Annotated in this window: 40 protein-coding genes; 26 read left to right on the top strand and 14 right to left on the bottom strand. The window is 74.9% G+C overall.

What is annotated here, in order from left to right:
- The first annotated feature begins 55 nt into the window (after positions 1-55).
- Entirely contained in the window at positions 56-979 is a 924-nt protein-coding gene (locus ABKW28_RS14185) for a haloalkane dehalogenase (protein ID WP_348610701.1), read from the top strand.
- A 34-nt stretch (positions 980-1013) separates the two neighbouring features.
- Here ABKW28_RS14185 and trpS read toward each other — a convergent pair whose 3' ends face one another.
- Positions 1014-2000 (bottom strand): tryptophan--tRNA ligase, encoded by a 987-nt coding sequence (gene trpS, locus ABKW28_RS14190; protein WP_348610704.1) that lies wholly within the window; start codon positions 1998-2000, stop codon positions 1014-1016.
- A gap of 244 nt (positions 2001-2244) precedes the next feature.
- On the opposite strand from trpS, the gene ABKW28_RS14195 reads away from it, so the two are divergent.
- The 5 genes from ABKW28_RS14195 (at position 2245) to ABKW28_RS14215 (ending at position 6398) form a co-directional block, all read left to right on the top strand.
- Positions 2245-3438, top strand: a complete 1194-nt coding sequence (locus ABKW28_RS14195) for an acetoin utilization protein AcuC (protein WP_348610707.1) — start codon at positions 2245-2247, stop codon at positions 3436-3438.
- Positions 3439-3610: 172 nt separating this feature from the next.
- Positions 3611-3817: a helix-turn-helix domain-containing protein gene (locus tag ABKW28_RS14200; protein ID WP_193668073.1), complete on the top strand. Its 207-nt coding sequence runs from the start codon at positions 3611-3613 to the stop codon at positions 3815-3817.
- Between the two features lie 90 nt (positions 3818-3907).
- A complete protein-coding gene (locus tag ABKW28_RS14205) occupies positions 3908-4009 on the top strand; it encodes an AURKAIP1/COX24 domain-containing protein (protein WP_008356322.1) in 102 nt (33 codons plus the stop codon).
- An 87-nt stretch (positions 4010-4096) separates the two neighbouring features.
- Positions 4097-5182 carry an NAD-dependent epimerase/dehydratase family protein gene (locus ABKW28_RS14210; protein ID WP_348610710.1) on the top strand — a complete coding sequence of 362 codons (1086 nt, stop codon included), beginning with the start codon at positions 4097-4099 and terminating at the stop codon, positions 5180-5182.
- Positions 5175-6398, top strand: coding sequence for a lysophospholipid acyltransferase family protein (locus ABKW28_RS14215; protein ID WP_193668071.1), 1224 nt, complete (start codon positions 5175-5177; stop codon positions 6396-6398). The genes ABKW28_RS14210 and ABKW28_RS14215 overlap by 8 nt, the downstream gene beginning before the upstream one ends.
- Positions 6399-6455: 57 nt before the next feature.
- Here ABKW28_RS14215 and ABKW28_RS14220 read toward each other — a convergent pair whose 3' ends face one another.
- The 3 genes from ABKW28_RS14220 to ABKW28_RS14230 all read right to left on the bottom strand — a co-directional run bounded on the left by ABKW28_RS14220 (position 6456) and on the right by ABKW28_RS14230 (position 9691).
- Positions 6456-7679 carry a DUF5667 domain-containing protein gene (locus tag ABKW28_RS14220; RefSeq protein WP_348610713.1) on the bottom strand — a complete coding sequence of 408 codons (1224 nt, stop codon included), beginning with the start codon at positions 7677-7679 and terminating at the stop codon, positions 6456-6458.
- Positions 7680-7800: 121 nt separating this feature from the next.
- Positions 7801-8640 carry a sigma-70 family RNA polymerase sigma factor gene (locus ABKW28_RS14225; protein ID WP_193668069.1) on the bottom strand — a complete coding sequence of 280 codons (840 nt, stop codon included), beginning with the start codon at positions 8638-8640 and terminating at the stop codon, positions 7801-7803.
- A 166-nt stretch (positions 8641-8806) separates the two neighbouring features.
- Entirely contained in the window at positions 8807-9691 is an 885-nt protein-coding gene (locus ABKW28_RS14230) for an HAD-IB family hydrolase (RefSeq protein ID WP_193668068.1), read from the bottom strand.
- 141 nt (positions 9692-9832) lie between these two features.
- Here ABKW28_RS14230 and ABKW28_RS14235 point away from each other — a divergent pair, with 141 nt between their 5' ends.
- The 7 genes from ABKW28_RS14235 to hemB all read left to right on the top strand — a co-directional run bounded on the left by ABKW28_RS14235 (position 9833) and on the right by hemB (position 17695).
- Positions 9833-11530 carry a class I adenylate-forming enzyme family protein gene (locus ABKW28_RS14235; protein ID WP_348610716.1) on the top strand — a complete coding sequence of 566 codons (1698 nt, stop codon included), beginning with the start codon at positions 9833-9835 and terminating at the stop codon, positions 11528-11530.
- Positions 11527-11775, top strand: coding sequence for a glutaredoxin family protein (locus ABKW28_RS14240; RefSeq protein ID WP_193668066.1), 249 nt, complete (start codon positions 11527-11529; stop codon positions 11773-11775). The genes ABKW28_RS14235 and ABKW28_RS14240 overlap by 4 nt, the downstream gene beginning before the upstream one ends.
- 222 nt (positions 11776-11997) lie before the next feature.
- Entirely contained in the window at positions 11998-12720 is a 723-nt protein-coding gene (locus ABKW28_RS14245) for a redox-sensing transcriptional repressor Rex (RefSeq protein WP_193668065.1), read from the top strand.
- Positions 12717-14012, top strand: a complete 1296-nt coding sequence (locus ABKW28_RS14250) for a glutamyl-tRNA reductase (RefSeq protein WP_193668064.1) — start codon at positions 12717-12719, stop codon at positions 14010-14012. Before ABKW28_RS14245 ends, ABKW28_RS14250 begins: the two co-directional genes overlap by 4 nt.
- Entirely contained in the window at positions 14009-15025 is a 1017-nt protein-coding gene (gene hemC, locus ABKW28_RS14255) for a hydroxymethylbilane synthase (RefSeq protein WP_193668063.1), read from the top strand. Before ABKW28_RS14250 ends, hemC begins: the two co-directional genes overlap by 4 nt.
- Positions 15022-16671, top strand: coding sequence for a uroporphyrinogen-III synthase (locus ABKW28_RS14260; RefSeq protein ID WP_193668062.1), 1650 nt, complete (start codon positions 15022-15024; stop codon positions 16669-16671). Before hemC ends, ABKW28_RS14260 begins: the two co-directional genes overlap by 4 nt.
- A 19-nt stretch (positions 16672-16690) precedes the next feature.
- Complete coding sequence (gene hemB / locus ABKW28_RS14265; RefSeq protein WP_204797236.1) at positions 16691-17695, top strand: porphobilinogen synthase; 1005 nt, start codon at positions 16691-16693, stop codon at positions 17693-17695.
- A gap of 30 nt (positions 17696-17725) precedes the next feature.
- On the opposite strand, the gene ABKW28_RS14270 is transcribed toward hemB, so the two are convergent.
- Positions 17726-18913 (bottom strand): lytic murein transglycosylase, encoded by a 1188-nt coding sequence (locus ABKW28_RS14270; RefSeq protein WP_348610719.1) that lies wholly within the window; start codon positions 18911-18913, stop codon positions 17726-17728.
- A gap of 342 nt (positions 18914-19255) precedes the next feature.
- Here ABKW28_RS14270 and hemL point away from each other — a divergent pair, with 342 nt between their 5' ends.
- From hemL to ABKW28_RS14305, 7 genes are all read left to right on the top strand, one after another.
- Positions 19256-20569, top strand: coding sequence for a glutamate-1-semialdehyde 2,1-aminomutase (gene hemL, locus ABKW28_RS14275; protein WP_348610766.1), 1314 nt, complete (start codon positions 19256-19258; stop codon positions 20567-20569).
- Positions 20566-21246: a histidine phosphatase family protein gene (locus ABKW28_RS14280; RefSeq protein ID WP_348610722.1), complete on the top strand. Its 681-nt coding sequence runs from the start codon at positions 20566-20568 to the stop codon at positions 21244-21246. Before hemL ends, ABKW28_RS14280 begins: the two co-directional genes overlap by 4 nt.
- Entirely contained in the window at positions 21246-21815 is a 570-nt protein-coding gene (locus ABKW28_RS14285; RefSeq protein WP_193668058.1) for a TlpA disulfide reductase family protein, read from the top strand. Before ABKW28_RS14280 ends, ABKW28_RS14285 begins: the two co-directional genes overlap by 1 nt.
- On the top strand, positions 21812-22567 hold the full coding sequence (locus tag ABKW28_RS14290; RefSeq protein WP_341230444.1) for a cytochrome c biogenesis protein CcdA: 756 nt from the start codon (positions 21812-21814) through the stop codon (positions 22565-22567). Before ABKW28_RS14285 ends, ABKW28_RS14290 begins: the two co-directional genes overlap by 4 nt.
- Positions 22564-24180, top strand: coding sequence for a cytochrome c biogenesis protein ResB (locus ABKW28_RS14295; protein ID WP_348610725.1), 1617 nt, complete (start codon positions 22564-22566; stop codon positions 24178-24180). The genes ABKW28_RS14290 and ABKW28_RS14295 overlap by 4 nt, the downstream gene beginning before the upstream one ends.
- Complete coding sequence (gene ccsB / locus ABKW28_RS14300) at positions 24177-25187, top strand: c-type cytochrome biogenesis protein CcsB (RefSeq protein ID WP_193668055.1); 1011 nt, start codon at positions 24177-24179, stop codon at positions 25185-25187. Before ABKW28_RS14295 ends, ccsB begins: the two co-directional genes overlap by 4 nt.
- Before the next feature lie 115 nt (positions 25188-25302).
- Positions 25303-26106, top strand: a complete 804-nt coding sequence (locus tag ABKW28_RS14305; RefSeq protein ID WP_348610728.1) for a nucleotidyltransferase domain-containing protein — start codon at positions 25303-25305, stop codon at positions 26104-26106.
- Positions 26107-26189: 83 nt separating this feature from the next.
- Here the strand turns inward: ABKW28_RS14305 and ABKW28_RS14310 are convergent, their stop codons facing one another.
- Entirely contained in the window at positions 26190-26414 is a 225-nt protein-coding gene (locus ABKW28_RS14310) for a hypothetical protein (RefSeq protein ID WP_348610731.1), read from the bottom strand.
- A gap of 44 nt (positions 26415-26458) precedes the next feature.
- Here ABKW28_RS14310 and ABKW28_RS14315 point away from each other — a divergent pair, with 44 nt between their 5' ends.
- Positions 26459-26719, top strand: coding sequence for a DUF4229 domain-containing protein (locus ABKW28_RS14315; protein ID WP_193668051.1), 261 nt, complete (start codon positions 26459-26461; stop codon positions 26717-26719).
- A 2-nt stretch (positions 26720-26721) separates the two neighbouring features.
- Here the strand turns inward: ABKW28_RS14315 and ABKW28_RS14320 are convergent, their stop codons facing one another.
- From ABKW28_RS14320 to ABKW28_RS14330, 3 genes are read right to left on the bottom strand one after another with little or no spacing between them, the layout of a single operon-like run.
- Positions 26722-26856 (bottom strand): hypothetical protein, encoded by a 135-nt coding sequence (locus ABKW28_RS14320; RefSeq protein WP_264675475.1) that lies wholly within the window; start codon positions 26854-26856, stop codon positions 26722-26724.
- A gap of 36 nt (positions 26857-26892) precedes the next feature.
- Positions 26893-27765: a 1,4-dihydroxy-2-naphthoate polyprenyltransferase gene (locus tag ABKW28_RS14325; RefSeq protein ID WP_193668050.1), complete on the bottom strand. Its 873-nt coding sequence runs from the start codon at positions 27763-27765 to the stop codon at positions 26893-26895.
- Between the two features lie 29 nt (positions 27766-27794).
- Positions 27795-29081 carry an MFS transporter gene (locus ABKW28_RS14330; protein ID WP_348610734.1) on the bottom strand — a complete coding sequence of 429 codons (1287 nt, stop codon included), beginning with the start codon at positions 29079-29081 and terminating at the stop codon, positions 27795-27797.
- Between the two features lie 36 nt (positions 29082-29117).
- Here ABKW28_RS14330 and ABKW28_RS14335 point away from each other — a divergent pair, with 36 nt between their 5' ends.
- Genes ABKW28_RS14335 through ABKW28_RS14350 form a run of 4 tightly spaced genes read left to right on the top strand, consistent with a single transcriptional unit; the run spans position 29118 to position 34687 of the window.
- Positions 29118-30167: an AMP-binding protein gene (locus ABKW28_RS14335; protein ID WP_348610737.1), complete on the top strand. Its 1050-nt coding sequence runs from the start codon at positions 29118-29120 to the stop codon at positions 30165-30167.
- A 1-nt stretch (position 30168) separates the two neighbouring features.
- Complete coding sequence (locus ABKW28_RS14340) at positions 30169-31158, top strand: o-succinylbenzoate synthase (protein WP_348610740.1); 990 nt, start codon at positions 30169-30171, stop codon at positions 31156-31158.
- Positions 31151-32776: a 2-succinyl-5-enolpyruvyl-6-hydroxy-3-cyclohexene-1-carboxylic-acid synthase gene (menD, locus tag ABKW28_RS14345; protein ID WP_348610743.1), complete on the top strand. Its 1626-nt coding sequence runs from the start codon at positions 31151-31153 to the stop codon at positions 32774-32776. The genes ABKW28_RS14340 and menD overlap by 8 nt, the downstream gene beginning before the upstream one ends.
- 39 nt (positions 32777-32815) lie before the next feature.
- Complete coding sequence (locus ABKW28_RS14350) at positions 32816-34687, top strand: Na+/H+ antiporter (protein WP_193668046.1); 1872 nt, start codon at positions 32816-32818, stop codon at positions 34685-34687.
- A 9-nt stretch (positions 34688-34696) separates the two neighbouring features.
- Here the strand turns inward: ABKW28_RS14350 and ABKW28_RS14355 are convergent, their stop codons facing one another.
- The 4 genes from ABKW28_RS14355 to ABKW28_RS14370 all read right to left on the bottom strand — a co-directional run bounded on the left by ABKW28_RS14355 (position 34697) and on the right by ABKW28_RS14370 (position 38026).
- Entirely contained in the window at positions 34697-35557 is an 861-nt protein-coding gene (locus ABKW28_RS14355; protein ID WP_348610746.1) for an NAD(P)H-binding protein, read from the bottom strand.
- A 65-nt stretch (positions 35558-35622) separates the two neighbouring features.
- Positions 35623-36855 (bottom strand): cytochrome P450, encoded by a 1233-nt coding sequence (locus tag ABKW28_RS14360; protein WP_348610749.1) that lies wholly within the window; start codon positions 36853-36855, stop codon positions 35623-35625.
- Positions 36852-37406, bottom strand: a complete 555-nt coding sequence (locus ABKW28_RS14365) for a GNAT family N-acetyltransferase (protein WP_348610757.1) — start codon at positions 37404-37406, stop codon at positions 36852-36854. The genes ABKW28_RS14360 and ABKW28_RS14365 overlap by 4 nt, the downstream gene beginning before the upstream one ends.
- Complete coding sequence (locus ABKW28_RS14370; RefSeq protein WP_193668042.1) at positions 37403-38026, bottom strand: LysE family transporter; 624 nt, start codon at positions 38024-38026, stop codon at positions 37403-37405. The genes ABKW28_RS14365 and ABKW28_RS14370 overlap by 4 nt, the downstream gene beginning before the upstream one ends.
- A gap of 54 nt (positions 38027-38080) precedes the next feature.
- Between ABKW28_RS14370 and ABKW28_RS14375 the strand changes: the two genes are divergently transcribed.
- On the top strand, positions 38081-38725 hold the full coding sequence (locus ABKW28_RS14375) for an MBL fold metallo-hydrolase (protein WP_348610760.1): 645 nt from the start codon (positions 38081-38083) through the stop codon (positions 38723-38725).
- 88 nt (positions 38726-38813) lie between these two features.
- Here the strand turns inward: ABKW28_RS14375 and ABKW28_RS14380 are convergent, their stop codons facing one another.
- Positions 38814-40979 (bottom strand): aryl-sulfate sulfotransferase, encoded by a 2166-nt coding sequence (locus tag ABKW28_RS14380; protein WP_348610763.1) that lies wholly within the window; start codon positions 40977-40979, stop codon positions 38814-38816.
- Positions 40980-41071: the final 92 nt, after the last annotated feature.

Consider the following 41071-nt stretch of genomic DNA (forward strand, 5'->3'; position numbering starts at 1 on the left):
TGCCCCGACCCCGCCCCGAAGCCGTCCGACCCTCCGACCAGATGGAGCGCCACCCGTGAAGACCCTGCGCACCCCCGACGACCGCTTCGCCGACCTGCCCGACTTCCCGTGGCAGCCGTCGTACGCCGAGCTCACCGATCCCGACGGCGGCGAGCCGCTGCGGATGGCCTACCTCGACGTGGGGCCCGCCGAGGGCTTCGACGACGCCCCGGTCGCGCTGCTGCTGCACGGCGAGCCGTCGTGGTCCTTCCTCTACCGCCACGTGATCGGGGTGCTGGCCGCCGCCGGCGTGCGCTGCATCGCCCCCGACCTGATCGGCTTCGGGCGCTCCGACAAGCCGACCCGGCCCGAGGACCACAGCTACGCCCGCCACGTCGAGTGGGTGCGCGAGCTGGTCGTCGACGACCTCGACCTGCGCGACGTCACCCTGGTCGGGCAGGACTGGGGCGGGCTGATCGGGCTGCGCCTGGTCGCCGAGAACCCCGACCGCTTCGCCCGCGTCGTGGCCGCCAACACCGGCATGCCCACCGGCGACTTCGACATGCCCGAGATCTGGTGGCAGTTCCGCAAGGCGGTCGAGGGCGCCGACCACCTCAACGTGGGCCGCTTCGTGGAGTCCGGCTGCGTGCGCGGGCTCAGCGACGAGGTGCGCGCGGCGTACGACGCCCCGTTCCCCACCCAGGAGATGGTCGCCGGGCCGCGGGCGATGCCCGGCCTGGTGCCGACCAGCACCGACGACCCGGCCACCGAGGCCAACCGGGCCGCCTGGGAGGCGCTGGGGCGCTGGGAGAAGCCGTTCCTGGTGGCGTTCTCCGACTCCGACCCGATCACGGGGGCGATGGCGCCGCTGATGAAGAAGCTGGTGCCCGGCACCCGCGAGGTCGAGCACCCGGTGATCGAGCGCGCCGGGCACTTCCTGCAGGAGGACGCCGGCGCCGAGCTCGGCCACGCGGTGGCCGACTTCATCGCCGCGACCTGACCGCCGCGTCCTGGGCCGGGGTCGCCGCGGCGGGTCACAGCCCCATCGCCGCCTCGGCGGCCGCCAGCACCGGCGCGGTGACCTCGCGGCAGCGCGCCTCCCCGGCGTCGTACGCCGCGCGGAGACGCTCCGGGTCGGCCAGCAGGTCGGCGTGGCGGCGCTGCACCGGCTCGAGCACCCCCACGACGGCGTCGGCGACCGCCCGCTTCAGCGCGCCGTAGGTGCTGATGCCCTCGGCGGAGCCCCCGCAGGCGACGAGCACGTCGAGCAGGTTGGTGACGCCGGGCTTGGCCGCCCGGTCCGCGCGCACCGCGCCCGGCCCGGTGTCGCTGTCGGTGACCGCGCGGGCGACCTTGCGCCGCACCACGTCGGGCGGGTCGAGCAGGCCGACCACCCCGGAGAGGTCGGTGCTCGACTTGCTCATCTTCTCGGTGGGCCGCTGCAGGTCCATCACCCGCGCGCCGGCGGGTGCCACCACGATCTCGGGCACGGTGAAGACCTCGCCGTAGGTGCGGTTGAAGCGCACCGCGAGGTCGCGGGCCAGCTCGACGTGCTGGCGCTGGTCGTCGCCCACCGGCACCTGGGTGGGCCGGTAGAGCAGGATGTCGGCGGCCATCAGCACCGGGTAGGTCAGCAGCGCCGCCCGGCTCGAGCCGTCGGTGCGCCGGCGCTGCTTGAACTGGATCATCCGCCCCAGCTCGCCGCTGGAGGCCACGCACTCGAGGAGGTAGGCGAGCTGGCGGTGGGCGGGCACCCGGCTCTGCACGAAGAGGGTGCTGGGTCCGAGCCCCGCCGCGAGGAGCAGCGCGGCCAGGTCACGGGTGCGCTCGCGCAGCAGGCGGGGGTCGTGGCCGTCGGTGAGGGCGTGCAGGTCGCTGACCCCCACGAAGCAGTCGTGGGCGTCCTGGCCCGCGACGAGTGGGCGCAGCGCGCCGAGCAGGTTGCCGAGGGTGGGGCGCCCGCTCGGGGTGACGAGCGAGAGCCGGCGGGGGCCGGTGGCGGTGGTGGGCTGGGTGGACATGTCGTCTCCTGGTGGGTGCGTGCCCACGCGTGGCTGGTCCGCAGAAGACGAACGGCCGCCCGTGGGCGGCCGTGGGATGAGGAAGGTGCGCTCGATCGGTGGTCCGCCGTCAGGCGGCCCACCACTGCGAGCACGACGCCGGGCCCGCGGACGGGCTCGGGGCGGGGCTCGGGGTGGTGACCAGCACGTGAGCAGGCTAGCGTCGGGAGTGGCCGGCGTCACCTGCGGCGGTAGCGTCGGGCCCGTGCTCGCCTGCTCCGGACCCTCGACCGTCGTCTTCGACCCCCGCCTCACGGAGTACGACTTCGGCGTGGGCCACCCGATGTCGCCGGTGCGGGTGGACCTGACGATGCGCCTGGCCCAGGAGCTCGGCGTCGTGGCCGGCCCCGGTGGCCTGCGGCAGGTGCCGGCGCCGATCGCCTCCGACGACCTGCTGGCCACGGTCCACGAGCCGGCCCTCCTCGAGGCGGTCCAGGACGCCGGACGGCGGGTCCGGCCCCGGCTCGACGTGGGCCTGGGTACCGACGACAACCCCGTCTTCGCCGGCATGCACGAGGCCGGCGCCCACGTCGTGGGTGCCACGGTGGAGGCCTGCCGGCAGGTCTGGAGCGGCGAGTCGCTGCACTCGGCCAACATCACCGGGGGGCTGCACCACGCCATGCCCGACCGGGTCAGCGGGTTCTGCGTCTACAACGACATCGCGGTGGGCATCCGGACCCTGCTCGACCAGGGCGCCGAGCGGGTGGCCTACGTCGACATCGACGTCCACCACGGTGACGGGGTCGAGAAGATCTTCTGGGACGACCCGCGGGTGCTGACGATCTCGCTGCACGAGACCGGGCAGGTCCTCTTCCCCGGCACCGGGTTCCCCCAGGACCTGGGCGGCGCGGGGGCCGAGGGCAGCGCCGTCAACGTGGCGCTGCCGCCCGGCACGTCCGACGGGGGGTGGCTGCGTGCCTTCCACGCCGTGGTCGGGCCGCTGCTGCGGGAGTTCGCCCCCCAGGTGCTGGTCAGCCAGCACGGCTGCGACTCCCACGCCGACGACCCGCTGGCCCACCTGATGCTGTCGGTCGACGGGCAGCGCGCCGCCCACGAGGCCCTGCACGACCTGGCCCACGAGGTCGCCGACGGTCGCTGGGTGGCGCTCGGCGGCGGCGGCTACGAGCTGGCCTCGGTGGTGCCGCGCTCGTGGACCCACCTGCTGGCCTGCGTCGCGGGCACCCCGCTCGACGTGCAGACCGCGACGCCCGGCGCGTGGCAGGAGCACGTGCAGCGGCTGCTGGGCCAGGTGGCCCCCCGCAGGATGACCGACGGCGTGACGCCGGCGTACCGGGACTGGGCGCTGGGCTACGACCCCGACACCTGGCTGGACCGGGCCGTCCAGGCCACCCGCGTGGCCGCCTTCCCGCTGCACGGGCTCGACCCCCAGCCCTGGTGACCAGATGGCCCAGAAGGGTCATTTGCAAGCCGACACGCCGAGTTCTGGCGAGTCACTTGCGATTGCCTCTTCCCCACGAGTCACTCCAGGCCCTATTCTCACCACTGCGTGGCCGTGGAGTCGCCGGCGGGGAAGCCGGCGGACGTGCCACCCAGGAAGTCGGTGCAAGCTCATGGTGACCAGCTCCTCCGGAGACATCTCCGAGGCCAAGTTCCTGACCGTTGCCGAGGTCGCCGCGATGATGCGGGTCTCGAAGATGACGGTCTACCGCCTCGTGCACAACGGCGACCTGCCCGCGGTCCGGGTCGGGCGCTCGTTCCGGGTGCGCGAGGAGGACGCCAACGAGTACATCCGCAAGTCCTTCTACGACGCCGGCTGAGCCGATTCTCCCAGCCCGGCACCGGCCCAGTAGGCTGTCCCGGTCTCTCGCGTCTCTGCGCGGGACCACCAGCTGGGAAAGGAACAACCTGTGGGTTCGGTCATCAAGAAGCGGCGCAAGCGCATGGCCAAGAAGAAGCACCGCAAGCTGCTGAAGAAGACGCGCGTCCAGCGTCGCAAGCTCGGCAAGTAGTCGCGGGCCACCGCGCGGGCCAGGGGCCCGCGCCGGTGGCGCACCACCCAACACGTCGTCGACACTTCTCGAGGATCGGGCGCGCACATGGGCAAGGTCGTCCTGGTGACCGGGGTCTCACGCGACCTCGGGCGTCGGTTCGCGCGCGCCCTGGCCGCCGATCCCGGCGTCACCCGGGTGATCGGCGTCGACGCGGTCCCGCCGCGCGGCGACATCGGTGAGGTGTCGTTCGTGCGTGCCGACATCCGCACCCCGGTCATCGCGAAGGTGATCGCGAAGGAGGACGTCGACACCGTCGTCCACATGAGCGTCATCGCCACCCCCGGCAGTGCCGGCGGGCGGGGCACGATGAAGGAGCTCAACGTCATCGGGACGATGCAGCTGCTCGCCGCCTGCCAGCGCGCGCCCGGCGTGCGCGACGTGGTGGTCAAGTCGACCACCACCGTCTACGGCGCCAGCAGCCGCGACCCGGCGATGTTCACCGAGGACATGGAGCCGCGCCGCGCGCCGCGCGTCGGCTACGCCAAGGACGTCGCCGAGGTCGAGGGCTACGTGCGCGGGTTCGCGCGCCGACGCGGCGACGTGCGGGTCACCCTGCTGCGCTGCGCCAACGTCGTGGGCCCCCACGTGCAGAGCCCGCTGACCTCCTACCTGCGCCTGCCCGTGGTCCCCACGGTGGCCGGCTACGACCCGCGCCTGCAGCTGCTGCACGAGGACGACCTCTTCGCGGTCCTGCACCACGCGGTCACCCACGAGGTGGCCGGCACCTTCAACGTCGCCGGCGACGGCGTCCTGATGCTCTCGCAGGCGCTGCGCCGGCTGCGCCGCCCGACCCTGGCCCTGCCCGGCTTCGCGGTCGGCTCGCTGGGCTCGGCGCTGCGCTCGGCCCGCGTCGCCGACTTCTCGCCCGAGCAGGTCGCGTTCCTGACCTACGGCCGCGGGGTCGACACCACGCGGATGCGCGAGGAGCTCGGGTTCCACCCGGCACGCACGACCGCCGAGGCGCTCAGCGACTTCAGCGCGACCCTGCCGCGCACGGGCGGGCGGGCCGAGCGGCTGCTCGACGGCCTCGCCGCGGCCTTCCCCGAGCCGGTGGGCGACACCGACCGGCCCGAGGCGCTGCACCCGGTCGACGACGACGTGCGACGAGTCCCGGGAGGTCACCATGGGTGACGCCGAGATCATCCCCATCGGCACCCGCGGCCGCCCCGGTCGCGGCGCGGGCACGCAGCCGTCCTCGGCGGCCCGCGGCCTGGCGGGGCCGGGGCGTCGCGCCGGCGCCAAGCCCGGTGCCGACGACCAGCGCCTCACGCCCGACCGCACGGACCCGGCCGGCGAGCAGCCGCCGCAGGACGAGACCACCACCGCGTCCGAGACGCCGGGCGACGAGCCGGCTGCCGAGCGCACCGAGGGCTCGGGCCACGAGCAGCAGGGCGAGGACCGGCCGGCACCGCCGCGGGCCCCGGTCGCCACCGAGGAGCGCCACCCCTCGGCCGGCATCCCGGTCGGGGACTGGCTCTCGGCCTTCCAGCACGCCGCGCGCGAGCTGTTCGGCGAGGAGTGGGAGGGCCAGCTGGCGCGGTTCCTGGCCTTCCTGCGCCGCCGCGTCACCGGCGACTACGTCGTCGACGAGTACGGCTTCGACGCCGAGGTCACCCAGCGCTTCTTCATGGCCGCCCTGCGTCCCATCGCGCAGAAGTGGTTCCGCATCGAGGTCCGCGGGATCGAGAACATCCCCGCCGAGGGCGGCGCGCTCGTCGTCTCCAACCACTCCGGCACCGTGCCCGTCGACGGGCTGATGACCATGGTCTCGATCCACGACCACGCCGAGCGCTTCCTGCGCCCGCTCGGTGCCGACCTGGTCTTCCGCGTGCCCGTGGTCAACGCCCTGGCCCGCAAGGGCGGCGCCACCCTGGCCTGCCAGGAGGACGCCGAGCGGATGCTGCGCGGCGGTGAGCTCGTCGGGGTGTGGCCCGAGGGCTTCAAGGGCATCGGCAAGCCGTACGCCGAGCGCTACAAGCTGCAGCGCTTCGGTCGCGGCGGCTTCGTCTCGGCCGCGCTGCGCACCGGGGTGCCCATCGTGCCGCTGTCGGTGGTCGGCGCCGAGGAGATCTACCCCCTGGTCGGCAACGTGCCCTCGCTGGCGCGGCTGCTCGGGGTGCCCTACATCCCGATCACCCCGCTCTTCCCGCTGCTGGGCCCGCTGGGGCTGGTGCCCCTGCCGTCGAAGTGGCTGCTGGAGTTCGGGGAGCCGATCCGCACCGACGAGTTCGAGGACGGCGCGGCCGACGACCCGATGCTCGTCTTCAACGTCACCGACCAGGTGCGCGAGACGATCCAGCAGACGCTCTACACGCTGCTGCGGCAGCGCGAGTCCGTCTTCCGCTGAGCGGGGACCACCGCGCCGGCTCGCGCGAGCGGGTGCTCCGGCGCGGCGCCGCCGGGGTCAGGGAAGCAGCGGGTCGGTGAGGCCCTCGACGAGTCCGGTGACGCCCTCGACGACGTCCTCGACCGTGCCGGAGACCGCGCCACCGCCGCCCTTGCCGCCGCCGCTGCCGGTGGGCGTGCCGGTGCCGGGCAGGTTCTCGGTGAGGCCCGACAGCGGGCCCTGGCCGCTGCCCGAGCCATCGGAGCCGGACGGCCCGCTCGCGCCGGCGCCCTGCGTGGGCGTCGCGCCGGGGGTCGGCAGGGTCACGGTGCCCGGAGGCGTGCTGGTCGAGGGCGCGCCGCCCGCACCGGAACCGTCGCCCTTCTTGCCCGAGCCGGCCTTGCCGGAGCCGTCCTGCGACCCGGTGGCGGCCCGGTCGTCGCCGGCGGGCGGCGTGACGAGGTCGCCCAGCAGGGCCTCGGCGGCGTTGACCAGGAAGGTGGGCACCTGGCCGATCGTGGAGCCGGAGCACGTGGGGCAGAGCTGCTGGGTCGTCTGGTCGATCTCGGCGAGCAGCGTGCCGGCGGTGACCAGGACGTCCTGGGCCGGAGCCGGCAGCACCGCGGAGAGGTCCTCGAGCACGCCCATGCTGTCGACCGTGAACTCCTGCAGCTCCACGATCGTGGTCTCGTCGCCGGTCTCGGCGTAGTCGCCGAGCAGGACCTGGCTGGCCTCGGAGGCCTGCTCGGTGAAGCTGACCAGCGTGCTCTCGATGGCCTCGAGGTCCTGGCCCTCCTCGTCGCGCGAGAGGGCGTCGACCTCGGCGAGGCGCCCGGCGGCGTGGGAGAGCAGGCTCCCGCCGCGGCGCTCGTCGCTGGTGCTGACGCCGGTGGCGACGTTCTCGATGGCGCGCTTGAGCGGGTAGAGCACGTCGCCGGGCAGTGCCGACTGCGAGGCGACCGCCATGGTGCTCGAGGCGCCGACGATGGCCAGGCCACCGACGGCGGCAGCGATCCGACGGTCACGGCGGGTGCGCTGGGGCGCCACGCTCAGGCGGGCCGCGGTCGCGGGCGAGGCCGTCGCGGCGGGGCGCAGCTCGGCGGCCGCGGCGGTCATCAGCTGCTGGCGCAGGTCGGACACGAACTCGGGGCGGGCCTGCGGCTGCGGGCTGGAGCGCAGGGCGCCCACCACGTCGAGGAGGTCGTCGAACCGTGCGTCCTCGACCGGCCGGCCCGCGGCGCGGGCCTCGACCAGTGCGTCGAACTCCTCGGCACGTCGTCGTGCCGCGAACACGGGGCTCATCGGCGGGATCCTTCTCGGTGGTCGGTAGGGAGCGGCGAGACGTCGGGGCGACGTCTCGACACCCGGCTCAACGACCGGTCGCGACGGTTGGTTACGGGCTGTGACGCAGGCGTCATGACGCTCATCGCAGGCCCTCCGGCATCAGCTTGGCGAGGTTGCGGACCCCCCGCAGCTGCAGCTGCTTGATGGCCCCGTCGCTGCGCCCCAGCACGGCGGCCGTCTCGGCGATGCTCATTCCCTGCAGGAAGCGCATCACCAGGCAGTCGCGCTGCTCGTCGGGGAGCTCGGTCAGCGCCTTGAGCAGGATCTCGTTCGTCAGCCCCGCCAGCACCACCGCCTCGGGCCCCTCGGTGGCGTCGTCGTGCTGGCCCATGTCCTCGGTGGTCATCTCGAGGCGGGTCCGCCCGGCCTTGAAGTGGTCGGTGGCCAGGTTGCGGGCGATCGTCATCAGCCAGGCGCCGAAGTCCTTGCCCTGCCAGCGGAAGCCCTGCATCGAGCGCAGCGCCCGGAAGAAGGTCTCGGACGTGAGGTCCTCGGCCAGCGTCGCCGAGCGGGTGCGGTGGAACAGGAACCGGTAGACCGAGCCCTGGTAGTGGTCGTAGAGCAGCCCGAAGGCGTCCACGTCGCCCTTGCGGGCCAGCTCGACCAGGGCGATCAGGCGCTGGCGGTCGGTCGCGGACTCCTCCGACGACGTCGCGAGGGCGCTGTCGTCGTAGCCGCCGGGCGTGGCCGGCCCGGCGGGCCCGTCGACCTCCGCGTGCAGGCTGTCGTCGGAGACCGTCTGCAGCAGCAGGTCGAGCAGCCGCGAGGGGGGCGCGCCCGGCGTGGCGGCCGAGGCCAGGGCCGGCGTGAGGGACGGGCCGAGCGAGGAGGTGGCGGCGGTGGCGTCGTCGAGGGCGCGGAGGACGAGTCGGCGCAGGGCGGCGAAGCCGTGCGTCACCTCGTCGGCGTGCCACGCCATCTGCGGAACCCTCCCATGCACGCTCTCTCCCAGAGCGGATTCGAGGGTACGACGGATCGGTGCCGCTGGGAACAGGAACAGTCGTATACCGAAAGAAGTTCCTGGAGCGGCCCGAGGCGCGGGCCGCAGCGGTCCAGACCACCCGCGTCGACGGGACGCCGCCCGGTCAGCGTCGGCGCGAGCGCAGCGCGACACCGGCCGCCACGGTGCCGCTGAGCGCCCCGGCCGCCGCCCCGACCACCAGCCCGGCGCGGGCGGCCTTGCGCCCGGTGCGGTAGTCGCGGATCCGCCAGCCCGCCTCGCGTGCGTGGGCGCGCAGCCGGGAGTCGGGGTTGATGGCGCAGGGGTCGCCGACCATGCTCAGCATCGGCAGGTCGTTGTAGGAGTCGGAGTAGGCCGAGCAGGCCTGCAGGTCGAGCCCCTCGCGGTCGGCCAGGGCGCGCACCGCCTCGGCCTTCGCGGGGCCGTGCAGCATGTCGCCCACCAGGCGGCCGGTGTAGACGCCGGCGTCGTGCTCGGCCACGGTGCCCATCGCGCCGGTGAGCCCGAGCCGCCGGGCGATGACCTGGGCGATCTCGATGGGCGCGGCGGTGACCAGCCAGACCCGCTGGCCCTGGTCGAGGTGCAGCTGGGCCTGTGCCCGGGTGCCGGGCCAGATCCGGTGGGCCATCGCCTCGTCGAAGATCTCCTCGGTGAGCTCCTGCAGCTCGGCGACGGTGTGCCCGGCGATGAAGCCCAGCGCCGAGGAGCGGGCGTCGGCGACGTGCTCGGGGTCCTCGACCCCCACGACCCGGAAGTAGGCCTGCTTCCAGGCGGCGCCGGCGATCTCGCGGGTGGTGAAGAACTTGCGCCGGTGCAGGCCGCGGGCCAGGTGGAAGATGCTCGCGCCCTGCATGATCGTGTTGTCGACGTCGAAGAAGGCCGCCGAGGTGGGGTCGCTGGGGGTGACCAGCGCCGTCTCGACCTCGGCTGCGGCCGCGGCCGCCTCGCCCGCCAGCGTGGAGCGTTGCTGGAGGTTCGGCAGGGTCCGGCGCTCGGCGGGCGGGGTCACGCCGCCACCCTAGGAGATCGTGGCCCCGGGTCCCAGGGGACCGGCCGCGGCCCGTGGGCCGGGCCCGGCCCCGGGTTCCGCGGGTTCCGCGGGTTCCCCGGGCCGCCTGTCGTGGCGGCGACGATGTGGGAGCATCGCCTGATGGACCACGGCAGCACGCGGGGGCGTCCCGACGACGACGTCGACCAGGTCGCACCGCAGCCCGAGGACCTCAGCGACCTCGTCGTCGCCGCGGCGGCCGAGTCGCCCGACAAGCTCGCCCTGGTCGAGGCCGACGGCCGCAGCGTGACCTGGGCCGAGCTCGAGGACGAGGTGGCGCGGCTGGCCCACGGCCTCTCCGAGGCAGGGGTGGTCGCCGGCTACCGCGTCGTGCTGGCGCTCGAGAACACGATCGAGTTCGTCACCACCTACCTCGCCGTGCTGCGGGTCCACGCCGTGGCCGTGCCGGTGAACCCGCGCTCCACGCCCGGTGAGCTCACGCGGATGCTGGCCGACTCCGGCAGCCGCCTCGTGGTGGCCGGGCCCGCCGCCCTCGACGTCGTACGCCGCGCGGTCACCGACCTCGCGGCCGCTCGCGCCGCGGGTGACGCGGGCGACGCGGGCGAGGACCTGCCGCCCGAGCTGCTGGCGCGGGCGGCCGAGCCGCGCGTCGTGGTGGTCGGCTCCGAGCCGGGGCCGGGGGAGTGGGCCTTCTCGGCGCTGCGCGCCGACGCGACCCCGGTCGAGGTGCCCCGGGTGCGCGACCGCGAGCGGCTGGCCGTGCTGCTCTACACCTCGGGCACCTCCGGGCACCCGCGCGCGGCGATGCTCAGCCACCGGGCCCTGCTGGCCAACATCGACCAGGTGGGCGCGGTCCGGCCGCCGATGATGCACGGCGACGACGTGGTGCTCGGGGTGCTGCCGCTCTTCCACGTCTACGGGCTCAACGCCGTGCTCGGCAGCGCCCTGCGCCACCGCGCCAAGCTGGTGCTGGTGCGCGAGTACGACCCCGAGACCATCCTCGACGTCGTCGACGACGAGGCGTGCAGCGTGCTGCCGGTGGCGCCCCCGGTCTTCCGGCACTGGCGCGACGAGGAGGCCCTGGCCGAGCGGCTCGGCCCGGTGCGGCTGATCCTGTCGGGCTCCGCCCCGCTCGACCCGGTCTCGGTCGCCCGCTTCAGCGCCGCCACCGGCCTGGTCGTGCACCAGGGCTACGGGCTGACCGAGGCGGCGCCGGTCGTGACCAGCACCCTGTGCGTGGCGGGCCCCGGCGACCCCGGCGAGCCGGCCGCGCCGACCCCGGGCTCGGTCGGCAGCGTGCTGCCCGGCATCGAGGTGCGCCTGGTCGACGAGTCGGGCCGGGCGCCCGAGCCGGGGGACCCGGGCGAGATCCAGGTGCGCGGCGCCAACGTCTTCAGCGGCTACTGGCCCGACGGGTCCGACGGCCCCGACGCCGAGGGCTGGTTCTCGACCGGCGACGTCGGCCTCCTCGACCCGCGCGGCGAGCTCTTCCTGGTCGACCGGGTCAAGGAGCTGGTCATCGTCTCGGGCTTCAACGTCTACCCCAGCGAGGTGGAGGACGTCGTGCGCGAGGTCGCCGCGGTGCGCGAGGCGGCCGTGATCGGGGTCGGCGACGACGAGACCGGCGAGGCGGTGCTGGCCTTCGTGGTCGCCCCGGGCGCCGAGCGCGACGAGGTCGTCGCCGAGGTGCGGGAGCACTGCGCCGAGCGCCTGGCCCGGTTCAAGGTGCCCAGCCGCGTCGAGGTCGTCGACTCGCTGCCGGTGACGGTGACCGGCAAGGTCCGCAAGGGCACGCTGCGCGCCCAGGAGCGCCGGCGCACGGTGGAGCTGCTCTCGTGAGCGCCACCGACCCGCGGGTGCGGCTGCTCACCCGGCCCGGCTGCCACCTGTGCGACGACGCACGCGCGGTCGTGGAGGCGGTCTGCGCCGAGCTGGGCGAGCGCTACGACGAGCTCTCGATCGACGACGACCCCGAGCTGGCCCGTCGCTACGGCGAGGAGATCCCGGTGACCCTCGTCGACGGCCGCCAGCACGACTACTGGCGCGTCGACCCGGTGCGGCTGCGCCGGGCACTGGGCGCCTGACCAGTCCGGACCAGTCCGGAGCAGCCCGGAGCGGCGCTCGCGGCCCCTCGGTGACCGGGCCGCGGAGGTCCGGCGGGGCCGGTGGGGGTGGGGGTTCTCACATGTGCTAGCCCACCTGCCGGACCGGTCCCCGCTCGGTTTGTTCTCGCGTTCACAAACTCCTACAGTGGCGAGGTCGCTCGGACGATCCGGGGCCCCTCGGTCCCCGTCCCGCGGCTGGGCATGGAGAGCACTGAAGTGACCGAACGGACCCCCTCCGAGGCGTCGCGGGACATCCCCGAGGCGACCGTCGCGCGGCTGCCGGTCTACCTGCGAGCCCTCACCGCGCTCTCCGAGGCCGGCACCGCCACCTGCTCCAGCGAGCACCTGGCCACCGCGGCCGGGGTCAACAGCGCCATGCTGCGCAAGGACCTCTCCCACCTCGGCAGCTACGGCACCCGCGGGGTCGGCTACGACGTGGAGTACCTGCGCTACCAGATCGCGCGCGAGATCGGCGTGACCCAGGACTGGCCCGTGGTCATCGTCGGCATCGGCAACCTCGGGCACGCGCTGGCCAACTTCTCCGGCTTCCGCAGCCGCGGCTTCCGGGTGGTGGCCCTGCTCGACGCCGACCCCCGCCGTCACCAGGAGGTCGTGGCCGGCGTCGACGTGCGCCCCTTCTCCGACCTCGAGGCGATCGTGCACGAGCACGGCGTCGCGATCGGCGTGATCTCCACCCCCGCCCCCGCGGCCCAGGACGTCGCCGACCACATGGTGGCCGCCGGCATCCGCAGCATCCTCAACTTCGCCCCGACCGTGCTCGCCGTGCCCCCCGGGGTCGACGTGCGCAAGGTCGACCTGTCCATCGAGCTGCAGATCCTCGCCTACCACGAGCAGCGCAAGGCGCTGGGTGCTGCGGCCGTCGAGCGTCCCGTCGACGGGGCGCTGGAAGGAAGGCCCGCATGAGCGTCCTGGTCGTGGGGCTCTCCCACAACTCCGCCCCCGTCTCCCTGCTCGAGCGCGTCGCCGGCACCGACGACGACAGCGTCGCCAAGCTGGTGGGCGCGGCGTCCGGCGCCGCCCACGTCACCGAGGCCACGGTGATCTCGACGTGCAACCGGCTGGAGATCTACGCCGACGTCGACCGCTTCCACGGCTCGGTGGAGGAGCTCTCGACCCTGCTCGTCGAGCGGGCCGGCGAGAGCACCGAGGCGATGCTGCCGCACCTCTACGTGCACTACGACGACGGCGCGGTCTCACACCTCTTCCAGGTCGCGGCGGGCCTGGACTCGATGGCCGTCGGGGAGGGCCAGATCCTGGGCCAGACCCGTGAGGCGCTGCGACTGGGCCAGGAGCTCGGCACGGTCGGGCCGGCCCTCAACAGCCTCTTCCAGCAGGCGCTGCGCGTCGGGAAGCGCTCCCGCGCCGAGACCGACATCGACCGGGCCGCCCCGTCGCTGATCGCCTCCGCGCTGCGCCGCGCCAGCAGCACCCTGGGCGACGTCGCCGGTCGCCGCGTCGCCGTGCTCGGCGCCGGGTCGATGGCCGGGCTCGCCACCGCGACCCTGGCCCGCCACGGCGCCGCCGACATCGTCGTGCTCAACCGCACCGCCGAGCGCGCCGAGCGGCTGGCCCGCGAGTACGGCGCCCGCACGGCCCCCGTGGCCCGCCTCGCCGACGAGGTCGGCGAGGTCGACCTGCTGGTCACCTGCACCGGCGCCACCGGCGTCCAGGTCGGGGCGGCGATGCTCGAGGAGACGATGGGCGGTCGCCCGCTCACCATCATCGACCTGGCCCTGCCCCACGACGTCGACCCGGCCGCCGCCGAGGTCGAGGGCATCACCCTGATCAACCTCGCGGCGCTGGCCAGCGAGGTCGACGACACCGAGGCCGGCACCGAGGTGCGCGCGGTACGCGACATCGTCACCGAGGAGGTCGCCGCCTTCCTGACCGCGCGGCGCCAGGCCAGCGTGACCCCGACCGTGGTCGCGCTGCGCTCGATGGCCACCGGCGTCGTCGACGCCGAGATGTCGCGCCTCGAGAGCCGGCTGCCCGAGCTCGACCAGGCCGCGCGGGCCGAGGTGCTGCACACCGTGCGGCGCGTCGCCGACAAGCTGCTGCACGAGCCGACGGTGCGGGTGCGCGAGCTGGCCAACGAGACCGGCGCCGTGTCGTACGCCGCCGCGCTGGCCGAGCTCTTCGCGCTCGATCCCGAGGCGGTCTCCGCCGTGACCAGGCCGGAGGGACTCTCCTCATGACCGGTCCCACGCACCCCACCGCCGACAGCACCGTCGATCCCGCCGCCCTGCCGCCCGTGCGGGTGGGCACCCGCCGCTCGAGGCTGGCCACCACCCAGTCCGGCCACGTCGCCGAGATGATCCGCCAGCGGCTGGGCCGCGAGGCGGTGCTGGTCGAGGTGACCACCGACGGCGACCGCAGCCAGGCCGCCGGCACCTCGCTGGTCGGCTCCTCCTCCACGGGCGTCTTCGTCAGCGCGCTGCGCGACGCGCTGCTGAGCGGCGAGGTCGACGTGGCGGTGCACTCGCTCAAGGACGTGCCGACCTACCCGGCCGAGGGGATCGTGGTGGCGGCCGTGCCGCTGCGCGAGGACCCGCGCGACGTCGTCGTCGCCCGCGACGGGCTGACCCTGGGCGAGCTGCCGGCCGGCTCGGTGGTCGGCACCGGCTCGCCGCGCCGCGCCGCCCAGCTGCACGCCCTCGGTCTCGGTTTGGAGGTGGTGGGCGTTCGTGGCAACGTCGACACCCGGATCGGCAAGGTCCGCAGCGGCGCCTACGACGCCGTCGTGCTGGCTCGGGCCGGCCTGTCCCGCATCGACCGGCTCGCGGAGGTCACCGAGGTGCTCGACCCGCTGCAGGTGCTGCCCGCTCCCGGGCAGGGTGCGCTCGCCGTCGAGTGCCGGGCCGGCGACGAGCTCGCCGCCCAGCTCGCGGTGCTCGAGGACGCCCCGACCCGCGCGGCCGTCGACGCCGAGCGGGCGGTGCTGGCGACGCTCGAGGGCGGCTGCTCGGCCCCCATCGGGGCGCTGGCGGAGGTCGTCGAGGGCGAGGACGACGAAGAGCTCTGGGTGAGGGCCGTGGCGCTCTCGCCCGACGGGACGCTCACGGTGCGGATGTCCGCCACCGGGAGCCCCGCCGACGCCGTGGGCGTCGGGACCCGGTTGGGAGCAGAGATGCTCGCCGACGGGGCAGGACAGCTGGGCCAGCCAGGTCCAGCAGCCACCACCGAAGCAGACAAGGTGCGAGAAGCATGACGCGAGGCAAGACCACGACCGAGTCGAACGAGCGAGCACGCGGCTGGGTGTCGTTCGTCGGCAGCGGCCCCGGCGACCCCGACCTGATGACCCTGCGCGCGGTCGAGCTGCTGCGCCAGGCCGAGGTGGTCGTCACCGAGTCGCCCGAGCACGTGGAGCTGGTCTCCCGGCTTCTCGGGACCGGCGTCGCGGAGGCCGCACCCGGCACCCCCGAGGTCGTCGACGGCGGCTTCGGCGAGGACGGGCAGCCGCTGACGCACGCCGCGCGCGCCAAGGTGGTGCTCAAGCACGCCAAGAAGGGCCGCCGCGTGGTCCGCCTGATGACCGGCGACCCCTTCCTCTACGCCTCCGGGCCCGAGGAGGCCCAGGCGTGCGCCAAGGCCGGCCTCGGCTTCGAGATCGTGCCCGGCGTCTCCTCGGTCGGCGCCGTCCCGGCGTACGCCGGCATCCCGCTGACCACCAAGGACCACCGCGAGGTCGCGGTCGTGACCTGCGACGGCACCGTCGACTGGAGCCGGTACGCCGACGACCGCACCCTGGTGCTGCTCTCCGGGGTGGGCCAGGTCGCCGAGATCGCCAAGGCGCTCGTCTCGGCCGGCCGCTCGCCGGCCACCCCGGTCGCGATGACCCGGGTCGGCACCACCACCGAGCAGGCCACCGTCACCTCCACGCTCGCCGACATCGGCGCCGACGCCCGCGCCGCCCGGATGGCGCCCCCGGCGGTCGTCGTGGTCGGCAAGGTCGTCGACCTGCGCGAGACCCTGTCGTGGTTCGAGACCAAGCCGCTCTTCGGCTGGCGGGTGCTGGTGCCGCGCACCAAGGACCAGGCCGGCCCGCTGACCACCCGCCTGCGCGGCTACGGCGCGGTGCCCGAGGAGGTCCCCACGATCTCCGTCGAGCCGCCCCGCAACCCCCAGCAGATGGACAAGGCCGTGCGCGGCCTCGTCGAGGGCCGCTACGAGTGGATCGCCTTCACCTCCGTCAACGCGGTCAAGGCCGTGCGCGAGAAGTTCGAGGAGTACGGGCTCGACGCCCGCGCCTTCTCGGGGCTCAAGATCGCCGCGGTCGGCGACAAGACCGCCGGCGCCATCGCCGACTGGGGCCTGCGCGCCGACCTGGTGCCCTCGGGCGAGCAGTCCGCCGCCGGCCTGCTGGCCGACTGGCCCGAGTACGACGACGTGCTCGACCCGATCAACCGGGTCTTCCTGCCGCGCGCCGACATCGCGACCGAGAACCTGGTCGCCGGCCTGGTCGACCTGGGCTGGGAGTGCGACGACGTCACCGCCTACCGCACCGTGCGCGCCACCCCGCCGCCGGCGCCCACGCGCGACGCCATCAAGTCGGGCAAGTTCGACGCGGTCGTCTTCACCTCCTCCTCCACCGTGCGCAACCTGGTCGGGATCGCGGGCAAGCCGCACCCCTCCACCGTGATCGCGGTGATCGGTCCGGCCACGGCCAAGACCGCCGAGGAGCACGGCCTGCGCGTCGACGTGCTCTCGCCCAAGCCCGACGTCGAGGTGCTCGTCGACGCCCTCGCCGACTTCGGTGCCGCCCGCCGGCTCGCGCTGCTCGAGGAGGGCCAGCCGGTCACCAGGCCCTCCGAGCGCAAGCCCGCGGCCCGGCGCCGCGCGACCTCGCGGTCCTGAGCGGGTCGGGGGAGCCACGATGAGCACCGAGGGAGTCGAGGGCGCGGTGGCCGGGCCGGTCGTGCGGCCCCGCCGGCTGCGCACCACCCCGGCCATGCGCCGGATGGTCGCCGAGACCCAGGTGGCCCCGCGCCAGCTGGTGCTGCCGCTCTTCGTGCGCGAGGGGCTCAGCGAGCCGCAGCCGATCTCCTCCATGCCCGGGGTCGTGCAGCACACCCGCTCGAGCCTGCTCGCCGCGGTCGCCGAGGCGGCCGAGCTCGGGCTGGGCGGGGTGATGCTCTTCGGCATCCCCGAGACCCGCGACGCGACCGGCTCGGCCGGCATCGACCCCGCCGGCATCCTCAACCTCGCCATCACCGACGTCGTGGGCGAGGTCGGCGACGCGCTGACGGTGATGAGCGACCTGTGCCTCGACGAGTTCACCGACCACGGACACTGCGGCCTGCTGACCCCCGACGGCCGGGTCGACAACGACCGCACGCTCGCGGCGTACGCCGAGATGGCGCGCGCGCAGGCCCACGCCGGCGTCGACATGGTCGGGCCCAGCGGGATGATGGACGGCCAGGTCGCGGTGGTGCGCGAGGCGCTCGACGCCGCCGAGCACAGCGACGTCTCGATCCTGGCCTACTCCGCGAAGTACGCCTCGGCGTTCTACGGCCCGTTCCGCGAGGCGGTCGACTCGTGCCTCGAGGGCGACCGGCGCACCTACCAGCAGGACCCCGCCAACGCGGTGGAGGGCGTGCGCGAGGCGCTGCTCGACGTCGCCGAGGGCGCCGACGTGGTGATGGTCAAGCCGGCCCTGGCCTACCTCGACGTGGTGCGCCGGGTGCGCGACGCCGTCGACGTGCCAGTGGCCGCCTACAACATCTCCGGCGAGTACGCCATGGTCGAGGCCGCGGCCGCGAACGGCTGGATCGACCGCGAGGCCGCGATCCTCGAGACGCTCGGCTCGATCCACCGCGCCGGCGCCGACGTCATCCTGACCTACTGGGCGGCCGAGGCCGCCCGGCTGCTGCGCGCCTGAGCGCTCGGGCGCGAGCGCGGTCGGGGCGGGCTACTTGCCCATGTAGCCGTTCACGCACTTGTCGAACGGGTCGGTGCTGCTCAGGATGTTGTCGACGTAGCCGTCGAGCGTGCACTGCAGCACCGCCTGGGCGTAGCTGAGCACCTCGTCGACGACCGACACGCTGGTCGAGGGCAGCGCCGGCAGCGTGGGCGTCGGCGCGCCGGGGATGCCCAGGCCGCCGCCGGAGCCGCCGTTGCCTCCGCCGACCGGGCCCGCCGGTGCGGTGGGCTGCGGCTCGGGGGCCGGCTCGGGAGCCGGGGCCGGGGCCGGAGCCGCGGAGCCGGTGCCCTGCTGCGAGCCGCTCGGCTGGGGTGCCTTGGTCGGCTTGGGGGGCTTCGGCGGCGTGTACGTCGGGTCGGGGGCGAAGGTGGCCGCGGCCAGGGTGTTGGTGGGCACCGAGGTGTAGTCGCCGGACATGTAGGCGTCCATGATCGAGAGCACCAGGTCGACGTACTCGTCGGAGTTGTTGTAGCGGAAGACCGCCGTCTCCTGCCCCGCGGTCGTGGACAGGTCGTCGTCGCCCGAGCACAGGTAGACGGCCGTGCCGAGCGCGGCGTCGTCGACGTCCTGCGGGTCGCGCTGGCCGTCGCCGTCGGCGTCGACGCCCACGACCGACCAGGTCGAGGGGATGAACTGCATGGGGCCGATCGCCCGGTCGTAGGTGGTGTCCTTGTCGAACTGGCCGGCGTCGGTGTCGCGGATCAGCGCGGTGCCGCGCTTGCCGTTGAGGGCGATGCCGTAGATGCCGGGACGGGCCACGCCGTCGTCGTCGAGCACGTTGCCGCCGTAGCGGCCGTGGTCGGACTCGACCCGGCCGATCGCCGCGATCAGCTGCCAGGTCACGTTGCAGGACTTGTCGGCCTCGTTGATGACCGTCTCGGCGCGCTGGTAGGCGGCCAGCGCCGCGGAGGGGATGTCGGAGTTGGAGGCGGTGGCCACGACGCGCTGGGCGTTCTTGCCGCGCAGGCCGGCGGCGACGACGTCGCCGGTGGACACGCTCGCGGGGGCCTCGATCGCCCCGGTCGGCACGCTGGTGCCGTCGGGCAGCGCGGAGACCTCGGTGGGGACCACGACCTCCTCGGAGGCGTTGATCGTCGCGGGGGAGGCCCCGACCAGGCTGGCGGTGACCGCGGCCGAGAGCAGGCCCAGCGGCACCAGGGCCGTCGTCCTCTGCAACCGGCCTGTTCGCTGTGCGGGCATCGCGTCGTCTCCCCTTGTGGTCCTGCCGGCTGGTCTGCGCCGGCGCTGCTGGTAGGTCGTGCTCCCTCAAGCACCTGTGACCGACCTAACGATCCTCCCATACCGACGTTACGGTCTCAGCCGTTCACCGGAGCCCGGGCCGCGGACGGCGGGCCGCCCACACCCCTGACGGTGCCCCCCGGCCGGCGGCACCAAACCCGGCCACGTCCGGGGCCCGCGCCGTGGGCTGGACCACCCGGCCGCGCGGCGGGCCGACACCGGCGTGACGCGCTTGTCGGCGGTGGGGACAATGGCCGGGTGAGCGCAGCCCAGCAGCACGTGACGACCGACGCCTCGGCGGAGATGTTCCGCCGGGCCCACCGCGTGACCCCGGGCGGGGTGAACTCGCCGGTGCGCGCGTTCAACGCCGTGGGCGGCACGCCACGCTTCATCCGCTCCGCGCAGGGCGCGTGGCTGCACGACGTCGACGGCAACTCCTACGTCGACCTGATCTGCTCGTGGGGCCCGATGCTGCTGGGCCACGCCCACCCCGAGGTGCTCGAGGCGGTGCAGGCGGCGGTCGCGCGCGGCACGTCGTACGGCACCCCGACCGAGCCGGAGGTGGAGCTGGCCGAGGAGATCGTCGAGCGCACCTCGGTCGAGAAGGTCCGCTTCGTCTCCTCCGGCACCGAGGCGACGATGTCGGCGATCCGGCTGGCGCGCGGCTTCACCGGCCGCGACGTCGTGGTGAAGTTCGCCGGCTGCTACCACGGCCACGTCGACGCGCTGCTGGCCTCGGCCGGCTCGGGCCTGGCCACCTTCGCGGTGCCCGGCACCCCGGGCGTGCCGGCGTCGTCGACCGAGCTGACCCTGGTGCTGCCCTACAACGACCGGGCCGCGGTCGAGGCGGTCTTCGCCGAGCACGGCGACCGGATCGCCTGCCTGGTCACCGAGGCGGCCGCCGGCAACATGGGCGTGGTGCCGCCCGAGCCCGGCTTCAACGAGTTCCTGGCCGCGACCTGCGCCCGCCACGGCGCGCTGTTCGTCAGCGACGAGGTGATGACCGGCTTCCGTGTCTCGCGGCAGGGCCAGTGGGGCCTCGACGGCGCCGTCGAGGGCTGGCGCCCCGACCTGGTCACCTTCGGCAAGGTGATGGGCGGCGGCTTCCCCGCCGCGGCCTTCGGCGGCCGGGCCGACGTGATGGGCCACCTCTCGCCGGAGGGGCCCGTCTACCAGGCCGGCACGCTCTCGGGGAACCCCGTCGCCACCACCGCCGGCCTGGCCACCCTGCGCCTGGCCACCCCCGACGTCTACGACCACCTGACCCGGGCCGGCGAGACCATCAAGGCCGCGACCGCCGACGCGCTCGGCGCCGCCGGGGTCGCGCACACGATCCAGTCGACCGGCACGATGTTCTCGGTCTTCTTCAGCGAGGGGCCCGTGCGCGACTTCGACGACGCCTCGCGCACCGACACCGCGGCGTACGGCGCCTTCTTCCACGCGATGCTCGAGCGCGGCGTCTACCTGCCGCCGTCGGCGTACGAGGCGTGGTTCCTCTCCGCCGCCCACGACGACCGCGCGGTGCAGACCGTGCTCGACGCCCTGCCCGAGGCCGCCCGTGCGGCCGCCGCGACCGAGAGGCCCGTGCGATGACCGGCACCCCCGACACGATCGTCCACCTGCTGCGCCACGGCGAGGTGCACAACCCCGACGGCGTCCTCTACGGCCGCCGCGACGGCTTCCACCTCTCCGACCTCGGCCACCGGATGGCCGAGCGGATCGCCGAGCAGATCGGGCACCGCGACATCGTGCACCTGCGCTCCTCGCCGCTCGAGCGGGCCCAGGAGACCGGCCGGCCGCTGGCGAGGGCCCTGGGCCTCGACATCGTCACCGACGAGCGCGTCATCGAGTCGACCAACGTCTTCGAGGGCGAGCAGTTCGGGCCGGGCCGCAACGCCCTGAAGAAGCCCGCGACGTGGCGGCACCTGTGGAACCCCTTCAAGCCGTCGTGGGGCGAGCCCTACAAGGAGGTCGTCGCGCGGATGATGAGCGCGGTGCACGACGCGCGCCGCGAGGCGCAGGGCCACGAGGCCGTCGTGGTCTCCCACCAGCTGCCGATCTGGACGACCCGGCTCGCGGCCGAGGGACGCTCCTTCCTGCACGACCCACGCAAGCGCCAGTGCACGTTGTGCTCGCTGACCTCCCTGCACTTCGTCGGCGAGCGCCTCGCGCAGGTCTCCTACTCCGAGCCCGCGGGCGACCTGATCCCGACCGGCGACCGCTCGGCGCCGTTCTCGGCGGGCGGCGCGGCGGAGGAGGACCGGCCTTGATGCTGCGCCCGGCACTCGCGGCCGCGCTGCTGCTGCTCACCGGCTGCTCGTCGCTGGCCGGCACCAACGACGCGGGCTACGTGCCCGGCGACGGTCAGGTCGCGGAGTACGAGGTCGGCGACCGCGAGGGCCCGATCGAGCTCTCCGGCGAGACCGTCGACGGCGGCACCTACGACCTGGCCGACCAGCGCGGCAAGGTCGTGGTGGTCAACGTGTGGTGGAGCGGTTGCGGGCCGTGCATCAAGGAGATGCCGATGCTCACCGAGGCCGACGCCGAGACCGGCGACGACGTCGCCTTCGTGGGCATCAACATCCGCGACAACTCCGCCGCCGACGCCCAGGTCTTCGAGGACCGGCTCGGCGTCGACTACCCCTCGCTCTACGCCCCCGACGGCCAGGCGCTGCTGGCCTTCCCCGGCCGCACCTCCCCGAAGGCCACGCCCTCGACCCTGGTGCTCGACGCCGAGGGCAGGGTCGCCTCGGTGATCAGCGGCGAGATCCCCTCCAAGACCACGCTGCTCACGCTCGTCGAGTCGGCCCAGGAGTCGGTCCGGGGGTCCGCCTCGTGACCGACTGGCTGCAGCAGACCGCCTCCTCGGGCTCGCTGGCCCTGGCGGTGCCGGTGGCCGTGCTGGCCGGGCTGGTCTCGTTCTTCAGCCCGTGCGTGCTGCCGCTGCTGCCCGGCTACTTCTCCTACGCCACCGGGCTCTCGGGGGCCGACATCGCCGAGGGGCGCGGCAGCCGCGGCCGGATGGTGGCCGGCTCGGTCCTCTTCGTCGCCGGCTTCGGAGCCGTCTTCGTGACCCTGGGCGCCCTGGCCGGGTCGGTCAGCACCTGGATCCGCTTCAACCAGTCGACGCTCAGCTTCTGGCTCGGCCTGTTCACCATCGTGCTGGGCCTGGCGTTCATCGGGCTGGTGCCGTGGCTGCAGCGCGACCTGCGGGTGCACCGGGTCCCGGCCGTCGGGCTGGGCGCCGCGCCCGTGCTCGGGTTCCTCTTCGGCCTGGGCTGGACGCCCTGCATCGGGCCGACGCTGGGGGTGATCCTCGGACTGGGCTACAGCGAGGGCACCGCCGGTCGCTCCGCGCTGCTGCTGGCCTTCTACACCCTGGGCCTCGGGGTGCCGTTCGTGCTGGCCGGGCTGCTGTGGCGCCGCGCGCTGGGCGCCTTCGCCTGGGTGCGCCGCCACCAGGTCTGGGTGACCCGCGCCGGCGGACTGATGATGGTCGCCGTCGGCGTGCTGCTGGTCACCGGCTGGTGGGACTACGCGGTCACCTGGCTGCAGGGCGAGCTGGTCTCCGACTTCGAGGTGGCGATATGACCGGCACCGACCTCGACGCGGCCACCGGGGCGGGCTCCGGTGGCGACCCCCGCCCCGACGGCCGGCGCGCCGGCGAGCTGACCCCGCGCGAGCTGGGCCGCTGGGCCTGGCGCCAGCTGACCTCGATGCGCACCGCGCTCATCCTGCTGCTGCTGCTCGCCCTGGCCGCGGTGCCCGGCTCGGTGGTGCCGCAGCAGGGCGTCGACGCGCTCGCCGCGTCGCGCTGGCGCGAGGACCACCCCAGGCTCACCCCGGTCTACGAGTGGCTGGACCTCTTCGACGTCTACGGCTCGGTCTGGTTCGCGGCCATCTACGTGCTGCTGATGATCAGCCTCATCGGGTGCATCATCCCGCGCACCCTCGTCTACGCCCGCAACATCCGCGCGGTCCCGCCCACCGCGCCGCGCAACCTGGCCCGCCTGCCCGACCACGCGTCGTACGAGAGCGAGGAGGGGGTCGAGGAGGTACTCGAGCAGGCCCGCGCCGAGCTGCGCCGCCGTCGCTACCGGCTGCGGCCGGCGGAGGCCGACGGGCCGGGCGCCGCGGCGGTCTCCGGCGAGCGCGGCTACCTGCGCGAGGTCGGCAACCTCGTCTTCCACCTCTCCATCATCGTGGTGCTGGTGGGCTTCGCGATGGGCAGCCTGCTGGGCTACAAGGGCGGCGTGATCGTGCTGGTCGGCAACGGCTTCTCCAACAACCTGACCCAGTACGACGACTTCGTGCCCGGCTCGGCCTTCTCGGCCGCCGAGATGGAGCCGTTCTCCTTCGACGTCGAGGACTTCGAGGTCGAGTGGCTCACCGAGGGCCGCGCCCAGGGCCAGGCCCGCAACTTCGTGGCGCAGCTGCGCTACCGCGAGGAGCCCGGCGCCCCCGAGCAGGACTACGACCTGCGCGTGAACCACCCGCTCCAGATCGGCGACTCCGAGGTCTTCCTCGTCGGCCACGGCTACGCCCCGGTGATCACGGTGCGCGACGCGCGCGGCGAGGTCGTGGCCAGCGGGCCGCGGGTCTTCCTGCCGCAGGACCAGAGCTTCCTGTCCTTCGGGGTCGTCAAGGCCCCGGCGGCCGAGCCCGACGGGCTGGGCCTGGAGGGGCTCTTCTACCCGACCTTCGTCAACATCGGCGGCGACCCGGTCAACGTCATGGGCGACACCCTCAACCCGGCGATCTCGATGCTCGTCTACCGCGGCGACCTGGGCCTCGACAGCGGGCGCTCGCAGTCGGTCTACATCCTCGAGAAGGACGACGCCGAGCAGGTGACCCAGCCCGACGGCAGCCCGCTGCGCGTCGACCTGCAGCCGGGTGCGACCCAGGAGCTGCCCGACGGCCTGGGCAGCATCACCTTCGAGGGCGTGCAGCCGTGGGTGCGGGTGCAGGTCAGCCAGAGCCCCGGCAAGGTGGTGGCCCTCGTCGGGGTCGTGGCGGCCCTCGTCGGGCTGCTCGGCAGCCTTTTCATCCGGCCCCGCCGGGTCTGGGTGCGGGCGCGCCGCGAGGACGGGCGCACCGTCGTCGAGCTGGCCGCCCTCGACCGCTCGGGTGGCGGGGACGTCGCGCTGGTGCTCGCCGATATCGTGGAGGCGTTGCGTCCCGCAGCGCAGAAGGAGCAGTCATGACCGACCCGTCCTGGGAGGCGTTGAGCCAGCAGGCCGTCGCCGCCGCCGGTGCCGTCTACTTCCTGGCGATGCTGTCGCACCTGGTGGAGTGGAGCCTGCTGCGCAAGGTCCCGGCCTCGGCCGAGGTCGCGCGCGTCTCGGCGGGCGCCGGGGGAGACCTCGCCCTCGACGAGGCCGGCCCCGACGCCTCGGGCGCCGACGACACCCACGAGCGGCGGGTGCTGATGGCCGGCCGGCTCGGGCTGCTGCTGACCTGGCTGGGCGCCGGCGTGCACCTGGTCGCACTGGCCTCGCGCGGCATGGCCGCGGACCCCAACCGGGTGCCCTGGGGCAACATGTACGAGTTCACGCTGTCGGGCACCTTCGTGGTCGCGGCGCTCTACCTGGCCACCCGCCGTCGCTTCGCCCTCGGCTGGATGGCCCCGATCGTGGTCTCCACCGTGCTCGTGCTGCTGATGGTCGCCGAGATCTGGCTCTACGCCCCGGTCTCGCCGCTGACCGAGGCGCTGAACTCGCCCTGGCTGGTCATCCACGTCGTCTCCGCCGTGATCGCCACCGGCGCCTTCACGCTCGGTGGCATCACCTCGGTGCTCTACCTGCTCAAGGAGCGGGCCACCGCCAAGCACCCCGAGCGCACCACCGGCTACCTGGCCCGGGTGCCGGCCCCGGCCGTCCTCGACCGGGTCTCCTACCGCATGCACGCCTTCGGCTTCCCGGTGTGGACCTTCGCGGTGCTCATCACCGGGCCCATCTGGGCGCACGAGGCGTGGGCGTCGTACTGGAACTGGGACCCCAAGGAGGTCTGGGCCTTCATCACCTGGGTCGTGTACGCCGCCTACCTGCACGCCCGCTCCACGGCCGGCTTCAAGGGCCGCAACGCCGCGATCATCGCCCTCGTCGGCCTGGCGACCCTGTGGTTCAACTTCATCGGGATCAACTTCTTCTCCAGCAGCTCCCAGCACTCCTACGCCGACGCCTCCAGCGCCGTCGCCTCGCCCCTCGACTGACGAGCAGTCACTTTCGCACCACCGACCGGTCGCTCCCGCACCACCGAGCAGTCGGCTCCGCACCTCCGGGAAACCCCGTTGCCCGAGGAGCGGCTGCTCGTGGACAGTGCTGACGGTGACGACCACCGAGCACGTCCTGCGCCTCCCGGACCACGTCTCGCAGGAGCACCGCGACGTGCTGCACGAGGTCGCCGGGCGCAACGCCGAGGACCACGGGGACGACCTGGTGGCGATGGTCCTCTCGGGATCGGTCGGGCGCGGCACGGCCACGTCCCGCTCCGACGTGGACGTCTACGTCGTGCTCACCGACCAGGGCATGGCCGGGCGGCGCACCCGGCACGCGGACGTGCTGGACGAGATCCCGGTGCCGGTCTCGGAGCTCGACGACCTGCCGGTCTTCGGCACCGAGGGGTGGTACCACCGGTGGTCGTACGCCTGGGCGCCCGTGCTGCTCGACCGCAGCGGCGGGCGGGTGGCCGACGCCGTACGCCGGCAGGCGGGCGTGGACGCCGACGAGGCCGAGTCGATCCTCATCGAGCACGACCGGCTGGACGGGTGGCTGAACTACGCCTACCGCGCCCTCAAGAACGACCGGGACGGGCGCCGGCTCGAGCGGCGGCTCGACGCCGCGGAGTCGGTGCCGTGGTTGCTCGACGTCGTGTTCTCGCTGGCGGGCCGGGTCCGGCCCTACCACAAGTACCTGCCGTGGGAGCTGCGCGCGCACCCGCTGCCCGGCTGGGACGGCGAGCGCCTGCTCGAGCTGGTGGTCGGCACGCTCGACGGCGACCCCGCGGCGATCAGGGAGACCTTCGGGGAGGTCGTGGCCCGTTGCTCGGACGTCGACGCCGAGCGCGCCCGCCCGGTGCTGCGACCGGTCGTCGACGGCTGGGGCCGGGAGCTGGAGCTCTTCTCGGCCTGAGGCGTACGCCGCCTCGGTGCAGAACTGAGCGGTGGCTGGTGCAGAACTGACCGGTGGGTGGTGCGAAGGTGACTGCTCGGCCGTCAGGCGGGGGTGTCGGGATCCTCGGGGTGGCGGCGCTTGCGCTCGAGGTCGCGCAGGAAGTCCTCGTCGTCGTCGGGGGCGACCATCCGCGGCTTCGGCTTGGGGCCGGGCAGGGGTCGGCGCGGTGCGGGTGAGCCGCCGCCGGGCAGGCGGCGCTGCATCAGCCGGACGGCGAGGTAGGTGACGACGCCGACGACGGCCACCACCAGCAGGAACTTCAGCACCCCTCCAATGTAGGCGCTGCCCGGTGACGACCTACCCTGGAGGGGTGAAGGAGTTCGCTGTCTACACCGGTCTGCGCATCGTGCTGTTCCTCGCCTCGCTCGGGGTCGTGAGCGGGATCTGGCTGCTCGTCGCCGGGGAGGCCAACCTGCTGGGCGTGTTCGTGATCGCGTTCGTGCTCAGCGGGATCGGGTCCTTCTACCTGCTCAACGGCCCCCGCGAGGCGTTGGCGCAGCGCGTCGACGCCCGGGCCCGGCAGGCGGGGCAGCGGTTCGAGGAGCGCAAGGCGCGCGAGGACGTCGACTGACGTCAGCGCTTCTTGCGGCCCAGGTGCCGGTCGACCCGGCTCGACGACTGGCCCAGCACCTTGCCGAGCAGGACGCTGCGCATCCGCCAGGCGGCGACGACGGCGACGATCACGAGGACGAGCACCAGGAACTTCATGTCTCGAGCCTAGCCCGGGGGTGCGGACCGGACGGCTCAGCGCACCAGCAGCGGCGCGGCCACCAGCACCGACCACACCAGCTCGGCCGTGCCGGTGGCCTGCAGCACCGGCACCAGGCCGGGCCCCGTGGCGCCCCCACCGACCACGCGCAGCCCGGGCAGCGCCGCCACCAGGAAGCCCAGGCCCAGCAGCGCCCACCACGTGGTGAGCGCGGCGACGCCGACCACGGCCAGCGCGGCGAGCGCGACCAGGGCGGCGTACAGGGCACGGGTGCGGGGGTCGCCGAGCAGCACCGCGAGGGTGCGCTTGCCGGCGACGGTGTCGGTCGGGATGTCGCGCAGGTTGTTGACCACCAGGATCGCGCACGCCAGCGCGCCGATGCCCACAGAGGCCGCCAGGGCCGCCGGCTCGAAGGTCTCGGTCTGCACGAAGGTGGTGCCCACCACCGCGACCAGGCCGAAGAAGACGAAGACCATCACCTCGCCCAGGCCCAGGTAGCCGTAGGGCTTGTCGCCGCCGGTGTAGTACCAGGCGGCCAGCACGCTCACCGCGCCGACGGCCACCAGCCACCAGGCCGTGGTGGCGGCCAGCACCAGCCCGGCCGCGGCGGCCACGCCGAAGGCGAGGAAGGCGGCCCGCTTCACCGCCGCCGCGGGCGCCGCGCCCGACCCGACCAGGCGCATCGGCCCGACGCGGTCGTCGTCGGTGCCGCGCACCCCGTCGGAGTAGTCGTTGGCGTAGTTGACGCCGACCTGCAGCGCCAGGCTGACCACGAGGGCCAGCAGCGCCTTCCACCACACCGGCTCGTCGACGTACGCCGCGACGCCGGTGCCGGCGAGCACGGGCGCGACGGCGGCGGGCAGGGTGCGGGGTCGCGCGCCGGCGACCCACTGGGCGGGAGCTGTCACCGGACGATTCAACACCGAGCGCGCGGCCCTCAGCGGGCCGGGTCGAGCTCGTGGCGCTCGAGGAAGCGCTGCGCCATCCGCGCCGAGGGGTGGATGCCCACGGCGGCGACCAGGATGATCGCGGCGATGACCAGCCAGCCCTGGGTGCCCCAGGTCAGGGCCAGCCAGGTGTAGGCGGCCGGCGCCCAGACGAAGCCGAGGGTGCCGCCCAGGTTGCCGGCGCCCTGGTACTCCCCGCGCCGGTCGGGGTCGGAGAGCTCGGACTCGAAGGCCCAGGTCGCGGCCGAGAGGAACAGCTCGGCGAAGGTGACGACGATGTGGCCGGCCCACATCAGGGCGATGGTCTGCCAGCCCAGGGTGTCGCGGGTGACCATCGTGATCACGCAGGCCACCACGAAGAACGCGCTGCTGATCCTGGCCGCGCGCAGCGCGGTCGGCAGGCCGCGGACGGTGCGCGCCACGGCCATCGGCAGCACGATGCACATCAGCGTGTTGGTCGCGAAGAGCGCCGCCAGCAGCACCCGGGGCGCGTCGGTCTCCGACATCAGCCACAGCGGGATCACCGTGTGCAGCAGCACCTGGTTGGTCATCAGCACGCCGCTGAAGAACGAGGTGAGCAGGTAGCCGGGGTTGCGCAGGGCGCTGGGGACGGCCCGCGGGGCGTCGGCCTCGTCGACGGCGGCGGCGATCGCGGTCTCCAGCGGCGAGGGGCGCTCCTTGTGCGGGGCCTTGGGCAGCCGGGCGATCCAGTAGCCGTTGACCAGGCTCAGCGCCGCGGTCAGCAGCGGCAGCGCGGTGAGCAGGGTGTTGTGCTCGACGGCGAGCGCCATGAAGCCCACGCCCGCCCCGACGGTGAAGCCGAGGTTGGTGGCGGCGTACATGTAGGCCTGCGAACCGATCCGCTCGGCGCGCGGCAGCACGTCGAGGACGTAGGCGCCCCGGGCGGCGCCGCCGGTGGAGTTGACCACCTCGAGCACCACGCTGACGACCAGGAAGCCGATGAAGCCGTCGATCCAGGGCCAGGTGGCGTACGTCGCCGCGGTGCCGACCGCGCCGATCGCCCACAACCGCTGCGGCCCGATCCGGTCGGCCAGCTTGCCGGCCGGCACCGCGACCAGGAACGAGGCGACGCCCGCGACCGTGATGCCGACGCCGACCTGGGTCGGTGACAGGCCGACGACCCCCAGGAAGAAGGCGGCGCTGGCGGTGATGAACGCGCCGTCGCCGACCGCGAAGAGCACCGACTGGACCGACAGCTTGCCCGCCAGCGGGGTCGGGGGGACGAACTGCTGCAGGAAGCTGGGGCGGGTCGGCACCGGAGGATGAGACCACGCCGGGCTAGCGTTCGTCGCATGGATATCGGGCCCGGTGGCGCACGTCACGCGGTGGCGTCGCTGCGGGCCTGGCTGGGCGCGCCCGACGAGCCGGCGCCGTGGGTGGTGGAGACCTCCGGCTCGACCGGGAGGCCCAAGCGCGTGCTGCTCCCCCGGGCCGCGGTGCTGGCGTCGGTGGAGGCCTCGGCGCGACGCCTCGGTGCCTCCGGCGCGTGGGTGCTGGCGCTCCCGGCGTCGTACGTCGCCGGGGTGCAGGTGGTCGCCCGCTCGCTGGTCGCCGGCCACGAGCCGGTGCTGCTGGAGGAGCACGGCTCGATCGCGGCCGCGGTCGCGGCCCTGCCGGCCGGGGTCGACGGGTTCGTCTCGCTGGTCCCGACCCAGCTGCACCGGGCGCTCGACGACCCCGACGACCCCGACGACGCCGCGGCCCTCGCGTCGCTGCACACCGTGCTGCTGGGCGGCGGGCCGATCGACACGTCGCTGCGCGAGCGGGCTGCCGCGGCCGGGGTGCGGGTGGTGGCGACGTACGGCTCGGCGGAGACCGCCGGCGGCTGCGTCTACGACGGGGTGCCCCTCGACGGGGTCGGCCTGGCGCTGGGTCCCGACGGGCGGATCCGCCTGGGCGGGCCCACCCTCTTCGCGGGGTACGACGGCGACCCGGCGCTCACGGCCGAGGTGCTGGTCGACGGCTGGTTCCACACCTCCGACGCCGGGCGCCTCGACGACGACGGCCGGCTGCAGGTGCTCGGGCGGCTCGACGACGTCGTGGTGACCGGCGGGGTCAACGTGCCGGCGCCCGCGGTCGCCGCCCGGCTGCGCGAGCACCCCGGGGTCGCGGCCGCCGAGGTGCTGGGGGTGCCCGACGACGAGTGGGGCGGCCGGCTGGTCGCCTTCGTGGTCGGGTCGGCCGGGCCCGTGCCGCTCGTCGAGCTGCGCGACTGGGTCGCCGACGCGCACCCGCGGTCGTGGGCGCCGCGCCAGGTCGTCGACCTGGCCGCGCTGCCGATGCTCGGCAACGGCAAGCCCGACCGGGTGGCGCTGCGGGCGCTCGTCGAGGAGGGCGGCTGAGGTGGACGGTCCGGGCGACCTGCGGGTCTTCGCGATCCCGATGCGCACCCGCTTCCGCGGCATCACCGTGCGCGAGGGCGTGCTGCTGCGCGGGCCCGGCGGCTGGGGCGAGTGGTCGCCCTTCCTGGAGTACGACGACGTGGTCGCCGAGCCCTGGCTGCGCTGCGCCGAGGAGGCCGCCGCGGGCGACTGGCCCGCCCCGCTGCGCGACGAGGTGGCCGTCAACGTGACGGTGCCGGCCGTCGACGCCGAGACCGCGCACGCGATCGTGCGCCGTGGCGGCTGCCGCACCGCCAAGGTCAAGGTCGCCGAGCCCGGCCAGGGCGAGGCCGACGACCTGGCCCGCCTCGAGGCGGTGCGGGCGGCGCTCGACGCCGACGGCCCCGGCGGCCGGGTGCGCATCGACGTCAACGGGCTGTGGGACGTCGACACCGCGGTCTCCTCGCTGCCTCGCTACGACCGCGCCGCCGGCGGGCTGGAGTACGTCGAGCAGCCGTGCGCGTCCGTCGAGGACCTCGCGCGGGTGCGCCGCCGCGTCGACGTGCCGGTCGCCGCCGACGAGTCGATCCGCCGGGCCGCCGACCCCTACCGGGTGCGCGACCTGGAGGCCGCCGACGTCGCGGTGCTCAAGGTGCAGCCGCTGGGCGGGGTGCGTGCCTGCCTGCGCATCGCCGAGGACATCAGGCTGCCGGTGGTGGTCTCCTCGGCGCTGGAGAGCTCGGTGGGCATCGCCGCCGGCGTCGCCCTGGCCGCCGCCCTGCCCGAGCTGCCGCACGCCTGCGGGCTGGCCACGGTGCAGCTGCTCACCGACGACGTGGCCGACGACCCGCTGCTGCCGGTCGGCGGGGTGCTGCGGGTCGGGCGGCCCACGGTCGCGCCGGCCGCCCTGGAGCGGCTGGCCGGCGACGCCGAGCGGGTCGCGCACTGGGAGGCGCGGCTGGCCCGGGTGTCCCGGCTGACCCGGGTACGGGAGGATCGGCGGCGTGGCTGAGCCGGACGAGAACGACGCGACCCGCACCGCCCGTGCGGTGGTCGTCGCCCTGCTCGGCGCGGGGGTGCGCGACGTCGTGGTCGCGCCCGGGTCGCGCAACGCGCCGCTCTCCTTCGCCGTCTGGGACGCCGCCGCCGCCGGCCTGCTGCGCCTGCACACCCGCATCGACGAGCGCTCGGCGGCCTTCGTGGCGCTCGGGCTCTCGCGCACCGGCGCGCCGGCGGCCGTCGTGTGCACCTCCGGCACCGCCGTGGCCAACCTGCACCCCGCGGTGCTCGAGGCCGCGCACGCCGGGGTGCCCCTCGTGGTCGTCACCGCCGACCGGCCGGCCCGGCTCGCCGGCACCGGCGCCAACCAGACCACCGACCAGGTCGGCATCTTCGGGCCGCTCGTCGAGACCCGCGACGTCGGCGCCGACGGCCCGCCGAGCTGGGTGACGCTGTGGCTCGACGACGGCCCCGTCCACGTCAACGTGCGTCTCGACGAGCCGCTGCTGCCGGCGGCGCCCTGGCGCCTCGGCGACGAGGACCTGGCGACGTCGACCCGCCACGAGGTCGACGGGCCGCGGTGGCCCACCCACCACAGCCCGCTCGACCCCGGCCCGCGCACGGTGGTCGTGGCCGGCGACGACGCCGGGCCGCCGGCGCGGCTGCTGGCCCAGGCGGCGGGGTGGCCGCTGCTGGCCGAGCCCTCGAGCGGGTCGCGCACCGGCACCCACGCGCTGCGCGCCTACCGCCTGCTCCTCGACACCGACCTGGGCCGCAGCATCGAGCGGGTCGTGGTGGCCGGCCACCCGACCCTGAGCCGGCCGGTGACCCGGCTGCTGGGCCGCGACGACGTCGAGGTGCTGGCCGCCCCCGCGCGCGGGGTCTGGGCCGAGCGCCCCTTCGAGGTCGACACCCACCTCGACGGCGCGGCCCCGCACCCCGAGCAGCAGGCCGCCGACCCGGCCTGGCTCGAGGCGTGGGTCGCCGCCGACCGCGCGGTCTCCCGGCAGCTCGACGCGCTGCTGGGCGCCGAGCCCGGCCTGACGCCGTACGACGTCGCGGGCGCGGTCGCGCGCGCGGTGCCGCCCCAGGGGCTGCTGCACGTGGGCGCCTCGAGCCCGATCCGCGACCTCGACCTGATGCTGCACGGCTGGCGGGTCGGCGCGCGACGCAAGGTGGTGGCCAACCGGGGGCTGTCGGGCATCGACGGGGTCGTGTCCACCGCGATCGGCGCGGCGCTGGGCCGGCCCGGCAGCAGCCGGGCCCTGGCGCTGGTGGGCGACGTGACGTTCCTGCACGACGCCAACGGGCTGGTGCTGGGCCCCGGCGAGCCCGAGCCCGACCTGACGATCGTGGTCGTCAACGACGACGGCGGGTCGATCTTCTCGATGCTCGAGCAGGGCGCCCCCGCCCACGCCGACCGCTTCGAGCGCCTCTTCGCCACCCCGCACGCCGTCGACCTGGCCTCACTGTGCGCCGCGACCCGCACCCCGCACTGGCGCGTCGACAGCCTGCCCGAGCTGGAGCAGGCGCTGGCCTCGCCCAACGGCGGCATCGAGGTCGTCGAGGCGCGGGTGCGCCGCCACGACCGCCGCGCCCTCGACGAGCGGATCCGCGCGCTGCGTCCCTGACCCGCCGGGTGGGGTGCTCCGGGGTGGGATGATCCGGGGGTGGAGATCGCCCTGCTGCTCATCGCCATGGCGCTCACCGTGCTCGTGGTCACCGCGCTGGCCGACCGCATCGACGTGCCCGCGCCGCTGGTGCTGATCGTGGTGGGGGTCGCGGGCTCCTACGTGCCGGGGGTCCCCGAGATCACCCTGTCGCCCGAGGTGGTGCTGGTCGGGCTGCTGCCGCCGCTGCTCTACGCGGCCGCGATCCAGACCTCGCTGGTCGACTTCAACGCCAACCGGCGCTCGATCCTGCTGCTGTCGGTGGGCCTGGTCGTCTTCACGACCGTCGGGGTGGGGGTGCTCGTGCACGCGCTGCTGCCCGGGATCGGCTGGCCCGGCGCCCTCGCGATCGGCGCGGTCGTGGCGCCGCCCGACGCGGTCGCGGCCACCGCGGTCGGGCGCCGGATCGGCCTGCCGCGGCGGATCGTGACGGTCCTCGAGGGCGAGTCGCTGCTCAACGACGCGACCGCCCTGGTCTCGCTGCGCACCGCGATCGCCGCGGGCGGCGCCGGCATCAGCGCGGTCGGCGTCGGCCTCGACTTCGCGCTCGCCGCCGGCGGCGGGGTGGCGGCGGGGGTGCTGCTCTACGTCGTCATCGGCTGGGTGCGCCGCCGGGTCGAGGACCCGCTCACCGACACCGCGATCTCGCTGGTCACCCCCTTCGCGGCGTACGTGCTCGCCGAGCAGATCCACGCCTCGGGCGTGATCGCGGTCGTGGTCGCGGGGCTGCTGCTGGGGCACCGCTCACCGGTGCTGCAGACGGCCTCGTCCCGGATCGCGGAGCGGATGAACTGGCGCACCATCGCCTTCGTCCTCGAGAACGTGGTCTTCCTGCTGATCGGCCTGCAGGCCGCCCGGCTGGTCGACGACGTGGGCCGCAGCGAGGTCGGCCTGGGCCGGGTGGTGCTGGTCTGCGGCGCCACCCTGGTGGCCGTCGTCGTGCTGCGCGTGGTGTGGGTCGCCGCGGCCCGGGTGGTGCTGCTGCAGCCGGGCCCCGACGGCGTGCGCGTGCGCCCGTCGTGGCGCAACACGCTCCTGGTCGGCTGGGCGGGGATGCGCGGGGTGGTCACCCTGGCCGCGGCGTTCGTGATCCCCTCCGACGTCGAGCACCGCGAGGTGCTGCTGATGATCGCCTTCACCGTGGTGGCCGGCACCCTGCTGGTGCAGGGACTGACCCTGCCGTGGCTGGCGCGCCGGCTGCGGGTGCCCTCGCCCGACCCGATGGACGACGCCCTGGCCCGCGCGACGCTGCTGCAGCAGGCCTCCAAGGCGGGCTTCGCCGCCCTGGCCGAGATCGAGGCCGACGAGGAGCACGAGGACCGCCACGGCGTCCTCGACCTGGTGCGCCAGCGCATCGACCAGCGCAACTTCGCTGCCTGGGAGCGCCTGGGCACCACACCGGGCCAGGAGACGCCCAGCGAGCTCTACGCGCGGGTGCGGTTGGCGATGATCGCCGCCGAGCGCGAGCGGGTGCTCGAGATCCGCAGCTCGGGCCGGGTCGACTCGGTCGTGGTCGCCGAGGTGCTGGCGATGCTCGACGTCGAGGAGTCGCTGATCGACCGGGTGCGCCCCCAGCACGAGCAGGAGGAGCCGGTCGGGCTGCGCCCGGCGCCGCTCGAGAGCTGCGCCCACCTGGCCGCGACCTGGGCCGTGCAGACCAGCGACGCCGGCGTGTGCGAGGACTGCCTCGCGGACGGCACGTCCTGGGTCGCGCTGCGCCAGTGCCTGGAGTGCGGCCACCTCGCCTGCTGCGACTCCTCACCGGCCCAGCACGCCACCGCCCACTTCCGCGACACCGCCCATCCGGTGATGCAGTCCGCCGAGCCGGGGGAGGACTGGCGCTGGTGCTTCGTGCACCACGTGACCAGCTAGCAGCGAGGCTCAGCCACGCTGCCCGTGCTCCTGGTCGAGGGCCTGCTCGAGGGTGCGCGGCGCGCGGCCGAGCAGCCGCTCCAGGTCGGGGCTGACCCGCTCCAGCGACCCGTCGGCGATCGCGGTGTAGGTGCTCACCCAGGCGTCGAGCTGCCACTGCTCGGCGTCGGGCCACCCGGCGCGACGCGACGCGTAGGCCTCCTCGACGCTCTCCTCGACGTAGCGCAGCTGGCGCCCGAGCACCGCGCCGGCGCGCGCCGCGACCTCGTCGAGGCCCAGCGCCTCCGGCCCCGTCAGGTCGTACGCCGCCCCCGCGTGGTCGGCCGGGTCGCGCAGCACCGCCGCGGCCGCGTCGGCGACGTCGTCGCGGGCCACGGCCGCCAGCCGGCCGCGTCCGCCGGGGCCGCGCAGGACGCCCTGCGCGTCGGCGAAGTGCGGCAGCACGTCGAGGTAGAAGCTGTCGCGCAGGAACGTGTGGGCCATCCCGCTCCCGGCGATGGCCTGCTCGGTGTCGTGGTGGTCGCGGCCGAGGGTGAAGGTGGTGTCGGGGCCGGCGTCCACGAACGAGGTGTAGACGACGTGGCCCACCCCGGCCTCGGCGGCGGCCGCCACGAAGGTGCGGTGCTCCTCGCGGCGCCGGGGCCCCTCGTGGGCCGAGACCATCAGGAGCGTGTCGACGCCGCGCAGCGCCGCCAGCGCCGCGCCGTGGTCGGCGTACGTGCACTCGCGCACGTCGGTGTCGACGTCGGGGGCGCGGGCGGCGTCGCGCACCAGCAGCCGCAGGTCGAGGCGCATGTCGGCGCCCGCGAGCAGGGTGGTCACCCGCCCGCCCAGGGCTCCGGTGGCTCCGGTGATGCCGATGGTGGTCATGGGGTCTCCTCGCGGTCGGTGCGGGACGGTCGGGCGGGCCTGTCGGGCCGGACTGTCGGACCCGCTCAGGTGGGCGTGAACCGCAGCGGGAACGACACCGCGCCGGTGTTGCCCGAGGCAGGCAACCACTCACCGGGGCCGTCGCATTCCGCGTCGGGCATCCGGGCCGCCAGCACGGGCAGCACGACGGCCATGTCGACGCGGGCGACGTAGTGGCCCAGGCAGTGGTGGATGCCGGCTCCGAAGCCGGTGTGCGGCACCCGTTCGCCGCGGGCCGCGGCCTCGAGGTCGAGCCCGGTCCCGCCGCCGGCCGCGGCGACCGGGTCGGTGCCGGCGGCGTGCGAGAGCACCTGCACCACCCCGCCCGGCGGCACCACGAGGCCGTCGCCGAGGTCGACCTCCTCGAGCGCCTCGCGGGTCACCCAGGTGACGGTGGGGTCGACCCGCATCACCTCCTCGACGCAGGCGGCGCCCAGGTCGGGTCGCCGGGCGAGCAGCCGCCACTGGTCGGGGTGGCGCAGCAGGGTCCGCACCGCCAGCGTCAGCTGGTTGCGGGTGGTCTCCATGCCGGCGAAGACCAGGAAGACCAGCGCGACCGAGAGCTCGTGGTCGCTCAGGCCGGCCTCGCCCTCCGGTGGCGCGTCGGCCGCGCCCACCAGCGCGGTCAGGAAGTCGTCGCGCGGCGCGGACCGCCGGTCCGCGACCACGTCGGCGAGGTAGCCGCTGAGGCCGTCGAGGGCGGCCTCGATGCGGGGCACCTGCGCGGCCACGTCGGTGGAGAAGGAGGCGCCGATGTCGTCGGCCCAGTGCGCGACCTGCGGCCAGTGGTCCTCGTCCAGCCCGAGGAGGCGGCAGATCACCCGGGCGGCGTACGGCTCGGCCAGCTCGCCGACGAGCTCGACGCGCCCCCGGCCGGCGAAGCCGTCGACCAGCTCCTCGGCCAGGGCGGTGAACGAGGGCCGCATCGCCTCGATCGAGCGCTTGCGGAAGGCCGGCAGCAGCAGCCGGCGCACCCGGTGGTGGTCCTCGCCCTCGAGGCTCAGCAGCGTCTCGCCCCACCAGTCGTGGAAGAGCCCGGAGTGGATGCCGTTCTGGGCCGGCCACCGCGCGTTGCCCTGCGCGAAGCGGCGGTCGCGCAGCAGCGCGGCGCCCTGCTGGTGGCGCAGCACCGCAGCGCCGTACGGCGTGCGCGCCCACCACGAGCGCTCGCGCGCGGCGTGCACCTGCTCGCCGTTGGTGTCGAAGCCGGGGTCGGCCAGGTCGAGCCAGGGGACCTCGTCGGTGGGGCGGGCGCTCATCGGCGCACCATCCGCAGGTGCCGACCGTGCCCATCGCCGTCGTCGACCGCCCCGTCGAGCGCGAAGCCGTGCCGCTCGTAGAAGCCGGTCGCTCGGTCGTTGCCGGCCAGCACCCACAGGTACGCCGCCCGCTCGCCCAGCGTCGCCACCAGCAGGCGGTGCCCCAGCCCGGTGCCCCAGCAGCGGGCCCGCACGTAGAGGGCGCTGAGCTCGAGGGCAGGCAGGCCGGGCTCGTCGTCACGGCCCGGCCCGGCCGAGGCGAAGCCGACCAGCCCGGTGCGGTCCTCGGCGAGCCAGACCGGCTCGGCGCCCGGGTCGGCGTCGAGGGCCGCGGCCCGGGATGCCAGGACCCGGCGCCACGACGCCACCCGCTCCTCGGGCCGAGCGCGGCGCTCGGCCAGCAGCTGCGCGGGCATCAGCCCGGTGTAGGCGTCCTCCCACACGTCGAGGTGCAGGTGGGCGAGGGCCTCGGCGTCGGAGGGCCCGGCGGCCGGGCGCAGCCGGGCGTCGCCTGCCTCCGCCGGCCGCACCGGCTCCCGCTGCGTGCTCACCCGAGCATCGTATGCAGCGCCAGGCCCGCTACCGTGGCGGCCGCCACCAGACCGCTGAGCCGCCGGCCCCGGGGCCCGCTCAGCGCCTGGCCGAGCAGCGCACCGCTGGTCGCCAGCACCAGCTGCCAGGCCGCCGAGGCCACCAGCGCCGCCACCACGAACACCGCGCCCTCGGTGGCCCCGTCGACGAGGTCGCGGTTGCCGAGCACCACGGCGGCGAAGTAGACCAGCGTCGTCGGGTTGAGCGCGGTCATGCCGAGGAAGAGCAGGTACGCCGCCCCCGGGCCGGGCTCGCGCCGGGCCTGCCGGTCGGCAGCGCCGCCGGGCCGCTCCGGTCGCAGCGCGTGCAGCGCCAGCAGGGCGGCCACCCCGAGCAGGACCAGCCCGGCCGCGACCTCCAGCGCCCCGGCGATCGGCACGAGCGCGGCCGAGACGGCGGCCCCGGCCAGCACCGCGACAGCGGCGTACACCCCGTCGACGGAGGCGACCCCGAGCGCCGCCGCCGCGCCGACCCGCCAGCCCGCACGCGAGGCCAGGGCCACCAGCAGGGCGCCCACGGCCCCGACCGGCACTGCGATCGCGAGCCCGGTCAGCGCCCCGGACACCACGACGTCGATCACGCGGCGATCCTGGCCCGCCGCGTCGCGCCGCGCGAGCCGTTTACGGTGGGAGGCATGCGGATCACCAAGTTCGGCCACTCCTGCGTGCGCGTCGAGCACGACGGCACCGCGCTGGTGCTCGACCCCGGCGCCTTCACCCCTGACGCCGCGGCGGCGGTCGACGGCGCGGCCGGGGTGCTGGTCACCCACGAGCACCCCGACCACTGGACGCCCGAGGCGCTGCGCGCCACCGACGCCCCGATCTGGACCATCGCGGCGGTCGCCGCGCGCATCGGCGAGCAGGCCCCCGACCTGCTCGGGCGCGTCACCGTCGTGGCTCCCGGCGACTCGGTCGACGTGGCCGGGGTGCCGGTGCGGGTGGTGGGCGAGAAGCACGCCGTCATCCACCCCGAGCTGCCGCACTTCGACAACTCCGGCTACGTGCTGACCTGCGGCGACGAGCGCGTCTACCACCCCGGCGACGCGCTGACGGGCCCCGGCGAGCCGGTCGACGTCCTGCTGGCCCCGGTCTGCGCGCCGTGGATGGCGATCGCCGAGGGCATCGAGTTCGCCCGCTCGGTGGCCGCCCCGCGCACCCTGGCCATCCACGACAAGGTCTACTCCGACCTCGCCCTGGGCATCGTCGACCAGCACTTCGGCCGGTTCCTGGGCGCCGACGGCCTGGAGTTCGTCCGCCGCCCCGACGGCGCCGACCTCTGACCCGGCCCAAACCTCCCGCTGACCCGGCCCAGACTTCCCGCTGACCCGGCCCAAACCTCCCGCTGACCCGGCCCGAACAGACCGCGGGCTAGCGGGCCCGCACCACCACGCCCACGTGGTCGGCCGCACCGCTGCCGAGCCCCGCGGTGGCGTCGACCTTCACGACGAGCCGGTCGCCCGCGTCCGCCGCACCGCGACGACGTACGACGACCTTCAGGTCGGCGTGCCCGCCGGGCTCGATCGCCGGGCTGCGCCAGGTGCCGCGCCGCACCGCGCCGGTGACGTCCTCGCCACGGAAGCGGTAGCGGACCTTGAAGCCCGCCGAGCTGCCGGTGCCGCTCACCGCGACCCGGTCGGCGGCGCCGGCGCCGTGGCGCAGCCGCACCAGGAGCCGCTCCTGCTGGCCGGTGCGACGCAGGTCGACGCGGGCCTTCTGGCCTCGCCACGACCCGGTGGCGCCCTCGCCGCGCAGGTCGCGGGCGCGGGGCCCGACCGCGGCGTCGGCGCGGCTGTCGCGCACCCGGTAGGCCAGGCTCCCCGTGGTGCTGAGACCGGCGGCGTCGGTGGCGGTGACCTCCACCCGGTGCTCCCCGGGCACGTCCGAGGCGGCCTCGCCCGCCTCGCACGACGTCAGCCCCGCGCCGCCCCGGTCGGTGCAGCGGACGCCCAGCGCGGCGACGGTGAGCGGCGTGCCGAGGTCGACGACGGCGGCGTCGGCAGCGGTGCCGGCAACCTCGACCGTGGGCGGCGTGGCGTCGGGGACCGCGCCCAGCGCGGCCCGGTAGCTGAAGAACGCCTGGTCGGTGGGGTTGCTCGCGTCGCGCACCGACCACAGCACCTCGCCGTCGCTGCCGACCTCGCTGGCCATGACCCGCCGCTCGGCGGCCCAGCCGACCAGGGTGTTGCCGTTGGCCAGGCGCTGCGAGGAGCCGGCGAAGATCGCGAGGTGGTCGGTCGGCTCGGTCATCCGGTGCTCGAAGACGGTGCGGGCCTCGCCGCTCGCCTCGTCGAGCTCGTACTCGCTGACCCGGCTCCACAGCCGCGGGACCGTCAACCCGTCGGGGTCGGCCTGGTCGACGCAGATGGTCCCGTTGCGGGTGAACGACGCCGACCCGTTGTCGAAGAGGAGGATGGTGCCGCTGTCGGTCTCGGCGGCCGTGTGCTGGGCGCAGGGCCCCGTGCCCGCCTCGTCGTCGGGGAAGCTCCAGTCGCTGCGGCGACCTCCCAGGCGCCACACGACGTCACCCTCGGCGAAGCCGTCGTGGGCGGTGCGCGCGATCTTGAGGACGGCGCTGAGGTGGCGGAAGGAGACGAGCAGGTCGCCGTCGTCCATCACCTCGACGGAGTTGACGTGCGCCCAGTCGGGGTTGGTGCCGGCGGTGCCCTCGACGGCGCGGTCGACGTGGTCGGCGGCGTCCCACTCGAAGAGCACCTCGCCCTCGGCGCTCAGGTGCTGCAGCACCGCGCCGGTGAGCTGCTCGCCGGAGCGGTCGTCGGGCTCGTAGGCCATCAGGTAGGCGCTGCCGTCGTCCTGCCAGGCCACGTCGTGGCCGTCGGTGTCGACCAGGCCGACGGTCTCGTACGCCGCGACCTCGCGGAACTGCTCGTCGAGCCGCACCAGCCTCGACCCGGTGCGACCCGGGCTCGTCGTGGGCTGGCGGAAGATGCTGTAGCCGCCCGGCACCTCCTTGAGGTCCATGGAGGCACCGCCGTCGGTGGTGCGCACCCATGCGGGCACGCCCTGGCGGTCCATGGCCACCTCGTAGCTCTCCGACTCCGAGGTCCAGCGGTCGAGGGTCAGCAGCACCTTGCCGTCGGCGACCGCCCCCGGCTCCGGCGTCGTGGTCACCTCGATCGCGGGGAACTCCACGGGCAGGTAGACCACCGAGTACGTCGCCCGCCCGGCGCTGTCGTCGACCCAGACGGTGACCTCGTCGCCCTCCTCCAGCCCGGTGACCCGGGCCCGGCCGTCGGTCTCGAGCGCGCCGTCGACGTACACGCGGGCGCCCGGCTCGGTGCTGGTGGCGGCCACGGTGAGCCGGCCGCCGGTGGCGGCGGTGGTGGTCGCGGCGTAGCGGTGCACGGCGGGGTCGAAGGAGGGGTAGCTGCCCACCTCGTTGCCCCAGATCCGCAGCGAGTGCTCCGGCTCGGACGCCCGGGCGGCCGGGGCGGCGGAACCGCCGGGAGCCGCCAGCAGGCCCAGCGGGAGCGCCAGGGTCACGGCAGCGGACAGGGTGGCAGGACCGAGGCGCATGCCCCCGAGGGTAGGTGGGCGGCACCTGCCTGTCCGACGAACCAGTGCCTCCGAGACCACCTCGAGACCTGCCGGTCCGGGCCGGGTGGGCG

This window comes from Nocardioides sp. 31GB23, assembly GCF_040012395.1.
Classification (GTDB): Bacteria; Actinomycetota; Actinomycetes; order Propionibacteriales; family Nocardioidaceae; genus Nocardioides; species Nocardioides salarius.

What these genes read in the sequence shown, in the direction of transcription:
- trpS (WP_348610704.1), bottom strand. Translation starts at nt 2,000, where the DNA reads ATGTCCACCCAGCCCACCACCGCCACCGGCCCCCGCCGGCTCTCGCTC.
- ABKW28_RS14200 (WP_193668073.1), top strand. Translation starts at nt 3,611, where the DNA reads ATGGTGACCAGCTCCTCCGGAGACATCTCCGAGGCCAAGTTCCTGACC.
- ABKW28_RS14210 (WP_348610710.1), top strand. Translation starts at nt 4,097, where the DNA reads ATGGGCAAGGTCGTCCTGGTGACCGGGGTCTCACGCGACCTCGGGCGT.
- ABKW28_RS14215 (WP_193668071.1), top strand. Translation starts at nt 5,175, where the DNA reads ATGGGTGACGCCGAGATCATCCCCATCGGCACCCGCGGCCGCCCCGGT.
- ABKW28_RS14220 (WP_348610713.1), bottom strand. Translation starts at nt 7,679, where the DNA reads ATGAGCCCCGTGTTCGCGGCACGACGACGTGCCGAGGAGTTCGACGCA.
- ABKW28_RS14225 (WP_193668069.1), bottom strand. Translation starts at nt 8,640, where the DNA reads ATGGCGTGGCACGCCGACGAGGTGACGCACGGCTTCGCCGCCCTGCGC.
- ABKW28_RS14235 (WP_348610716.1), top strand. Translation starts at nt 9,833, where the DNA reads ATGGACCACGGCAGCACGCGGGGGCGTCCCGACGACGACGTCGACCAG.
- ABKW28_RS14245 (WP_193668065.1), top strand. Translation starts at nt 11,998, where the DNA reads ATGGAGAGCACTGAAGTGACCGAACGGACCCCCTCCGAGGCGTCGCGG.
- ABKW28_RS14250 (WP_193668064.1), top strand. Translation starts at nt 12,717, where the DNA reads ATGAGCGTCCTGGTCGTGGGGCTCTCCCACAACTCCGCCCCCGTCTCC.
- hemC (WP_193668063.1), top strand. Translation starts at nt 14,009, where the DNA reads ATGACCGGTCCCACGCACCCCACCGCCGACAGCACCGTCGATCCCGCC.
- ABKW28_RS14260 (WP_193668062.1), top strand. Translation starts at nt 15,022, where the DNA reads ATGACGCGAGGCAAGACCACGACCGAGTCGAACGAGCGAGCACGCGGC.
- hemB (WP_204797236.1), top strand. Translation starts at nt 16,691, where the DNA reads ATGAGCACCGAGGGAGTCGAGGGCGCGGTGGCCGGGCCGGTCGTGCGG.
- ABKW28_RS14280 (WP_348610722.1), top strand. Translation starts at nt 20,566, where the DNA reads ATGACCGGCACCCCCGACACGATCGTCCACCTGCTGCGCCACGGCGAG.
- ABKW28_RS14285 (WP_193668058.1), top strand. Translation starts at nt 21,246, where the DNA reads ATGCTGCGCCCGGCACTCGCGGCCGCGCTGCTGCTGCTCACCGGCTGC.
- ABKW28_RS14295 (WP_348610725.1), top strand. Translation starts at nt 22,564, where the DNA reads ATGACCGGCACCGACCTCGACGCGGCCACCGGGGCGGGCTCCGGTGGC.
- ccsB (WP_193668055.1), top strand. Translation starts at nt 24,177, where the DNA reads ATGACCGACCCGTCCTGGGAGGCGTTGAGCCAGCAGGCCGTCGCCGCC.
- ABKW28_RS14320 (WP_264675475.1), bottom strand. Translation starts at nt 26,856, where the DNA reads ATGAAGTTCCTGGTGCTCGTCCTCGTGATCGTCGCCGTCGTCGCCGCC.
- ABKW28_RS14335 (WP_348610737.1), top strand. Translation starts at nt 29,118, where the DNA reads ATGGATATCGGGCCCGGTGGCGCACGTCACGCGGTGGCGTCGCTGCGG.
- ABKW28_RS14355 (WP_348610746.1), bottom strand. Translation starts at nt 35,557, where the DNA reads ATGACCACCATCGGCATCACCGGAGCCACCGGAGCCCTGGGCGGGCGG.
- ABKW28_RS14360 (WP_348610749.1), bottom strand. Translation starts at nt 36,855, where the DNA reads ATGAGCGCCCGCCCCACCGACGAGGTCCCCTGGCTCGACCTGGCCGAC.
- ABKW28_RS14375 (WP_348610760.1), top strand. Translation starts at nt 38,081, where the DNA reads ATGCGGATCACCAAGTTCGGCCACTCCTGCGTGCGCGTCGAGCACGAC.
- ABKW28_RS14380 (WP_348610763.1), bottom strand. Translation starts at nt 40,979, where the DNA reads ATGCGCCTCGGTCCTGCCACCCTGTCCGCTGCCGTGACCCTGGCGCTC.